Genomic DNA, 56479 nt, shown 5'->3' with positions numbered 1-56479 from the left:
TCTGTCTCTATTTTCTCCAACAGCACCACCAGGCCGCGCCCACCCTGCTGGGTCAATTTGCGGCCCAGCAGGTCATTGCCCTGAATTCCCTCAGTGCCCTCGTGGATGGGGTTGAGGCGGTTGTCGCGGTAGTACATCTCGACAGGAAAGTCGCGGGTGTAGCCAGCGCCGCCCATTACCTGAATGGCGTCACTCAGGGCCTCCTGGCTGTAGCGGCTGGGCCAACTTTTGACGATGGGCGTCAGCAGGTCCAGCAGCAAACCCGTGTCCCCGCGCGTCTCCTCTGGGCCAGTCTGAAGATCGTCCACCAGCGAAGCGGCGTACAGCCCGAGCGCCAGGCCGCCTTCCACGAACACCTTTTGACACAGCAGCAGGCGGCGCACATCGGCGTGGTCAATGATGGCCACTGGGGGTGCATGAGAGTCCTTCCCCGACGGCAGGCGGCCCTGACGCCGCTCCTGGGCATAGGCCAGGCTGTGCAGGTAACCGGCGGTGCCCAGCATCACCGCGCCCAGACCGACCCCAATCCGCGCCTCGTTCATCATGTGGAACATCTGCGCCAGCCCCTGCCCCGGTTCGCCCACCAACTCACCCACCGTCTCGCCGCCCTCGCCAAAGTTCAGGAGGGTATTCACGGTGCCCCGGTAGCCCATCTTGTGGTTCAGGCCAGCCAGGACGACATGGTTGGGCTCGCCGGGGCGGCCGTCGTCCTGGACCCGGTAGCGCGGCACCAGAAAGAGGCTGATGCCGCGCACGCCCCCCGGCCCACCCGCGATGCGGGCCAGTACCAGATGCACGATGTTCTCGGTCAGTTCGTGTTCGCCACCTGAAATCCACATCTTGGTTCCGGAAATGGCGTAGGTGCCGTCACCGCGCGGTGTGGCGGTGGTCGTGATGTCGGCCAGCCCGGACCCCGCCTGCGGTTCCGAGAGCGCCATCGTGCCAAACCAGCGACCTTCCAGAAGGGGCAGCATGTAACGGCGCTGCTGCTCCGGCGAGGCGAATAGGCGCTGCAGATTGGCGTTCCCGATGGTCAGGAAGGGGTAGCCACTGGAGCCGATATTCGCCGCCTGAAAATGCGCCTGCACCGCCTGCGTCACCACCCAGGGCAGCTGCAGGCCGCCCAGAGCCTCGTCGTGGTGGGCACTGAAAAAGCCGGCCTCACGGAAAGCGTGCATGGCCCCGGCCACTGCGGCAGGCAGCACGACCCTGCCGTCCACGACCTGCGGCTCATGGCTGTCCACCTCGCGCGTATGGTTGGCAAAATGCCGCTCGGCCACGGTGTAGGCCACGTTCAGAACGTCCTCGTAGACTTCACGGCCGTGGTCGGCGAAGCGGGGACGACTGGGCAGGGCGCCAGTGGCCAGCACCTCAAACAGTTGAAAACTCAGGTCGCGCCGGTTCAGAAAGGGGGGCATGGGGTCTCCTGCAGGAAAAGGGGAGGGGCCAGGGTGTCCGTTTACGTCTATTCTGGACGTTCACGTTAAGATGCCTCTATTCTGCCTCTTTCGCCCGTCCCTTTGGAGGTTTCCCCATGCGCGCCCTGACCTGCACCGCCTTTGACCAGCCCGAAACCCTGACGGTCCAAGACCTCCCCACGCCAGTTCCCGGCCCCGGAGAGGTGGTGCTGGAGGTGCGCGCCGCCGGCGTGAACTATCCCGACGCCTTGATGGTGACCGGGCAATATCAGGTGCGCCCGCCGCTGCCGTTCACCCCAGGTGCTGAGGCAGCGGGCGTGGTGACCGCCGTCGGCGAGGGGGTCAAGCACCTGCGCGTGGGCCAGCGCGCAGCAGCCTTTACCGGCACCGGCGCCTTTGCCACGCACCTGAAAGCCCCAGCTGGGGCCGCATTTGCACTGCCCAGCGCCCTGAGTTTTGAGGTCGGCGCGACCCTGCCCCTGGCCTACGGCACCGCCATGCACGCGCTGACCGACCGGGGCCACCTGACAGCCGGGCAGACGCTGCTGGTTCTGGGCGCGGCGGGTGGGGTGGGGCTGGCCGCCGTGATGATTGGCAAAGCGCTGGGCGCGCGGGTCATTGCCGCAGCCAGCACGGAAGACAAGCTGGCCGTCGCCCGCGCCCACGGCGCCGACGAAACGGTGAATTACGAGCAGGGCGACCTCAAGGAGGCCCTGAAGACCCTGACGGGCAAGGCGGGCGTGGACGTGGTTCTGGACCCTGTTGGTGGCCACTGGGCTGAGAGCGCCTTCCGGGCGCTGGGCTGGAACGGGCGGTATCTGGTCGTGGGGTTTGCGGGCGGCGAGATTCCGCGCCTGCCGCTTAACCTGCCGCTGCTGAAAGGGGCCAGCCTGGTCGGCGTGTTCTGGGGGGAATACACGCGGCGCGACCCCAGGGGCAATGCAGAGCATCTGGCGCAGCTGATGGCCTGGATAGAAGCAGGCCAGGTGCGGCCCCTGGTCAGCGCGCGCTACGCACTAGACGATGCCCCGCGCGCCCTGCGGGACCTCTTGGAGCGCCGCGTGACTGGCAAGGTGGTGGTCGTGCCGTGATGGGGACGCCGTACCACACCACCGCCGAACTGGCCCGCGCGGCGGGCGTAACCCGGCGCACCGTCATGCACTACGCCGACCTGGGCCTGTTGACCCCGGACGGCGTGACGGCCTCCGGGCGGGCGCTCTACGGCCCCTACGCCCTGCGGCTGCTGCGCGACCTGATGGACCTGCGGGCCCTGGGCCTGACTCTGGAAGAGGCGCGCGACATGGTGACCCTGCGCCGCGCCACCCACAGCCCAGACGGCACCTACCGCCACGACTGGACCCGCGCCGACGTGCCCATCAGCGACGAGCGGCTGCAAGCGCTGCAAGCCCGCCTGCGCACCATTCAGAGCGCCTACGAGCGTCAGGCCGACAACCTGGCCCGCTTTGACCGCTGGCTGACCAAGCGGTTTACCGGAGGCGCGGCAGAGAGCCTGGAAGGCTGAACTAGCGTTCGACTTTGCCGTTCGGAGACCAGGAGAGCTTTAGCAACGAACCCGGCGGAACCTGTACGTGTTCTACTCGCCTTGCTGCGCGGCTCTTGAGTTTCACGAAGGTTGAACCGCTTTTACAAAGAGTGGCAAGGAGTGGAAGTAGAGGTCAGTGCGACAAGCGCCGCCTCGCCAATGGCTTGAGACGGGTGGGCGTATTTCCAGTTACTTGGGGTCGGCCTCAGTGGCTATCTCGCCTCTGCTCACGGCGCGGGCCAGCACTGCGTGGTCACGCTCGGCCTGATCGGCGTAGGCGACCCCAAAAGCCGCTGTGGCCTCGTCAAAGGTTTCACGGCGGCCCAGGTAGGCCCCCAGGACCACCGCGTCCCCGGTGCGGGCGTGCGCGCGGGCCAGCGCCCAGCCACACAGCTCGGCAATTTCTTCGAGGGTGCGCGGGGTCACCGCCTGCAACTCAAAGCGGCCTTTGAGGTCTCGCAGCTGGCGCACATACCCGCAGAAGCCCTCTCCGGACGCCCAGCCCAGGAAGGGGTCGGTGGCCGCCTGCATCAGCTGCTGGCCGCGCACGACCCGGTGCGCAGGGTTGCGGGCCACAGTGGGGCCAGCGTAGGGCTCCAGCACACTGGGCCGGGCCTCCTTGACCTGCAAGAACAGCACGTCGTCGCCGTCGGCGGCCAGCAGCAGCACCAGCACCCGGCGCCCGCAGCTGCCCACGCCCGTCACCTTCAGCGCCCAGTCGGCCAGGTGATACCGGGACAGCAAGGCGCGGCGGTCGGGCGCCACGCTGTCCAAGTAGCCGGCGCGAACGCCGTCAAGCATGGTTTCGGCCAGCGCGTCGTCGGTATGGACCAGCAGCGGCGGATCGTCGCGCAGGCGCCAGCCCGCCGGGGTCTGCACCGCCAGTTTTTTCAGGGTGTGCAGGTGGGTGCGGGTACTGGCCTTGGCAAACATGGCCTGACCGTGCGCGCGGGCGTCGGCGGCCATGTCAGCCAGGGCCTCGGAGGCGTCAATGCGGTCGTACCACACGTCCAGGTGGTGCTGTCTGGCATAGGTGCGCAGGTGCAGGCGGTAGGCCCGCGCCGCGCTGCGGGCCGCAAAGCAGGCGTCGGCCTCGCTGTGCCCGGCTTCACGCGCGGCCAGCACCAGGCTGGTGGCCAGGCGGCGCACGTCCCATTCCCATGGTGCGCGCAGGGTCTCGTCAAAGTCGTTGAGGTCAAAAACCAGGTTGCGCTCGCCGGTCGCAAAAGCACCAAAGTTGGCGCAGTGGGCGTCGCCGCTGGCCTGCACCCGTTCGCCCGTGACCGGCGTACCGGCCAGGTCAGCGGCCATCAGGCCGGCCGTTCCCCGAAAGAAAGCGAAGGGGCTGGCCACCATGCGCCCAAAGCGCAGCGACAGCAGGTGGGTCATGCAGCCGTTGGCACCAGCGTGCAGGGCCGCCAGGATGTGGTCGGTGCGGTCGCCAGCAGCCTCGAACTGGGCGTGGTCTCGCCGGGGCAGGGTGACGCGCAGCGCGCGGCCCAGGGCGCGCCGCTCCTGACGGCTGGGCAGCGGCAGGGGCGAAAACGGGTCATGCATAGGGGCATGGTGACACGCCGCGCGCCCAGAAGGAGGCCGCCTTGGCCAGAAGACGCTGCGTGAAGAACCTGTCTATGGCCTGTCCGGCCCGCTATGCGCCACCATAGGCCATGACCCAGACCCCCGAAGTTCGCCGCAACGACGACACCCAGCGCTATGAACTGCTCCGGGGCGAGCAGGTGCTGGGCTACGCCGAGTTTCGCCCCGCCGGCGAGGGCGCCGTGATGCTGCCCCACACAGTGATTGAGGAGGGCCACGAGGGCGAAGGCCTGGGCAGCCAGCTGGCCCGCTTTGCCCTGGACGATGTTCGCGCCCAGGGCAAGCGGGTGGTGCCCATGTGCCCCTTTATTGCTGGCTACATTCGCAAGCACCCGGAGTACACGGACCTCGTGCACCCTCAGCAGCGCGGGGTCTTTGGGCTATAGGACCTAGCTGAGCCAGTCCGCCAGCACGGCGCGGGCGGTTTCCAACTGCGCCCGCGAGAAGGGAAACGAGATGCCTGCCTCCGCAAAGATAGCCGTTGGTCCGGCGGTCGCGCCCATCCGCATGGCACGTTTGAATCTGGCCATCGCCTCCTGCGGCGCCTCCTGGTAAGCCTTGAAGAACAGCAGCGCCGCGATGGTGGCGATGGCGTACTCAATGTTGTAAAAGCTGAACTGGAAGAGAAATGGGCTCTGCCAGCCCTTGGCCAGCATGGCCTCGTGGCCCGTCCAGTCCACGGCAGACTGCTGGGTCAGCGACAGGAAGGCCGCGTCCATTTCGGCGGGGGTGACCGCGCCGCGCTGCCGGTACACCCACAGCTCAAACCGCACCCGCTCATCCACCGAGCGCAGCCGTGTCAGGAAACTTTCTGCCAGAGACCGTCGGTATTTCTGGTGGTCTTCGGGGCTCAGGTCAAAGTGTCTGGCAGCCTGCTCGGTGCCCAGCATGGTGAACACAAAAGCGTAGAATTCGCAGACTTCCTGAAAATCGTAGGTGTCCCAGAGGGTAGTTTCAGGCTGGCTGGACAGGGTGACAAAATGAATGGCGTGCCCCAGTTCGTGCAACAGGGCGCGGAATTCGTCCAGACCTCTTGTGACGTTACATAGCACCCGCGCAGTGGCCTGGGCCGAGAGCAGCAGCGCAAAGTTGCCCTGAACCTTGCCGGGGCGGGGCACGAGGTCAATGCCTCCTTCTCTTTCCAACCTGTTCACGACGGCGGCAAAGGCCGGGTCAAGCGCGGCCAGAATCTGCCGTACGGCGGGCAGGTACTCCTCGACAGCCAGAGGCGTGCCAGTCAGCGCGTTGACCCGCACCGTCTGGTGCCACGGCCGCAGCCTGTCCGTGCCCAGCTGCCTGGCCCGGCGCTCGGCAACCAGCGTCTGCAACGGCGCAAAGAGCTGGGCCAGGTCATCCACGAACGCTTCGGTCTGGGCAATGGTGTATTCCCGCCCGGTCTGCTGCCAGACGTGGTCGGCGTAGGTGTCGGCGCCTGCTGCCGCCGCCATCTGCTGGCGCAGCCCCAGCAGGCGGCTGAACAGCTTATCCAGTTCCTGCGCGCCTTGTAGGGTGGACGTGTTCACGGCCTCCCAAAGCGCGCGGCGTTCGGGCGAGTCGCCCATGTGGTTCAGTCGGGCCTGCGCCTCTTGCAGGCTGAGGGACTCGCCTGCCCACGAAGCCACCTGATTGGCCGTGATGACGTCGTGTTCGCTGCCCAGAAGGCGCTCCTGAGAGAAGAGGGCCCGCAGGGTGTCACTCTGCTGGCCCCCCAGGTCTGCCCGCAGTTTCAGGGCGAGACCGGGAAAGCGGTCAGCCACCCCCGCCTCCAGGGCCAGGCGGGCCAGCGGCTCGTCGTGCGCGCCGAGCTGCGGAATCCAGACGCTCATGAGGTGGCGGTAGCAGGCTCAGGCCTCGGCGTCTCTGGTGTCCACATTGGTGGCCCAGATCTGCGTCCCCCACAGGGTTTGCACGTCGCATTTGATCCGTCTCCAGGCGCTCAGCCATTCGGGCAGGGTCTGGGGCGTCACGGGCTGGCGGCGCAGCGCTTCCAGACGGTCAAGCAGCGCCGAAGCCTGCCTGTCCAGGGTCGCCAGGGCATCAGCAGAAGGAGCGGTCACCTTTCCAATCTGTCACATAAGAGCAGTCGGCGCGGCCGCAGTTGAAGCGGCCCCCTCATGCCCACCGGGCAGCAGATAGCCCTCGGCCACGGCGCGGTAGGCCTGTACCTGCTCGGCCTGCCAGGCCTCATCGCGGCCCAGTTCTTCAGCCAGCAGCTGCGCCACGCGCGGCGCGGCCTCTAGACTGGCGCGGGCATCCAGCAGCAGGGCGCGCAGGCGGCGCGACAGCACGTCCTCCACGGTGCGGGCCTGTTCCTGGCGAGCGGCCCAGCGCACCTGCGCCTCAACGTAGGGCAGGGCGGGATGAAGCGGCGTGTCGGCGCCCGGCAGCACCTGCACACGTTCGGCGTCAGTGCCGTACACGCGCCAGGGTTCAGGCAGGTCGTCCGTGGTGGCGCCGTGCAGAGACAGGCCTTCTGTCAGGCTCAGGCGCGCAGGCAGGCCGGCCAGGACGGCGGCGCGGGTCACGGTGTCTTCACCCATACGGCGGTAGGTGGTCCACTTGCCGCCTGTGAGCGTCAGCAGGCCGCCCTCACTGACGCGAATAGTGTGGTCGCGCGACAGACTCTTGGTGTCGGTGCCGGGCGCCGCCTTGACGAGGGGGCGAAGGCCCGCAAACACGCTCTGCACGTCAGCGCGCGTGGGGGCCGGCGAGAGGTACTGCGCGGCGGTGTTCAGGATGAACTCGACCTCTTCAGGCAGCGCGCGCGGTTCCAGGCTGGTGCCCGGCACCGGGGTGTCGGTGGTGCCGATGACCACGTGGTCATGCCAGGGCACGGCAAACAGCACCCGTCCGTCGTCGGTGCGCGGCACCATCAGCGCGCTGTCTCCGGGCAGGAAGTGGCGAGGCACCACCACATGTACCCCCTGGCTGGGCGAGAGCATGGCCGGCGCGTCCGGCTGCTCCATCCGCCGCACTTCATCCACGAAAACCCCGGTGGCATTCACGACTGCGCGGGCGCGGACCTCGTGATCCTGACCGCCCTCGGCGTCGCGGAAGCGGGCGCCCACCACCCGCCCCCCTTCCTGGACCAGGCTGACCACAGGCGCGTGGTTGAGGGCCACGCCGCCAAAGCTCTCCAGGGTGCACAGCAGGGTCACAGCCAGGCGGCTGTCGTCAAACTGCCCGTCGAAGTAAAGCACGCCGCCCTTCAGGGCCTCGCGGGTGAGGGTCGGCGCGAGGTTCAGGGCTTCCTGCCGGCCCACCAGGCGACTGGCGCGCAAGTTCAGGCGGCCTGCCAGCAGGTCATAGAGCTTCAGGCCCACCCCATAAAAGGGGAGAGCCCAGGGCCGGTAAGCCGCAATCAGAAAGCCCAGGTCGCGCACCAGATGAGGGGCGTTGCGGCGCAGCAACCCGCGTTCATGCAGCGCCTCGCGCACCAGCGAGACATTGCCCTGGGCCAGGTAGCGCACGCCGCCGTGAACCAGTTTCGTCGAGCGGCTGCTGGTGCCCTTGGCGTAGTCATGGGCTTCGAGCAGCAGCACCCGGTAGCCGCGTGTGGCGGCGTCCAGCGCGGTGCCCAGGCCAGAGGCGCCGCCGCCAATCACCAGCAGGTCCCACAGGTGGCCATCTGTGGCCTGGGCCAGCGCCGAGGCGCGGGGGTCAGTTGGCATCTTCATACGTCCTCCTCAGCCCAGGCGCGGCTGCGCTCCACGGCGCGGCGCCAGCGGGCCAGACGCTGCTCCCGATCGGCCGGGTCCAGCCCCGGCTCGAACTGACGGTCCACCTGCCACAGCGCTTCCAGTTCGGCCTCATCCTGCCAGTAGCCCACAGCCAGGCCAGCCAGAAAAGCCGCGCCCAGCGCCGTGGTCTCGGTGACCTTCGGGCGGGTGACCGTCACGCCCAGCAGGTCGGCCTGCACCTGCATCAGCAGGTTGTTGCGGCTGGCCCCGCCGTCTACCCGCAGGTCACTGAGCCCCACGCCGCTGTCCCGCTCCATGGCGTCCAGCAGGTCGGCGGCCTGAAAGGCCACGCTGTCCAGCGCGGCGCGTGCCAAGTGGGCCCCAGTACTGCCGCGCGTCAGGCCAACCACGGTGCCGCGGGCGTAGGGGTCCCAGTACGGCGCCCCCAGGCCCACAAACGCCGGCACAAAAAAGACGCCGCCACTGTCGGGCACGCTCGTGGCCAGCGCCTCAACCTCGGCCGCGTCCCGGATCAGGCCCAGGCCGTCGCGCAGCCACTGCACCACCGCGCCCGCCACAAACACCGAGCCTTCCAGAGCGTAGGTCCGCGCCTCGCCGCGCTGCCAGGCCACAGTGGACAGCAGGCGGTTCTGACTGGTCACGACCTCGTCAGCCGTGTTCATCAGCATGAAACAGCCGGTGCCGTAGGTATTTTTGGCCATCCCCCGGTGCAGGCACACCTGCCCGAAGGTCGCCGCCTGCTGATCTCCGGCGATGCCCGCGATCTTGACGCGGGCGCCCAGCAAGCCCGGCGCGGTTTCGCCGTACACTTCGCTGCTGGGCCGCACCTGGGGCAGCAGCGCGCGCGGCACCCGCAGAAGGGCCAGCAGGTCATCGTCCCAGTCGCCGGTGTGAATGTTCAGCAGCAGGGTGCGGCTGGCATTGGAGGTATCGGTGACGTGCAGTTCACCGCCCGTCAGTTGCCACACCAGCCAGGTGTCTACCGTGCCGCAGGCCAGCTCGCCGCGCTCGGCACGGTCACGCGCACCGGGCACGGCGTCCAGCATCCAGGCGATTTTCGTGCCGCTGAAATAGGCGTCCAGCAGCAGCCCTGTCTTCTCCCGAATCAGTCCCTCGTGACCCTGGGCCCGCAGGGCGTCGCACAGGGGCGCGGTGCGGCGGTCCTGCCACACGATGGCGCGGTGAATCGGCTCCCCCGTGGCGCGGTCCCACACCAGCACGGTTTCGCGCTGATTGGTAATCCCGATGGCCGCCAGGTCCGAGGCCCGCAGCCCCGCCCCGCTGATGGCTTCCTGCGCCACGCCAATCTGGGTGCTCCAGAGGTCACGCGGGTCGTGCTCAACCCAGCCCGGCTGAGGAAAATGCTGCGGGAACTCCTTTTGGGCCGTGAATCGAATCTGGCCCTGCCGGTCAAACACGATGGCGCGGCTGCTGGTGGTGCCCTGATCAAGGGCCAGGATGTATCTGGTCATGTGGCTCCTGCGGGAAAGGGGAGAGGCGAGACGCAGTCACCAGCACACCACCCCTTGAACAAAAAGTCAAACCCTCTGAACATTTGTTCAGAATCAGCCTCTGGTCTTGCCGTATGCTGCGGGACGTGACAGAGGCGCTCCGGGACGACCAGGCCGCACAGGCGGCGCAGGTGGCCCGCCTGTATTACCACCAGGGCCTGACCACAGAGGCCATTGCCCAGGAACTGCGGCTGTCGCGGCCCAAAGTCAGCCGCCTGCTCACCTACGCCCGCCGCAGCGGTCTGGTCGAGATCCGCATTCACGATCCACATTCCGCGCCGCAGAGCCTGGAGGCGCAGTTGCGTGCCCGCTACCCATTCCTGACGCCCCACGTGGTCCCGGTGCCGCCGCACAGCCCCGAAGCGGTCTGGCTGGAGCGGGTGGCCGTGGCTGCTGCGCGGCTGCTGAACCAGACCCTGCGGCCTGGGCAGGTGCTGGGGCTGGCCTGGGGGACCACCCTGGACGCCGTGTCGCGTGTGCTGACGCCGCGCCCGCTGGCCGGCCTGCAGGTGGTGCAGCTCAACGGCAGTGCCAGCGCGCTGGACTTTACGGACGGCTTTGTCACCGACACCATGACGCGCTTTGCTGGGGCTTACGGCGCACGCGCCCACCTGTTCCCGGTGCCGACCTTTTTTGACGACCCCGCCACCCGCGCCGCCATGTGGCGCGAACGCAGCGTGGGGCAGGTGCTGGCCCTTCAGGCCCGCGCGGACGTGCGCCTGTACTCGGTGGGGTCGGCCCATGCACAGGTGCCCAGCCATGTCTACGCGGCCGGCTACCTCAGTGGAGCAGACCAGCAGGCGCTGTTGGCGCAGGGGGTGGCCGGCGACATTGCCACCGTGTTTTTCCGCACCGACGGTACCTGGACTGGTCTGCCCATCAACGCGCGCAGCAGCGGCCCAGACCTGGGCACCCTGCGCGCTGGGCACTCGGTCTGCGTGGTCAGTGGCCTAGGCAAAGTCACGGCCCTGCGCGCCGCCCTGGCCGGTGGCCTGATGACGACGCTGGTGGTGGACGACCGCACCGCCCACGCACTACTTCAGGAGGGGTGAGGATGGGCCAGCGGCCTCTTCCGTTTAAGTAGGACCGTTGCCCGCCACACCCCTCCTCACGGTCAAGCTCTGCACGAAAGCTGAAAGACCCGCTTTCCTAGACTCTTTGCCATGAGCGCCGACTTCCTCTCCTCGCCTTCTGCTCTGTCGCGCGAGGACACCGCCCGTGACCTGCTGCAACTGACCCAATTGGCCCTGGCGGCGCCGTCCCTGGCGGCCGGTGTGACCCCAACGCTGGAGAAGCTGGTCAGCGAGACGGCGGCGGTGGGGTCGGCCTATTTTCAGCTTGAAGGCCGGGAGCTGGCCTACCGGGTGCGCGCAGCTACGGGCGAGATGCCCGCCACACCTGGCATGCAGGCCATTGCTGCCCACGGGCTGCCGGCAGGCACACCGTTGCTGCTGGCCCTGGAACAGACGGCGGGGCCCTTGTTCTACGATGACACCGCCGCCAGCTCTGACACAGCCGGCTTTCCCGAGTTGGGGGTGGCCAGCGTGGCCGCCGCGCCGGTGCGCACCCGCGACGGCCGGCTGCTGGGCGCTTTCCTGATGCACACCCTGACGCCGCACATCTGGCGCAGTGAGGAAGCCGCGCTGTTCACCATGGTCTCGGGGACGATTGCCGCGCTGTCGGGCCGGCTGGTCGCCGAGGAACACGCGCGGCAAGCGCATGAAGCCGCCCTGCGCGCCCTGGGTCTCGCCCTGGAAGCCCGCGACGGAGAAACGCAGGGCCACACCGACCGCGTGACCAGTCTGGCGCTGCGCGTGGCGGCCCGGCTGGGCTGGGAGCCAGAACGCCTGGAAGCGCTGCGCTGGGGCGCCTACCTCCATGACATTGGCAAGATTGCGGTGCCCGACGCCATCTTGCTCAAGCCGGGCCGCTTGACCGAGGCCGAATGGGTGGTCATGCGCTCACATGTGGAGGCCGGAGGCCGCTTTGCCAGCGCCCTGACCTTTTTGCCCAGAGCGGCGCTGGACGTGATTCAGGACCATCATGAGCGATGGAACGGCGGCGGCTACCCGGCGGGCAAAGCGGGCGAGGCCATCAGTCTGGAAGGCCGCGTCTTCGCCCTGTGCGATGTCTATGACGCCCTGACCAGCCACCGCCCCTACAAGCGGGCCTGGACCCACGAGGAAGCGGTGGCCGAACTGCGCGCCCAGGCGGGCCAGCAGTTTGACCCAGCCCTGGTGGAGCTGATGATTGCCGTCACCGAGACCTCGTAAGACTCTCTCCTCGCGTAGCAGGCCCTAAGCCAGCCGGCTCTCGGCGTAGCGCGCCGCCGCCTCTGCATGGTCGCGCTGCTGCACCGCCACACCCGGCAGCGCCCGTCCCAGCGCCGCCATAAATCGGCCAGACACCCGCAGCGCGCCGCCGGTAGCCGTGACTGGCAATACACCCACGCGCGCCTGAACACGCCGGGCCAGGCCAGCCAGCGCCTGCGCGGCGTCCTCCAGCATGGTCTGGGCGGCTGGGTCACCTGCATCGGCAGCGCGGCCCACGGCGGGGGCCAGAGTGGCCACAGCGCCTGCGCCTGGGGTGTCGTAGGCAAAAGCGCGCAGTGTGTCCCAGTCCAGACCACCAGTCACGGCCGCCACCTCTTGAGCCAGAGGCGTGGCAGGCACCAGCCCTTCGTCCAGGGCGTCCGTCACCCAGCGCAGGGCGGCGCGGCCCAGACTGAAACCGGCCCCATCGTCACCTATGCGGTAACCGCGGCCACCTGCTCGCCGCACCTCGCCGCCACGCGTGACGTGATAGGCCACGCTGCCGGTGCCCGCATACAGCAGCACGCCCGCTCCCGGCGCCAGGTGTGCGCGGTAGGCCAGGTCCAGGTCACTCTCGATACTCAGCTGGGTGCGGGGCAGGCCCAGGGCCTCGGCCAATAGACCGGCCACCAGTTCGGCCTGGGGCGACGCAGCGCTCAGCCCTGGGACGCCAGCGTGCAGGCGTTCGGGCCGGGCCGGCAGCGCTTGCCGCAGCGCCTGCACGTTGGCCTGGCCCTGTGGCGCGGCCAGCAGGGCAGCCGTCAGGGGCGGTGTGCGCCCCGAGGCCACCACGGCCCCACCGCGCAGCAGCGCCCATTTGGTTGCGCTGCCCCCAGCGTCCAGCCCTAAACTCAGACCAGCGACCGTCACGGGCGACCGAGGCTCACGCCTCGTCCTGGGTCAGCAGGTCCTGCAACTGCCGCAGCAGCTTCTGCACCTTGGCACGGCGGCGGTCATCCAGACGACTGAGCACGCGGCGGTCCCGCAGCTGACGGGCGACCAGCTGACCCAGATCCGGCTCAGCATCTTGTCGGCCGGCCACCTGTTCACGCAACTCGGCCACGGTGGCCCCTGCCAGCGCCCCTTCAATCAGGTGGGCCCGGTCAGCTGCAGGCGCGCGGCCAATAATCAGCGCCTTGCGGTAGTCCAGGCCGGCGCGCACGGCAATCTGCACGTCTTCAGGCAGGTTCAGGAGCGCCGCGCGGTTGCGAATAAAACTGCGCCACGACTCACGGCCCAGGGCGCCAAAGGCGGTGTCCAGCGCCGCCACCAGAGTTGGGTCGGGATCGCGTTCCAGGGCAAACAGCCGGGCCACGGCCGCGTCTTCGGGAACATTCAGGGTGGCGGCCGCAACTTGCACTTTGGCACGGACCTCTTCCATCACGTTCAAGTCCTCGCGCTGCAAATTCTCGACCGCTGCCGCCAGCCGGGCTTCCAGGTCGCTCAGGCGCCGAATTAGCACCGGGAGTTCGTCCAAACCCGCCTGCTGCGCGGCCCGCCAGCGGCGCTCACCCGCCACAATTTCATAGGCCCCTGAAGGCAATGGACGCACCAGGAGAGGTTGCAGCACGCCCTGTTCCCGGATGCTGGCGCTCAGTTCAGCCAGGCTCTCGGTGCTGAAGTGCAGGCGCGGCTGAAACGCCCCCGGCGTCAGCTGATCGGTGGGCAACGTCGTCGTGGCTGGCTGCGCCAGGGTGTCTATTCCAGGCACCAGGCCGCTCAGCCGTGACCCAATGACGGGCCGCGCCTTTTTCATGCCGTGGCCCCTTCAATCTGCACATTGAGGCCTGCCGCGTGAGCAATCTCCGCGCTGGCCCGCAGCACGTCGCGGTGAACGGGACTGCCAGGCGCATAGACGCCGACCGGCTGGCCCGCACTGGCACTGTCATTCCACACGGCGCCCCGATCAGCAATAGGGCTCGCCAGTGGACTGAGCAGGTCTTTTAAAGCTGCGTAAGCTTCCCGGTCATGAGAGCGCCGGGCGTCATAGAGGGTTGGAACATACAGCGCCACGGTGAGGTCGGGGCGCAATTTGCGGTAAGTGGCCATTGCCTCCCCGAGCCCGGCCAGCGCATTCATGCCTTTTTGCCGAGTGGGCACCGGCACAATCAGATGGTCGGCTGCCAGTGCACCAAGTATAGACAGCTGCCCCAGACTGGGTGGGCTGTCAATGAGGACGACGTCGTACTGGTCGGCCCATTTCGCCAACGCCTGGCGCAGATGCAGATGAGCCCCCACCACACCCAGCATCTGTCCCTCGGCCAGTGCTAACGACACGTCACTGGGTACCACATGCAGGCCATGGACCTCAACGGGCGGCGGTAAATCATCTCCGCGTGTGGCGGTGTTGTAGACCGTCTGATCGCGGGTCACGCCGCTAACGCCCAGCCAGTCCGTGAGATTGGCCTGCGGGTCCAGGTCAATCAGAAGCACGCGTTGCCCGGCGGCTGCCAGCGTGTAGCCGACGTCGCGGGTCAAGCTGGATTTCATAACCCCGCCCGCGTGATTAAAAAGCGTGAGAGTCCGCATTACCGCTCAGATTAGCGCGCCGGGAGGGAGTTTGCTCTCAAGCGCTGAGTGTGCTCGTCACGTGACGAGCAAAAGGAGCATGGGTATCGGACATCTTGCGCCGTTTTTGAAACCTTGGTAGGAGGCAGAGGGGAGCAGAAAAGACGGAGGAGGAGAAAGTAGGCTGAGATTATTAAGCTATTAAACTATAAATTATACTATTTTTAGCTATAAACATTAAAACTACCTATCGGACATCTTGCGCCGTTTCAAAATCGGCTCGTATCGGACATCTTGCGCCGTTTTGCAGGCGATGCCGTCCCAGACAGGATCGAAAGGTTGGCTTCTCCTTGTAGGAGAGGGTATCGGACATCTTGCGCCGTTTAAGTCGCAACTATCGGACATCTTGCGCCGTTCAGCCAACTGAATATCGGACATCTTGCGCCGTTTTCTTCCTCTACCTATCGGACATCTTGCGCCAAAACTATCGGACATCTTGCGCCGTTTGGGCGCAGCTATCGGACATCTTGCGCCAAAAACACCCCAAAACTATCGGACATCTTGCGCCAAACTATCGGACATCTTGCGCCGTTTGTTCACTTTTTTCTGCTCCTGGCGCGCGTCGGGGCAGGCCGCTTGTGGTTGTCAACATATATCTTTTAAAAGAGATAAAAACATCTAAAAGAAAAACAACAACAGGGGGGGCAGTGGCAGACAAGGGCATCAGACACTTTGACGAACTCAACATCGCTCGGTTGAGTCTCATCAGCGTGCAGGAACGCATTCCGGCTGACTACCGTGATTGGAGCGTGGAACTCGAAGACGGCGACCGCCGTTACCGTGTGACCTGCCAGGCCCTCCCCGAGTACGGCGTACCCCACGGCATCGACACTGACATCAGCGCAGCTCTGGTCAACCTGTACATTGACCAGGGTTCACTGGGCGACGGCGTCGTCACCTGTACGCCCTATCAGCTGCTGCAAATGGCAGGCTTGGATACCAGCGGCCGGTACTATTCGGCTCTTGATGAAAGTCTAAAAAGACTGACCACCACCACATATTTTATTTCGGAAGGGTGGCGAGATCATCCCCGCGGCCGCTGGACCAATGTGAATTTTCGGTACATCGACCGCATCGAATTCACTTCGGGACAGGCCGACCGGCTGGACGCCACCAGTGTGCTGCGCATCACGCTGCCGCAGGAAATTGCCCGCAGTGTGCGGGCTGGGTTCCTCAAATCACTGGACCTGTCGTTCATGCAGACCCTTCGCCGTCCCCCGACCCGCGCGCTGTACCGCCTGCTGGACGCCCAGCGCCGCGACCCTGAAAATCCAGACGCTGTGGCGATGGCGTATCAGGTGGGCCTGATGGAATGGGCCGAGGCCTGCAAAATCGTGACTGACCGGCCCAGCATGGCTCAGCGTACGCTGGACGCTGCCCACGAGGAATTGCTGGAAAAAGGGTTCCTCAAGAGCGTGGAATACGTGGGACGCGGCAAAAAGAAAGTGCTGCAATACACCTTTGGAGAGGCGTTTATTCCGCCGGACCCTGCGCTGCTCCAGGAACTCGCTGACCTCGGTGTGACCCAGACACGCGCCCTCCAGCTGGTGCGTGAGTACGGCGAGGTGGCGGTGGAAGATGCTGCAGGACGATGTAAAGCTATTCTGGCCACAGGCTACAAGCCCCGGTCCAGACCCGCCTTCTTTGTAGATGTTCTCAAGCACCCGAGTAAATACGTTGTGCCTGAAGGGGTCACGCCGCCTCAGAAACCGGCCCAGAAGGCTCAGCGAAGTAAAACAGCGACACAGCCCCAGCCTACCCTGTTCGAGGGGCCTTCTGGTGCTTCTGAAGAGGAAATTGACGAGGATGCCCGTTTGAGGGCTCACCCCAGAGCCAAACAGGTGGAAGAAGTGATGCGGACCCTGACTTTCCTGTTTCGCAACGATCTGAAATTGCAGGAACTGGATACTCTGCGTCTAGCACTGGATGAGCAGTTGGAAGACCCACTGGAGATCAAGGCCTGGGTCATTAAGGGCATCAGCAGTGGGCAAAAGAGTGCCATTGTGCGCGACCTTCGCACGCGATTGAGTCTCAACTTCCCCCGGTCCAACTGAGCGACGAAAGCAGGAGGCGACGCAGAACATTCGGTGCGTCGCCTTCTGCTTTTGGCTGGCTTTAGCCTGGAAAGGCGTGTGGAAAAGCGAACAGATGACCACTGCGCAGCTCACCAGAAGCCAGGGCTGTGGCGTGGGGTCGGTTCATCATGGGCTGGGCCGCGCGACCCGGGGTGTGCAGGGCCAGCGGCGCGCTGAGGTGCCCGTCGGCCGTCACATACAGCGCGCCGCGCAGACCAGCAAACTGCTGGGCACTCAGGGCGGCTATCAAGGCCACTGGGCTGGGCTGGGGCAATTGCGCGGCGCTGTGGGTTATCCAGAGCCCAATATCGTGGCCTAGCGCCGCCGCTGGGTGCGAAGCGTGAGGCCCAACGGCCCTCTGAAAGCCACCCCACAGGGCGCTGCCTGTGTCAGCCACAGTGCTGATCCGCTCGGCTGGCGCCGGGGTGGCACTGAGAGCGGTGGTGGTGACGGTCAGGCCGGCCGCCCGTGCGGCGCGCAGGAGAGCGAGCGCATGATGCTGCGCCGTGTCCTGAAGATGGAGGTGCTGCGCGCCTGAACTCTGCGCCCTGTGAATCAGGTCGCGCTGGTCTGCTGCCGTCTCGATCAGGCCGCTGCCACTCAGAGTGCCGCCCGCCGCCAGCAGCCCCCGGCTGAAGGCCAGGGGCAGGTCGTACCCGCTGTCCTGCTGGCTCATGAGCAGGAAAGTGGGCAGGCGGCGCTGGGCCAAGGTCTGTCCCAGCAGCCACTCGGCTTCCCAGGCGTGCAGGGTGGCGGTCAGCAGGCCGGGGCGCCCGGTCATGCGGGTGGGCGCCACACCCGCACCGGCAGCCACGGTGGGAAGGCCAGCCAGGGGCAGAACGTCCGACAGCAGGTCGGGAAGGCCGTCGCCCAGGGTCAGCAGCAGGTCGGGGGTGCCTTGCAAGACCTCCTCTGCAGCCCGGCGCAGCTGGCTGGGGCGCGGGCCACTGGCCGTAACCTGCAGGACAATTCTGGTGGTGTCCAGAGCCGAGCGCAGCCCTGCTAAAAATGCAGCAGTAAAGCCGGGCACGCTGTCATGCTCGGGCACCAGGGCTGCCAGGTGGAGGGGGCGCACGGCCACAGCGCGCGCCTGGCCAGCTCCGAACAGGGCGGGCACCAGGGCAGCGGCTTTCAGGACACTGCGGCGGGAAGGTGGGGTCATAGCGGCCAGCGGGGAAGGGCAAACATGAATTCTCCTCGGGGGTGAGACTCAGACGAAAGGGTTCAGGGCCGCTGCGGAAAGATGCCCTGGAGCGCAATGATGAAAGTGATGGTCAGGTAGGGGGGCATATTGTTGTGAGGCTGGGCCGCCCCGGTGACGCTGACGCTGCTGGTGTTCAGGACGGTGCCTGGTGTCTGAGGTGCATAGGCGTTGAACTGCACGCTCCGGGCCAGGGAGCGGTCGGTGGGCACTGGGCTGGTGCCCGGAATGTCAAAGGCATTGACGGTGTGTATGTGGGCTGGCATCTCCTGGTTCAGCAGGGTGACGGCCGCGCTGCCACCTTGCTCGCCCAGTTGATGGAACGAGAGCCCCGGTCCCTGGCCCGGCGCCATAGGACTGGCGGCCTGAAGGTTGGGAAGGGCAAAGGTGGTGCGCCCGTCACCCCCATAGGTGGTGCCAAGCAGAGAAAACAGCGCTGTGTTCTGTGAAAGGGGCAGGAGCTGACCGTTACACAGGGCCCAGCCCCGGGGCGCGAAGTTGCCTGCAAACATCTGAATTTCGCCTAAAAAAGGTTCCATGACTGCCTCAGCCCTGAGACGGGTAAATCCCGAAGAGCGAAATGATGAAGTTGACGCACAGATACGGCGACTGATTGGAGTGCGGCTGACTGCCGCCGCTGACCCCAATGGTCTGGGGACTCAGGGTCTTTGGGCGCCGGCCAGTGCCGGCATACAGCTCGCCGGCCTCGGGCTGCGCCAGAAAGGCGCCGGCGGTGACGCCGCCTCCGGCTGGTGCAGTCTGAGAGCTGGCCTGCAGGGCGTGACCATGCACCGGCATCTGCGTGCTATTCAGCGTGACTGTTTCGCTGCCGGTGGTCTGGCCCAGCGCCAGGGTGTTGCCCTGCTGCGTGCCCATATGCACCGGCAGGCGGCCCCGCAGGTCCGGGACGGCAAAGTTTGTCTGCCCGTCGCCTCCATAGGTCGTGCCAATGAGGGTATAGAGCGTCTCGTAGTCCGAGATATTCAGGAGGCTACCGTCACAAAAGGTCCAACCGACAGGAGCGAAGTTGCCGCCAAAGAGCCTGATTTCTCCTACAAAAGGTTCCACAGCATCTCCGTATGTTAAGAGCGAGAAGGAAAAATGCCCTGCAGGGCAATGATGAAATTTAGGGCCAGAACAGGCGGCATGTTGTTGTGCGGCTGACTGCCTCCCGCCGGCGAGAGGGTGGTGTTGGCCAGGGCGCTCAGCGAGCCGCCACTGGTGACGTACAAAGGGGCACTGGCCAGGGCCGCGCCGTCGGGCAGGGTGGTACTAGCCGCCTGAGACGACGCCTGCAGGCCATGGGTGTGCTGAGGTAATTCGTTCTGGCTCAGCGTGTGGGTGGGGGCGCCGCCGGTTTGTCCGACAGTCACAGTCAGGTTGCCCTGAGTGCCGAAGTGCAGTGGGACACGCCCGCGCAGGTCGGGCAGGGCGAAGGTGGTGCGGCCGTCGCCGCCGTAACTGGTGCCCAGGACGGCGAACAGGGCCTGATTCTGGGCGATAGGCAACGTCTGCCCCTGGCAAAAAGCCCAGCCTTTAGGAGCAAAGGGAAAACTGCAAATCTGGATCGTACCGATGTAGGGTTCTTGCATGGCTGTCCTTTAGGGTGTTGGCACAGCGCAGGTGCCGGCGGCAGCGCCACCGTCCACAAAGACTGTGGTGCCTGGATTCTGGCCCTGAAGGTAGTTCCGGGCGTTTCCGGTGAGCCCCTGAATTTGCATGGGCGTCCCCGAGGGAATCCACAGATAGAGACCATCAAAGTCGAGACCAGGAGGGCCGGACAGCACATTCCCACTGGCATTGAGGCAGACCTCTGTGCTGATGGCCGCCTCGCCGTCCTGAACCAGCGCGCCTTCGAGGGCATTGCCTGAAGACGTACTGGCGCGGTTGCCGGTCATGGTCACGTCGGCCCGCGCGCCGCTGGCCAGGGCATACCAGGCCAAGCCGTGGGCGCTGAAGCCCGTCACAGTATTGCTGCTGGCACTGGCGCGCAGCGTCCCCTGTCCTCTGACCAGGCCCCGGATACCGATGGTGCTGCTGCCTCTGCCGGGGTCCAGCGTGATGGTGTTGTTCTGCGCGATGAACTCGTCGGTCTGGGCCGCCGCGTGGGCTGTCGAGACACTGAAGCCGCTCCCGTCTGAGGTGAGGTTGTTGACTGTGTTGTCGATCAGCACCGTGCGCGAGGCGCTGGCGGCCGCCTGCTCGACACTCAGGGCTGCCTGGGCATTGCTGGTGAAACTGCTGTTGCGGACCGTTAGCAGGGCGCGTCCAGTTTCATTGCTGGTCGTCCTGGCCAGAAGGCCGTTTCCCCTGTTGTTCTGAATATTCAGGCGGTCAAGGGTGACGGTGAGGGTCTGATTCTGTGGCGAGATGGAGACGCCGTGGTTCGCCGCTCCCTGAAGGGTCCCGCCTGAGCCCGCCGTGCCGGTGCCCGTGACGCTCAGGGTGCCGCCTACGCCCGTCAGCAAGGCGCCTGAAGTCGCCGAGTTGCTGGAGTTCAGGGTGTCTAGGGTTGCCGTCAGGGTGCCAGTGGTCAGGTTGAGGGCCGGACCAGCGGAGGCGCCGACGCTAGGCACGGTCAGGGTCAGGGTGCCAAAGCCCGTGCCGCTGACGCCTCCCGACGTGCCGCTGATGCTCAGGCCCTGGACAGCATTGTTCTGGGCCACCGTGAGGCCCACGCCGCCGCTGTTGCCGATGCTTGCTGGTTGCCCCGCTGCGGCGTATGTGACGCCCCCGATGGTCAGGGCCGCGCCCGCACCGATCAGGGTCTGACCAGTTTTCAGGATGAGGCCGCTGTTCTGCCCACTGGTCGTGCCGTTCCCCTGCGCCACATACAGGTAGTCTCCCGCTGCAGAAGCGTTCTGTGCCGCCAACAGGGTGTTAAACGGTGTGGTCTGCCGCCCGTCCCCAGCCGCCCCAGTGTTGTTGACGAACCAGACGCGCCCGCTGACATTCACGTCGGCGGTGGTGTCAGTGCTGCTGCATCCCTGGTTATCGGCCACCCGGTAGACCAGTTGGTCGGTGACCGCTGGGGCGCCGTCCCCGGCTTTGGACACGAACGTGAAGTCCCCAGCCGCGTTCAGGGTGACGCTGCCCCCCCGGCGACTGCTGCCACTGCCAAAGCTCAGTGCGGCGCCGTTGTATGTGCTGTAGGCGCTGGCCAGGCCTGCTGCCGTGTTGACACTCAGGCGGGTATTGCCCGGCACGCCGTAGGCCAGGGCCACCTTTTTCAGGGCGATATTGCCGCCCAACTTGGCCAGACGTGCCGTATTGCCAGCGGTGGTGGCCGAGCCGATAAATTGCCCTGTGGCCGTGTTCAGGCTGCTGCCGCAGAGGGTCATGATGGGTGTATTTGCCCCCAGCACCCCAGCGCGAACGGCCGCGTCGCTACTTGCGCCCTGTTCCTCCACGCTCTCGGTGACGCGGGTGCGGCTGTCGTCCATCACCGCAAAATTCATGCTGAACCGGAAAGGGTCATCGGCGGCGTTGGCCTGGAGGGGCAGCTTGACCGCCACCGTGACCACGCCGTCAAATTGTCCGGTGGCCGGGCTGGCTGGCAGTTGCCGGGTATTGATGGCGCCTTTTTTCCGCACCACGAAACCGTAGGGAAAGAGGCGCACCGCCCCGGCCGGGGCCACACTCACCTCATCCTCGGCAAACACCTGCAGGTCCTCGCCGCCCAGCTTGGGCCGCACGAGGTCCGTGGTGCGGTCCAGGGTCATGGTGTGGGTGGGCAGGATGCTCTGGGCGATGGCTGGGCTGGCCGCGCTGCCGTCAAAGCGCTGCAGGCCACTGATGGCTGTCTCGCCGATGGTGCTGGCGGTACTGGCGGCCACCAGCGTCAGGTTCTGACGGACCACAGCGTAGGCGGCGCCGCCCGCCGCTGCATTTCGCACCCGAAAAGAAGCCGAGAGGTAGCGCATCCCGCCCGCGCCCCGCGTGCCCACGGTAAAGGAACTGGTCGCCAGCGGTTCAAGTTGAATGCCGCCGATATCGGTCAGGGCCTGCGGCACGAGTTCGGCCGTAAAGCCGTCTGGGTCATTGAGACCCGAAAAGGCCAGTTGCACGGTGCCCAGCGGTGTGAGTTCGTGCGCGAGGGCCGGGGCGGGTTCGGTGGGTGAAGGGGCCGGGGCCGGCGTGCCCACTACGGGGGCCGGCGCAGCTTGAGGTGGGGCCGTCTGAGGCGCGGCGCAACTGCCCAGCACAAGAGCGCCCAGCAAGAGATGAACGTGACGCATAGAACCTCCGCTTAGGGGCACGAGTTGACGAGATAAGACGCGGTGCCGGCGCCCGCCAGGCCAGCGGTCCGCACCTGACAGACCCGCCGTGACGGCAGGGTGGCCCCCGAGGCGTAAGCGCTGCCTGGCAGGAGGTTGACTTCTGTGGCGCCTGTTTCTACACCGCGCGCCAGAATGTTGGTGTCACTGAAGCTCTGCTCTTCCAGGCTCTGGGTGATGCGGGTGGCCGGGTCCTCGACCACCAGAAAGGTCATCTTGAAGGCCCAGGGATCGCGCTGACTGCCCTGAGTGGGGGTCTGGGCGTTGTCATTGGCCTGCAGCGGCACGCGCACGCTCAGGGCGACGCGGCCGTCATATTGCCCGGCCGCTGGATTGGCGCCCAGGGTACGGCCCCCGGTTCGCGTATGCGTCACGTAGCCGTAGGGGAAGACCGTCGTGACGCCCAGCGCCGCATAGGACGCAGCCGGTGCCCCACCCTGCGTCAGGTTGCCCGGTACCACCTCAGCCTCGCTCAGAACCTGAAGGTGGGCGCCACCCGCCACGGTCACCACGCGTTCGGTGGCGGGTGCATATTCCACTGCGTGCGTGGGCAGCACCGTGCGGGCCACACTGGTCGGCACGGGCGCGCCGCTGAAGGTGGTCATGGACCGCAGGGCGGTGCCGTCCACGTTGTCTGCCACGCCGGCCGCCAGAAGGGTGATGTTGCTGCGCGCCTGGGCTGATGGTATGCCGTCGGCCGCCGCGTTGCGCACCCGGTAGGTGGCCGTGATGTAGCGGGTGCCGCCGCTGCCGCGCACGCCTACATCCGTCACGCTGACGCTGAGAGGGGAGAGGTCCAGGCCGCCACTGTTTTCTTTGAGGGCCAGCGGGCGCACCTGTGAGGACGCCTGTGTACTGCCCAGGCCATCGAAGCTGATTTCTACGAGCCCCAGGGGCTTCAAGGCAGCGGGCTTGGGCGCTGTTGCAGGCGCGCAGCCTGTCAGCAGGGCCAGCCCGGCCCAGGCAGCCCAGCGTTTACCGGCCTTCATAGCCGTCTCCGACCATCCCCGGCAGAATGGGAACTGAAATGACCAGAGTCAGGCTGGCCCAGGCGCCTAGTTCAGTCAGCTTCGGTGCCGTATAGGAAAGGCCCGGTGGGTGCGACGGTGAAGAGGACGTTTCGGCTTCTTGTGACATTCTTCATTGTAATCACACCCATCTACCAGAATGAAAGGACAGACACCTGGCTCGGGCGAGTGGCCCTGTGTCGGAGTGAGGTCTGCGTATTCATGACCTGGAAAACTGAAGCGGCAGTTTGAAAGTCTAAAGTGTCTGCTGCCACTCAGCCTCACGAGGGGGCTTCTCTACCACTACGCAGCATGTCCCGCTGTCTAGCCTCTTGAATCTCCATCTACTGTGTCTACGGAGACTGGAGAGGACAATGCCTGAGGAAGGCTGCGCTCGCCTGTACAGCAGTTTGAGGTGAAGTAGCGATCAGCCTTTTAGGGGAAAGTCCACCGCGGACTCGCAGATGGGATGGAAAGCGCCAACAATCAGCCCCGAGTGTTCGCCAGACAGGATGACGGCCGTCGTCTAGCCCGGCACCAGCACTTGAGCCTGGTCGCCCTCAAAAGGGCGGTGGAGCGCAGATTCAAATTGGGGATGCCAGAGATGTTTAAGGCAGGTGTCGTACGTGACGCCACCCTGGACATCTCGCGCGAGGTCCGCAGCAGTAGATCTCGCCAGCACCTGATGCGTCGCGGCGCGCAGCTGCTCATAGACCCCCTGACGGGCCTGACAGCACTGGGCTGCCGCACACTGCGACGGCGCGCTGAGGCTCACGCACGACAGGGGCGCCACGGGCCGCTCCAGGCTGCGGACCACATCATAGAGGGTGACCGCCTGCGGCGCGCGGGCCAGCCGGTAGCCGCCGCTGCACCCCTTTTTCGAGAGCACGACATCCCCCCGCACCAGGCTGGCCAGCACGCGGACCATGAATGCCCGGCGCAGGCCTGTCTGCGCGCACAGTTCGGCCGCAGTGATCCACCGCTCCGGATGGGCGCCCAGGTAGCCGACTGCCTGAAAGGCGTAGACATCAAGGCTCAGGAGACGCATGCCCCACTCTAACCTCTTCTCGGAAGTGGTTGACAACTTTGGTCAACTAAAGCATGGTGTGATGCAGCAGCGTCTTCTTTCATGAACCTCTTGCTTTAGCGCTTGGCACGACATCTAGGTCGCGCCTCTCTGCTGTCAGCTCTCGACCAACCTTCACCCCTCAAGGAGAACCTATGAAACCCCTGTTCCTCACGGCTCTGCTTCTGACCTCTGCGGCCACGGCGGCCACCGTCACCATCCTCAACGTCTCGTATGACCCCACCCGCGAGCTGTATCAGGACATCAATGCGGCCTTCGCCAAGCAGTGGCAGACCCGAACGGGCGACACGCTGAAGATCAATAACTCGCATGGGGGCAGCGGTTCTCAGGCCCGCAGCGTCATTGACGGGCTGGAGGCCGACGTTGTCACCCTGGCGCTGGCCTACGACATTGACGCGATTGCCGACAAGGGCCTATTGCCCGAAGCCTGGCAAAAGCGCCTGGCCTACAACAGCAGCCCGTACACCAGCACCATCGTGTTTCTGGTACGCAAGGGTAACCCCAAAGGCATTAAGGACTGGGGCGACCTGGTGAAGCCCGGCGTGCAGGTCATCACGCCCAACCCCAAAACCAGTGGCGGCGCACGCTGGAATTTTCTGGCGGCCTGGGGCTGGGCCCAGAAGAAACTCGGCGGCGAAGCTGGCGCCAAGGACTACGTCACCAAGCTCTTTAAGAATGTGCCCGTGCTGGACTCTGGGGCGCGCGGCAGCACGACGACCTTTGTCGAGCGCGGCATTGGAGACGTGCTGATCGCCTGGGAGAACGAGGCGCTGCTGGCCACCCGTGAACTGGGCGAGGGCAAATTCCAGATTGTGGTGCCCAGCGTCAGCATCCTGGCCGAGCCGCCGGTCACCTGGGTGGACAAGAACGTCGCCAAGCACAAGACGGAAAAGGTCACCAAAGCCTACTTGCAGTTCCTGTTCAGCCCAGAAGCGCAGGAACTGATCGCCAAAAACTACTACCGCCCCCGCAGCCAGGAAGTGGCCGCCAAATACGCCGCCCAGTTTCCCAAGGTGAACCTGTTCAGCATCGCGCAGTTTGGGGGCTGGCGCGCGGCCCAGAAGAAATTCTTTGCCGACGGCGGCGTCTTCGATCAGGTGTACACCGGACGCTGAGGGCGTGACCACCGTTCCCGCCGTTCGGCAGGCCCGCAGGCATGTCCTGCCGGGCCTGAACCTCACCCTGGGGTACGCCACGCTGTACCTCAGTCTGATCGTGCTGATTCCCCTAGCCGCCCTGGTCTTTAAGGCCGCTTCCTTGGGCCTGGACGGCATGGTGGACGCGGTGAACACGCCGCGCGTGCTGGCCGCTTTGCGGGTGTCCTTCCTGACGGCGCTGGCGGCTTCGCTCATCAATCTGCCGATTGGGCTGATCCTGGCCTGGACCCTGACACGTTACCGGGTGCCCGGCCAGCGCTTTGTGGACGCCCTGATTGACCTGCCGTTTGCGCTGCCCACAGCGGTGGCGGGGATCACCCTGACCACCCTGCTGGCACCCAACGGCTGGCTGGGCGCACCTCTGGCCGAGGCCGGTATTCGCCTCGCGTACACCCCGGCCGGCATCGTTATCGCGCTGATTTTCATTGGCCTGCCGTTTGTGGTGCGTAGCCTACAGCCGGTCCTGGAAGACCTGGGCCCGGAACCCGAAGAAGCGGCCCTGAGCCTGGGGGCCACCCCCAGCCAGACCTTCTGGCGCGTCACGCTGCCCGCCCTGTATCCGGCCCTGCTCAGCGGCTTTACGCTGGCGCTGGCCCGCACCATTGGCGAATACGGCTCGGTCGTGTTTATCAGTGGCAACCTCCCCTTTAAAACAGAAATTGCGCCGCTGCTGATCGTCGGCAAACTGGAACAGTTCGACTACGCGGGTGCCGCCGCTGTGGCCGTCGCCATGCTGGTTATCTCTGTGACGCTGCTCTTGGTAGCCAACACTGCGCAGGCGCGCCTGGGCCGCCGGGGTGAGCGGTGAAGCTCGCCCGCTGGTGGCCCACCTTTATGGTCGGCCTGACCCTCCTGCTGGTGGGGCTGCTGCTGGTCCTGCCGCTGTCGGTGGTATTCCTGACAGCTCTGCGCAGTGGCCTAGGGCCTTACTGGCAGGCGCTGCACACCCCAGACACCCTGGCCGCCGTGCGGCTGTCTTTGCTGACGGCCTTGATTGCCGTGCCCCTCAATACCCTGTTCGGGGTCAGCGCGGCCTGGGCCACCGCCAAGTTCGACTTTCCGGGGCGCAGCCTGCTGCTGACCCTCATTGACCTGCCGCTGGCTATTTCGCCCGTCATTTCCGGGTTGGTATACGTGCTGCTGTTTGGCCGTCAGGGCTGGCTGGGCCCCTGGCTGGAAGCCCACGACCTCAAGATCATCTTTGCGCCGGCTGGGATCATTCTGGCCACCACGTTCGTGACCTTCGCCTACGTGGCGCGGGAACTCATTCCGGTCATGCAGGCCCAGGGCCGCGATGATGAGGAAGCGGCCCTGACCCTGGGCGCCACCGGCTGGCAGACCTTTACCCGCGTGACCCTGCCCAACATCCGCTGGGCGCTGCTGTACGGCGTCATCATGTGCAACGCCCGCGCCCTGGGCGAGTTTGGGGCGGTGTCGGTCGTGTCCGGCAAAATTCGCGGTCTGACCAACACCCTGCCTCTGCACGTCGAGATTCTTTACAACGAATACCAGACGGTCGCGGCCTTCGCCGTGGCGTCGCTACTGGCCCTGTTCGCCCTGATCACCCTGGCCGTCAAGGCCCTGATTGAAGCCCGCACCGGGAGAGCCCACACGTGAGTATTGACGTCACCCACATTGGCAAGCAGTTTGGCACCTTCACCGCCCTAGCCGACGTGACCCTGCATGTCCCTGACGGACAACTCGTGGCTTTGCTGGGTCCCAGCGGCAGCGGCAAAACCACGCTGCTGCGGGTGATCGCCGGCCTGGAGCACCCCGACACCGGCCGCGTGCACCTGACGGGTCAGGACGTAACAGATGCCGGCCCCGGCGACCGGGGCATCGGGTTCGTGTTCCAGCACTACGCCCTGTTCAAGCACATGACGGTGTTCGAGAACGTGGCGTTTGGCCTGAGGGTCAAGCGCGGCGCCGCTCGCCTGCCCGCCGCCATGATCCGGGAGAAAGTCATGCGGCTGCTGGGGCTCGTGCAGCTGGACTGGGCGGCTGGCCGCTACCCGTCTCAGCTCAGCGGGGGTCAGCGGCAACGGGTGGCCCTGGCCCGCGCCCTGGCCGTCGAGCCCCGCGTGCTGCTGCTGGACGAACCGTTCGGGGCGCTGGACGCCGCCGTCCGTCAGGAACTCAGAGACTGGCTGCGCCAGCTGCACGACGAGATTCACCTCACGAGTGTCTTCGTGACCCACGACCAGGCCGAAGCGATGGAAATTGCTGACCGCATCGTGGTGTTTAATGCCGGCCGCATAGAGCAGGAAGGCACCCCAGCTGAGGTCTACGACGCCCCGGCCACGCCGTTTACCTACCGCTTTCTGGGCCGCGCCAACCTCTGGACACAAGACCAGCAGACCGAGGTGCTGGTGCGGCCTCAGGACCTGACCCTGCACGCGCAGCCCGCCGCCGACAGCCAGGCGGGCACCATCTCGCGGGTGCATGTGGTGGGCCATGAGGCGCGCATTGAGGTGCAGCGGGCGGCCAGTCTGCCGCCGCTGGAACTGCACCTCCCGAAAGCGGCTGTGACCGTGCAGGTGGGCCAGCCGGTGCATGTCACGGCCCAGCACACTGCAGCGTTCGCGCGGCCGACCAGGTAAGGCTCGCCGGCAGGGCGGCTCTTTCGCTGCTCAGGGGCGCCTTTCGCCGCCGCCACCCAGTTGTGCGGTCATCCCCAATATAAATTTGATAACTTTTGTCAACTATCCTTGCAGGGCCTTTTCAGACAGGAGCTTCCATGTCGTCACGAACCTTCCGGCCAGACCCCACGTTTTACCCGTCGCCCAGCATGGCCCAGAGCGCGCCGCGCGAAACCCTGGCCTACGTGGTCGAGATTGACGCCACCGGCCGCACCCCAGACGCTCTGGTGGTCCTGGACCTTGACCCGTCCTCCCCCACCTACGCGCAGGAGGTGGGCCGCCTGGACATGCCCAATCTGGGCGATGAGCTGCACCACTTTGGCTGGAACGCGTGTAGCGCGGCGCTGTGCCCCACCATGCCCCACCCCCACGTAGAGCGGCGTTACCTACTGGTGCCGGGCCTGCGCTCTTCGCGGCTGTACATCATTGATATCAAGCCTGATCCCCGGCAGCCGACGATCCACAAGATCATCGAGCCGCAGGAACTGGAGGCCAAAACGGGCTACAGCCGGCCCCATACGGTGCACTGCGGCCCCGACGCCGTGTATATGAACGCCCTGGGGTCGCCTTCGGGCGACGGACCTGGCGGCATTTTTGTGCTGGACCACACCACTTTTGACATCAAGGGTGCCTGGGAAAAGAACCGTGGGCCGCAGCACCTCTCCTACGATTTCTGGTGGCACCTGGGGCACGACACCATGCTGACTTCAGAGTGGGGCACACCGAACATGGTGGAACAGGGGCTGAATCCCGAGATTCTGCTGGCGGGCGGCTACGGCCACAGCCTTCATGTCTGGAACATGCGCACGCGCGAGCATGTCAAAACCCTGGATCTGGGCGCCGAGCAGCAGATGGTGCTGGAACTGCGCCCCGCCCACGACCCCCGGCAGACCTACGGCTTTGTGGGCGTGGTGACCAGCCTGGCTGACCTTTCGGCGTCCGTATGGCTGTGGCATCTGGACGGCACCGAATGGAAGATTCAAAAGGTGATTGAGGTGCCCGCTGAACCGGCCGACCCCGCCGACCTGCCGCCGCTACTACAGGGGTTTGGGGCTGTGCCGCCCCTGATTACCGACATCAATCTCTCGCTGGATGACCAGTTCCTGTATGTCTCGTGCTGGGGCACTGGCGAACTGCGGCAGTACGACGTGAGCAATCCGTTCGAGCCGCGCCTGGCGGGCTCGGTACACCTGGGCGGCATCGTGCGGCGCACCGGCCACCCCCGCTCAGACGAGCCGCTGACGGGCGGACCGCAGATGGTGGAAGTCAGCCGGGACGGGCAGCGCGTCTATGTCACCAATTCTCTGTACGCGTCCTGGGACGACCAGTTCTATCCAGCGGGAATTCGGGGCTGGGCAGCCAAACTGGACGTGCAGCCTGGCGGCGGCCTGACCCTTGATCCCGACTTTCTGGTGGACTTTGGGGAGAAACGGGCCCACCAGGTGCGCCTGCAGGGCGGAGACGCCTCGTCCGACTCATTCTGCTATCCCAACCCCTGAGTGCCGGCATGAACGATGCGGTCACCTGGCCCGCGCTGCTGCTCCTCGGCGGCCTGCATGGCCTTAACCCCGCGATGGGTTGGCTGTTTGCCGTCGCACTGGGCCTGCAGCAGCGGGCGCCAAAGGCAGTCTGGCGCGCGCTGCTGCCTATTGCGCTGGGCCACGCGCTTTCCATTCTCCTCGTGCTGCTGCTGGTGGGGCTGGCTGGCCTGGTACTGGACGGCCAGGTGCTGCGATGGGTGGGTGCAGGCGCCATCCTGGCGTTTGGGGCCTACAAACTGCTGCGGCCCGACGCTCATCCCCGCTGGGTGGGCATGAAAGTCGGTTTCCGCGACCTGACGCTCTGGTCGTTTCTCATGTCGACCGCCCACGGCGCCGGGCTGATGCTGCTGCCGCTGGTGCTGCCGCCTTCCGGGCACGCAGACGCCCTGCACCATGCCGCGCACAGCGGCCACCTGATGCCCAGCACGGCGCCCGTCTGGGCCGGGCTGGGTGCAGTGGCCGTACACACGCTGGGCATGTTCACCGTCATGGCCTCTGTGGCGCTGCTGGTCTACCACTACGTGGGCCTGACCATTTTGCGTCAGGCGTGGGTCAACCTGGACCGGGTCTGGGCCGCTGCCCTGCTGGCAGCTGGCACAGCGACCCTTCTGTGGCGCTGAGCCTGATGTCTTCTGTTATGAAGTCACACCAACGCCAACCACGCCATGTGCAGGTCGTCAAGGGCTGGCCCAGATCCCCTGCCAGAGGCTGCTGAGTTTGAAAGGCCGTCCAGTCGCCGCATTCCCCTGAATGTGCTCCTCTTTCACTTGCATCCAACAGCCCAAAAGAAGGCCACACATCCTCTTCCGAGTGTCGTGTGGCCAACCTCTTTAGGAGTACTGAGTCACTGCCGGCCAGGTGTCATTCAGCAATTGGTCGCCAATTTCTTTCAACTTGTAGTCCACAGGGTCGTGAAGGGTAAAGGTCCGCAGGTCCCGCCAGAAACGGTCGAAGCCCAGTTCTGTCGTCGTGGCGCGCGGCCCCAGGAGTTCAAAGAGGCGGCTGGTGATCTGCAGGCCCGCCTGGGTCGCGCTGACCTTGGCGGCAAAGACGTCAACCGCTGCGGCGCCGCGTTCGGCGGCGGTCAGAGCCCACTCCTGGCGCCAGGCGGCCTGAACTGTGGTCGCCGCGTGACGGGCCAGCGCCAGCGCCCCCTGCAGCGCCACCCAGAGTTCGGCGTACTGCCGCAGCACGTAAGGGTCGTGACTGGCCTGCGTGACGCCAGAGGTCAACCAGGGCCGGGCCTGGGTGCACAGGTAGTCGCGAGCTGAAACCAGGGCACTTTCGGCAATGCCCAGGTAGATAAACGTCTTCGTGGCCTGCGAGATAACGCCAGAAAATGTCGAAAACGCCTGCTCGGACGACGAGCCACTGAGGATTTCCTCTGGCCCGAGCTGAACCCCATCAAAGTTAACCGTGCCGCTGGCTGTCCGGCGCTGACCAAACGAGTCCCAGTCCTCCTGAGCGTGTATCCCCTCGCGGTCCTGCGGCAGGACAAAGGTGACTGGGTCCCCGCCGTCTGCGGGCACAGCACTGAAGAGTCGCTGGTCGCCCACCGCCACGCCTGTGCCGAAACCCTTAACGCCATTCAGGCGGAATTCGCCTGCACCGGTCTGCGTGAGCCGCAGCCTGGGGTCGCGGGTGTTCAGCGCATTGGCCCAGAACCACTGGTGCTCGGCGGTGCCCCGGTAATAAAAGGCCTGCTGCGCCGCGCTTCCCGACAGGTGAGGCGCAATCAGCAGGCCCAGGTGATTGCCATACAACTGGCCCAGAGAGCCGCTGTCATGAGACAGTGCCCGCACGACTTCCAGCGCCTCTGGCCAGGTGCCGCCCTGACCGCCGTAGTGCCGGGGCACCACCAGGTCAAGCAGGCCCGCCGCGCGCAGCAAACGCACTTCTAGGTCAGGCAAACCAGCACTGCGGTCGCGCTGGACTGCCGTGGCTGCCAGCGCACCAACGACCTGGCGAGCCCGTTCAAGCGGCGTGTGTCCCGAAAAGATGGAGGGTTGATGGTCCGTACTGGTCATGAGACATCCTGAAAAAAGACACGCCGAGCCTGGAAAGGATCAGCAGGTGGAGGGAGAGCGGAGGAGGGTTGGTGGCCTGGCAAGCGACCACATTCTAGTTGACCAATGCTGTCAATTAGAATGCCGTTCTTCGTCTTGACCGTCGAGGGTTGGTCAAGCCGAACTGGCCCTTCGGCGGGTGCCTGAATTTGGCAGCGAGTCTGAGAGGTTGACGCCGTCTGGGCCATCAGGACCGCTGGTTCAGCGCACCAAGGGCCTCTCCGCTGCGCTAGAGCAACTCTGTGACACGCGCAGCCTGTTCTTCCAAGCAGCCGTTCGGCCCTTGAATAAACGAACCACCTGAAAAATACGTCCAGGCCCCGACTGAGGCGCAAGGCTGCCACCGGAGCGCCGTCTCTGTCACAGAAGTCGCTCCGACTTCACTGAGGGGGCGTCCCCGAGTGGCCGCCTGGGCTATCCGGTGCGGCTCAGGCGCTGGGCCATGACGCTGTGGGCCTTCTCCGCCGCCAGCCGTACCAGCGTGGTCATGGTGTGCGGGTCGGCTTCCAGGTCAATCCGGAGGCCCAGGTCGGCGGCCGCCTCACTGCACGCCGGGCCAATACTGACCGTGACCAGACGGTTCAGGCCGGCGCGGGCCTCTGCCTGAAGCCCAAGCCTCTCCGCATATTTCAGGAAATGGAGCAACTGCGTGCCTCTCGAAAGCAGCAGGACATCAGGCCCACCCAGCACAACGTCGCGGACCGCTTGAGCGAGGGGAACAGGATTGATCGGAAAAGCGCAGTGGTAGACGGGCAAGCTGGTGACCCGAATGCCGGCGGCACCCAGTTCACGGACCAGGGCGGCCGGCATGGCCTCGCCGTATTCAAGGATGACCGCGTGCTGGCCCCGCGAGAGGGTGGCCAACAGGTGTTCGGCCACCTGGGGCCACAGGTGAGGCCGGGTCTTCTGAACGCGGCCGAGCCCGAAATCGCTCAGCACACGCGCTGATATGGGGCCGAGCGCAAGAAAAGGCACGTTCTGAAGGGCCTCAAGTTTAGTAGGGACCAGCGCCTGAAGGAACGTCCGGGTGCCTACGCCAGCCTGACAAACGACAGCGTGTATATCTCCGGTCAGCAGGTGCCGCTGAAACAGGGCCAGGGCACTGCTCAAATCAAGCGGCCGTTCGCGCATGCTAGGCGCAACCTGAGGGATTCCCCCGTAGGTGCGGATGAGGGCCTGCATGTCCTCGCTGCGGCGGGATTCCAGGCTCAGGACATGGAGACCAGCGAGAGCGGCTATGGGAAACCTCTGGGGCAGGTAATCATGCTTCCAAACCCTACGAGAAGATTACAATTTTTGTCAATTATTGACTGGAATACATCCCGAACTGCTCCGATCCACTTGAGGGAACTCTGTCAGGGTTCAGCTGTGCTGTACCTGAACAGTCGCTGAAGGTACTGGCACTCGGGCCAGTCGGCGGGCCGCCTCGTCCAGCACCTCACCGGACTTGCAGAAGGCGAAGCGTAGCCTTGGGACCAGCGGCCGGGTCGCCTCGCTGTAAAACACGCCCATTGGCAGCGCAGCCACTCCACCTTCGGTGAGGAGGAACCGGGCCACTTCAGCCTCATCCTGGCCCAGAGCAGAGACATCTGCGGTCAAAAAGTAGCCGCCCTGCGCGGGATAAGGCGGTAAACCGGCAGCCGTGAGTGCCGCCGCCAATTGGTCACGCCGCTGCCGGAAGGTCTGTGCCGTCACTGACAGGGTCTGCGTGTAGGTCAAGGCCACAGTCAGGGCGACCTGAAGAGGCGTGGGCGCCGCAAACGTCACGAAAGTGTGACCCGCCCGGAGGGCCTTACTCACCTCAGGAGAGGCCACGGCCCAGCCCACCCGCCAGCCCGTCACGGAAAAGAGCTTGCCCGCCGAGCCGATGGTGACGGTCCGTTCGCGCATGCCCGGCAACGACGCGACCGAGACATGCTCGCCTTCGTAAACGAGGTGACTGTAGACCTCATCAGCCAGCACATACAGGTCAAATTCCAGCGCCAGCTCGGCCAGGCCGGCCAGTTCGGCGTACGAGAACACCTTGCCGGTTGGATTATGGGGGGTGTTCAGAATCAGCGCTTTGGTCTTTGGCGTCACGAGGGCCCGCACGGCCTCCAGATTCAGGCACCAGTGGCCAGCTTCATCAGGCACCAGGGCCACGCGGCGCACGACCCCCTGCGCAAATTCGACCTGTGGCGCGTACATGTCGTAGCTCGGTTCCAGAATGACCACTTCGTCGCCTGGGTTGACCAGGGCCTGGATAGCAGCGTGCATCGCCTCTGTGGCGCCCACGGTTACCGTTATTTCTGTCTCGGGGTCAGGGGCAAAGCCACAGCTGGGTGTCAGGAAGGTGGACAGCGCCTGCCGCAGCTCAAGGAGACCGGCAGGCGGCACATACTGCTGTGGGCCAGCTGCTGCACTCCGTAAAGCGTCAAGCATGAAAGGCTCGGGGGCAAAGTCAGGAAAGCCCTGCCCAAGATTCACGGCCTGATGGACCGCCGCGAGCCGGGTCAGTTCACTGAACACAGAAGGGCCAAAGTTGGCCAGGCGGGTCGCCAGTGGCTTCATAGTGAAGTTCACTGTAGCGGGTGAAGTTTAGGATGTGCCTGCCGCGGTGAGGCAAAGTTGAAGAGGGGTCGAACTACAGGAGAGATGCCCTGCCTGGTGTCGAGACAGGCTGAGGGTTTAGGGCCGCTTGAATTGTGGCTGACCCTTGTGGCGCCTGCTGATGACCTGAAGAAGACCCAGGGTGCGAAAAGCAGCCGCACCGACCAGCTCAAGAAAGGAGGCGCGGCGTGTCCCCGCCAACTGAACGAGAACACGCCGGGCTTAAAGAAAGGCCCCTAGCCGCCCAGGTAAGCGTGCAGCACCCGTTCGTCGTTGACCAGGTCGGCACTGACGCCGCTGAAGGTCAGTTGCCCGGCCTCCAGTACGTAGGTGCGGTGGCTGGCATTCATGGCCAGGCGGGCATTCTGCTCCACCAGCAAAATCGTGACGCCCTGTTCGTTCAGTTCGCGGATGATGCTAAAAATCTCGCGCACGATGATGGGGGCCAGGCCCAGGCTGGGTTCGTCCAGCAGCAGCAGTTTGGGCCGGCTCATCAGGGCGCGGGCGATGGCCAGCATCTGCTGCTCGCCGCCGGACAAGGTGCCCGCCAGCTGCGTGCGCCGCTCGCCCAGACGGGGAAAGCGCTCGTACATTTCGTAAAGGTCCGCCCGGAAGTTGCCCTTCCGGGTGTAGGCGCCCAGTTCCAGATTGTCCTGCACGCTCTGGCGGGCCAGCACCTGTCGGCCTTCCGGGCTCTGCGCAATGCCCAGGCGCACAGCTTGATCGGCAGGCGCGCGGGTGATATCGCGGCCTGCAAAGCGAATCTGGCCGGCCACCGGGCGCAGCAGCCGCGACACGGCGCGCAGGGTGGTCGTCTTCCCAGCTCCGTTGGCGCCAATCAGCGTGACCACCTCGCCCTCCTGCACAGTTAGCGACAGGCCCCGCACGGCCTGAATGGCGCCGTAGTTGACGCTCAGATTCTCGATTTCCAGCAGCGTCATTCTTCGCCTCCCAGATACGCTTCAATCACTTTCGGGTCGCGCTGCACGGTGGCGGGGTCGCCCACAGCGATCAGCTTGCCGAAATTCAGCACCGCCACCCGGTCACAGAGGTTCATGACCAGCGGCACATGGTGTTCAATGACCAGCACCGTTAGGTTAAACTGATCGCGCACCTGGCGGATAAAGGCCGTCAGCTGGCCCTTCTCGGCGGTGTTCATGCCAGCGGCCGGTTCGTCCAGCAGCAGCACGCGCGGCTCGGTGGCCAGAGCGCGGGCAATTTCCAGGCGGCGCTGGTCGCCGTAGCTGAAATTGCCCGCCAGTTCGCCCGCGCGGTCGCTCAGGCCGACCAGGTCCAGCAGGTCCCAGGCGCGGCGCTCGACGGCCACTTCCTCGGCCCGCGCCCCGCCAAAAACGCCGCGCCACAGCCCCGCGTGGGTGCGGGTGTGCTGGGCAATCTTGACATTCTCCAGCGCGGACAGGCCCCGGAACAGACGGATGTTCTGAAAGGTGCGGCTCAGGCCAGTCTGCGCCACGCGGTGCGGCGGCAGGCCCGTAATCGGCTGGCCCTGGTAGCTCAGGGTGCCGCTGGAAGGAGGCGTCAGGCCGGTCATCAGGTTAAACAGGGTGGTCTTGCCCGCGCCGTTGGGCCCGATCAGACCGAAGATCTCACCCTCATGGACATCGAAAGAAACGTGGTCCACGGCGACCAGACCGCCGAAGCGCCGGGTCATCTCGCGGGCTTGGAGGAGAGGAGTGGAGGAGGCTGTCATGGCTGTTTCTCGTAGGCCGGCGCCAGGGGACGCTGCGGGGGGCGGGGCCGGGTCAGGCGGGCCAGGGCCCCGACAATGCCCTGCGGCAGATACAGGCTGGCCACCACCAGCACCAGGCCGTTGATCACCAGGCGCCAGTCGGCCAGGAACCGCAGCACCTCGGGCACGGCGGCCAGCAGCGCGCCGCCCACCACGGGGCCCCAGATGTTGCGGCTGCCGCCAATCAGCACCGCGGCCAGGATGGTGATGGACGAGTCGAACGTCCCCTGCTTGGCATTCCAGGTGTTCAGGAAGGGCGCGCTCATGGCCCCCACCAGTCCCGCCAGGGCCGCGCCAATCACGAAAGCCAGCACCTTGTACTGGGTGGGCGGCACACCCATGGCGTCGGCAGCCAGTTCGTCCTCGCGGAGGGCGCGCAGGGCCCGGCCGACCCGCGAGCGTTCCAGCTGCCGCGTAAACAGCAGGGTCAGCGCCAGTAGGGGCCCGAACAGAAAGATGTACTGCCAGCGGTCCTGAAACCCGAAGGTTTGCGGAATGCCGAAGATACCCACGGCGCCGCCCGTCACCGTCAGGTTCAGCGCCACCACCCGCAGGATTTCCACGAAGGCGATGGTGGCCAGCGCCAGGTAAATGCCGCGCAGCCGCAGCGCCGGCACACCCACCACCACGCCCAGCAAGCCGCCCAGCACGGCCCCCGCCAGCCAGGTCAGCGGAAAGATGCCCTGCCCCAGCGTGTCCCGCAGGCCTGCAAACGAAGGGTTGGTGAGCAGGATGGCGGCCACGTACCCGCCCAGAGCGTAGAAGCCGGGGCTGGCCAGGCTCAGTTGACCCGCCTGCAGCGGGAAGTACAGACTGAGGCCCAGCAGACCCGCTTGCAGCATGGTGGCGATCAGAAAACCGTAGGTTTGGAGAAAATCGTTCACGTCACACCTTCTGAATGGCGCTGCGGCCCAGCAGCCCCTGCGGGCGCACCAGCAGAATGGCGAACAGCAGCGCAAAGGCCACCGCGTCCTTGTAGGCCGAGTAGTCGGCGGGCACAAAAGCTTCGGCCAGCCCGATAACCAGCCCGCCCAGCACCGCGCCCGGAATACTGCCCAGCCCGCCCAGCACGATGACCGCCAGCCCCTTGAGGCCGTAACTGACGCCGAAATACGGTCCAGCCACGCCAAAGGCCGTGCCCACCAGGGTGCCGGCCAGGCCGCCCACAAAGCCCGACAGGAAAAAGGTAATGACGATAAAGCGGTCCACGCTGATGCCCAGCAGGCTGGCGGTGCCCGGATTTTCTGCCACCGCCCGCAGCGCCTTGCCAATCTTGGTGCGGCCGATGACAAAGCCCAGCACCGTTAGCATGACCAAGCTGACGGCAAAAATGATGACCTGGACCGTCCGGAGAATCACCACGTTGCCGCCCAGCGTGAACGAGAGGGCGGGCGGCGTCTCGCCGTAGGCGTCCGAAGGGAAGTTGTAGATTTCGGCGCCCACCAGCAGCTGAATCAGGTTCACGATCACCAGGGCCACGCCCAGCGAACTGACGAGGGCCAGCAGGGGGTCGGCGCCGCGCGAGCGCATGGGCCGGAAGGCCAGCCGCTCAATCAGCACCGCCACCAGACCTGCGCCCACCGCGCCCAGTAGGGTGGCCAGGGCGAAGGTCAGAGGCTGGCCCGAAAACGGCGATCCGTCTGGAAACAGGTTCACGCCTTTCAGGAGCCCGTTGTTCTCAAATTGACCCACGACCAGCGTGTAGGTGAAGTATGCGCCGAGGGTAAACACGGCGCCGTGGGCGAAATTGATGATGCCCAGAATCGAAAACACCAGAGTGTAGCCCAGCGCGAAAATGGCATACACGCTGCCAATTGCCAGGCCGTTCAGCAAGTTCTGCACCAGTTGACTGGCTTCCATGTGGCTCCTTCAAAGGGGAGCCGCCAGCCTGGAGGGCAAGCTGGCGGCACGGGGAAAAAGGCGACTGGGGCGCCGTTACTTCAGGTACACAAAGCTGCCGTTCTTGGCGTCTTTCATGCGAATCTGCGCCACGTAGAACTCTTTCTGAATGACCTCGCCTTCCTTGTCAAAGGAGATCAGGCCCAGCGGCGTGTTGTATTTGCCCAGCAGAATCTGCTTGTTCAGCTCTATGCGCAGGTCGTCCACGTCCCAGGTGGTCAGCTTCTTCTTGCGGTCAATGGCCTTCAGGGCTTCGACCATCACCTGCACGCCGGCATACGCCTGGGCGGCAAACTGCGGCGGCGCCTTCTTGTACTGCGCGGTGTACTCCTTCACGAACACCTGGTTGGCCGCGCTGCCCTGATTGGGGCTGTAGGCCTGGGCGATAATCACGCCGTCACACAGCTTCTGGCAGACCGGAAACATGTTGGATGTGTTCAGGCCGTTGCCCCCGATAATCAGGCCCTTGTAGCCCAGCTGGCGCAGCTGCTTGACGAGGTTGCCGCCGTCGGCCGCCAGCCCCGAGATAATCACGAGGTCCACCTTGGCGTTCAGCACGGCCGTCACCTGCGTGGTGAAGTCTGTGTCAGTCGTCTGGAACTTCTGCACGGTCGAGAGGGTCAACCCCTGGGCCTTGACCGTTTCCTGAAAGGTACCAGTTTCGCTGGTGGAAAAAGCGTCGTTCTGCGCGTACAGCACGGCCACGTCTTTGATCTTGGGATCCAGCTTCAGGGCCTGTTTCACGGCGTTGGGGGCGACCACCGCCACCGGAGCCGACACCCGCGCCACGAAATTGCCGATCTGCGGAATGCCCTTGGCGGTGTTGCTGGGGCCCAGCACCGGCACCTTGGCGCGCTCGGCGATGGGGTCAGAGGCGAACGCCTGCTGCGACAGAGTGGGCCCCACGATGCCCAGGACCCGGTCTTTGGTAATCAGGTTCTGGAAGGCGTTGATGGCGCCGGCCTCGTCGCCACCCGTGTCCTGAAACACCAGCTTGAAAGGCGTGCCGTTGATGCCGCCGCGCGCATTCAGGTACTTCTCGGCAAATTTGGCCCCGATCACCTGTTCCTGGCCCAGCAGCGCCGTGTTGCTTGTTTGTGCCACGGCGACGCCAATGCTGATGGTGTCAACCTTTTGGGCCTGAGCTAAGCCCAGGGTGAGCAGCAGAGCCGCAGAAAGCAAACGGGGAAGAGTGGTCCGGATCATGGCAACTCCTTGGGGGCTGTCCTGGTGTCTCCAGGCAGCGAAAAGCGGTGTTCAGCACGCACTTTTAGGCTTCAGCGCCCTGCGGCGAACTTGTGTTGAAGGACACGGCGAGTGTAGGCTGCACTTACTTTCAAGTCAACTGTTTCAATGTTCAGATCAATGGACTGAGTTCAAAGATTCTGCCTGAATCACCTGGAGTCTTTATGACTGTCACCACCACCCGTGTGCCCCTCATCGTTCCCCGCTCAGAGCGCCGCCTGGGTCTGCGCACCAAAGCCCTGCTCATCACGGTGCTGCCGATTCTGCTGCTGGGCCTGCTGGTGGCGCTGACCCTGGTGGCTCAGCGCCGCGCCGAACTGAACGCTGTCTCGCGGTCCCTCAGTGCTTCAGTGGCCAGTGTGCTGGCCAGCAGCCTGGATGTCACAGACTTGACCCAGGTAAATATGCAGCTGCGCGCGGCGGTGGCGTCGCCCAGTGTGGCCTTCCTTGACATTCAGCCCGCGGGCGACGTCCCCAGATATTTCATCAGCGACGCGCCGCAGACGGATTGGCTGCTGCGGACGCAATTGGACACTTTCTTAAACGCCCAGCCGGCGGGCAGCCACCTGGCACTGTCAGACACGCGTGCCGACGCCTACCGCGCGGCCCAGGCCACCCTAACTGCGGCGGCGCCCGACAGCGTGCGCGAACACCTCCAGGCAGCGGTGACGACGCTGGACGCCACACGCGGCCAGCGCCAGACTTACGAGGTGACGCAGCTGGCGGTGTACGACACCCAGGCGGGCCGGGCCCTGCGGCTGCCGGGACAAGCCGCGCCGCAGGGAACTCTGCTGTTTCACCTGACGATTGGGGTCACGCTGGGTGACCTGAACGCGGTCCTGTCGCGGCAACTGTGGCTGGTGCTGCTGGCCTGCGCGGTCACGGCGTTGACGGCGGCCTGGCTGGCCTACCGCGCGGTGCGGCGTCTGGTGGGGGTCATCCTGGCAATTACCGACGCGGCGCAGCAGGCCAGCCTGGGCCAGTTGGACGGCCCCATCCAGATTCGGTCGGGGGGCCGTCCCGACGAACTGGGAGATCTGGTGACGGCCATTGAGCGCCTGCGCGTGAGTCTGCACCTGGCGCTCAGCCGCCTGCGCCCTGGGGGCCGGCCATGAGTGAGGGCACCTTTCCTACCGAAGCGCTGGACAAGCGGTCGCTGGGCGAACACATCGCCGTGCACCTGCAAACGCTGCTGCTGGACGGCCAGCTGCGGCCTGGCGATACCCTGCCCAGTCAGCGGGAGCTGGCCCAGCGCTACGGCACCAGCGTGGCGGCGGTGCGCGAGGCCATCAGTATTCTCTCGGCCAGTGGCGTGGTGGACGCCCGGCCTGGGCGCGGCACCGTGGTGCTGCCCGTCACCCAGCAGGCCCCCAGCATCAACCTCTGGCTGGGGGCGGTGCACGACGAGGTCGAGGCCCGCGCCTTCCTCGACACCCGGCAGGTGCTGGAGCATTACACCATTGCGCAGGCTGCCCGCCACGCCACGCCCGAACAGCACACTGAACTCTTGGAGCACCTGCATGCCATGCGGGACGTACAGGGCGACCCGGAAAGTTTCATTCAGGCTGACCTGGCGCTGCACCTGGCAGTGGCCCAGGCGGCGGGGAATCCGGTGGTGCTGCGCCTCTTGCGGGCCATTCACATGCCCCTGGCCAATCTGCTGCGGGCGGTCAGCACCGAGCTGCTGCAGGGTGGCCGCTTCCCAGCGCTGTACGCCACTCACGAGGACATCATTCACGGCATCATCCGTGGGGACGCGGCAGGCGCCACCCGCGCCTTTGACCGGATGCTGGACCAGACCACTGAAGGCGGCACCCTGGAGCGCGCCCTGGGCGGGGGCGCCGCGCCTGAGCCGCCGCTGGGGACTGGCTTTCTGGAAGACCTGCACTGGAACCTCACGCGGCTGATTGGCCCGATGGCCGACGTGCTGATTCCGGAGGCGGCCAGTGAGCTGGGAGTAGACCCTGGCGGCCTGACCTGCACCCATCTGGACCGATATCTGGCCGCCCTGGCGCGTCAACTGCCCGGCGCCAAACAGGCCGAATGGCAGGCGCTGGCCGAATTGCTGGAAAAGCGGTACAGGTAAGGGGTTGTGGTCCTGCGTCTGCCTATTACGGTCTCGTCTGCCGCCAATGATACGGACTCCGGGACACGACCTTCACCGGGCAGGCGGACAAAAAAGCATTTGACTGCTTCGGTAGCTTGACGTTGCTGAAGGAGCATATCGAGGACAGCGCCGTTTTTATCCTCACCGCTCCAAAGCCACTGCTTGTTTCCACCACCCCGAGCGCTGACCTTGTCCAGAGACCACCGGGAACCACGCCAGGGTTCCCAGTGGCGGAGTTCCTCGGTCAGAAGCGGCGCAAACTTGCTGTGCCACTGATCCAACGGCTCATGCCTGACTACGGCGCCTTGATGATGAAGCCGTTCCTGAACACCCTACTGGCTGAGGGAGAGCGGTGGGACTGCGCTGGGGCGTCAACGATGACGCTGGTGGGAAGACAGTGGCGATTGGGCCTCCGGCCACGCACGGCTCACCAGCCTCCTCACATTGAGTCGCTGGACCCTTCCATATAGAGGCATTGCACTCCTCGCAGATCGCGGGGTAATCAGGCCCCTGGCAACGCCCCGGACACGCTTAGCTCTGCACTCTGGTCAGGTTTTCCTGACGAGCCAGCGCATGGGCCACCGTGCGGCTTGCCGCAGACAGCAGCGCCTGCTCACTTGGTCGCCAAGTCGCCAGCCCTAGTTCAGTCGGCCGCACAAGCACCAGCAGGCAAGTCTGCCCTTGTAGAGTGCCCAGCGGCAACCAGGCCAGGGCTGGGTCATTGCCCTTCTGGCCAGCATCCAAAAACGCTGGGGTGCGGGCAGTCTGATACGGACAGGCCAGGGCCCGCAAGTGGGCTGTCAGAGACTCTGTCTGATGGCGTGGTGCGTCGCCCAGCCACCGCACGTCCATCCGGTCCTCTGTCCAGAGCAGCAGCGCGGTGGCGTCTGCCCCCACAGCTTCAGCCAACAGGGGCGCAGCGGCGGCGACCGCCTCGGTCGGGCTCAGGTCAAGGTCCATCACACTGCTGACGCCTTCGAGAATCCGGGCCTGCTCCAGGGTGCGGCGCAACTCCGCGACCTGCAGACTCTGCGCCTGAGCCGCCCGATCCAGTTCAAGGGTGAGGCGGCGGAACTCCAGCTCCTGCATGGCCATAGCCGCGAGGTCTTGCAGCGCCTCTACGTCACCAGCCTGCACCTGCCGGGGTTCGGCGTCGAGGATACACAGGGTGCCGATCCGGTGCCCAGCCGGGGTGGTGAGGGGCGCGCCTGCGTACATGCGGACATGCGGTTCACCCACGACGATGGGACTGTGCTGAAACCGTCCGTCCCGTTGGGCGTCCTCCACCACGAGGGGCTGGTCATCCAGAATGGCCCAGGCACAGAAGACGTCCGGGCGGTTGGCGGTGACGCGGGGAAGGCCATGCGCGGCTTTGCCCCAGACGCGGTGCTGATCAACGAGGTTGAGCATGGCGACTGGCACGTTCAGGAGGCGGGCGGCGAGGCGGGTGATGCGGTCAAACGCCTCTTCGGTGCCTGTATCGAGAATCTGATACCGCGCGAGGTCAAGGAGGCGGGTGAACTCGTTTTCAGGCAGCACAGGCGCAGTCACAACACTGAGCTTAAAGAATATGGATGACAGAACGCTGGGACGCCGGGGCGGCGCATCTTCGGAAGGAAGCGCGATGACACGCTCTGAACGGTCTCGAAGTTGAGTGGGGCATTGTGTAGGCGACCTGTTGTTTGCCGCTGCAGATTCAGTCTCGGGCCACCAGCGTCTTCAGGGCTGCGTGCTCAAGGGGGCTCAGACGGGTGGCCGGTTGGTGCCCTTCTGCCGGCGGCGTTTGGCGATGTACATGCGCTCGTCCGCCAGCGCCAGCAAGGCCTGCAGTGTGTCTACCTCACCGGACTGCACCACACCGGTGCTGGCCCCCGTGCGCTGCACCGACACGGCCTGAGCGGCACTCATCGCCAGATCAATCTGCTCCAGCACCTCGTCTTCCGACTCTCCTGGCAGCAGCACCGCAAACTCATCCCCGCCCAGCCGGTAGGCCCTGCCAGGCGTGGTTTCTGCCGCCAGTGCCTGCCCAAACACTTGCAGCAATTTGTCGCCCTGGGCATGGCCTTCACGGTCATTGATGGCCTTCAGGCCGTCCAGGTCCACCAGCGCCAGGGTCAGGGGCACGCCAGCGGCCCACTGGCTGGCCAGGTCTTCGTCAAACGCGCGCCGGTTGGACAGCCCTGTCAGCGCATCTCGCCGGGCCTGCTGCTGCGCCTGGTCCAGGGCGGCGTGGCGCTGCAGGGCATGCCGGATGGTCCGCGCGGCCGCCTCCAAGAGGGTCCGGTCACCACCGCGCCAGGTCGTCACCGCGTTGCCTTTCAGCCGCACCACCATGAGGAGCGCGGTCTGGTCGCCCGCCGTGCCGAGAGGCACCCACGCCACCTGCTCCACCTCGCTGGCTGCGGCAAGCGCTTGGGGGTGGGCCCCGTAGTCCTGCAGATACAGCGGCTCCCGCCGGTTACGCAGCGTGGCCGTTACGCCCCCCATCTTGGGCAGAGCCTGGGCGAGGTTGGCTGTGTCGGAGGGCAGCCCCGGACGCTGGTACGCGGTGTGAACGGCAAAAGTCTCGCCGGGCCAGGTCAGTAGGAAGGTGTAATCCGCTTCGATGGCTTCGCTGATGAGACTGGCGGCCGTCAGGGTGGCCTGCCCTGGGTCCAGGTCGAGGTCCATCAGGCTGCTGACACCCTCCAGAATCCGGGCCTGCTCCAGGGTGCGGCGCAGTTCCGCCGCCTGATGCCGCTGGGCGTTGGCGTCCTGCTGGGCTTCCAGGCCCTGACGGCGCAACTCCAGGGTCTGCATGGTTAAAGTGGCGAGGTCTTGTAGTGCCTGCACGTCCCCGGGCTCCAGCGCCCTGGGCTGACTGTCCACCACGCAGAGTGACCCAATGCGGCTTCCTGCGGGTGTGGTAAGGGGCGCCCCGGCATAGAGGCGGATATGTGGGTCACCGACAACCATCGGATTGTGCTGAAATCGGGGGTCTAGGGAGGCGTTTTCGACCACCATTGGGGCGTCGTCCAGAATGGTCCAGGCGCAGAACGAGTCATGGCGGGGCGCGGTGCTGTCGTCCATACCGAAGACCGCCTTGCCCCACTGGCGGTGCTGGTCCACAAGATTCAGGACGGCCATCGGGGTGTTCAGGACGCGCGCGGCGAGGCGGGTGATGCGGTCAAAGTCCTCTTCTGGGGAGCTATCGAGAATCTGGTAGCGGGCCAGGTCTAGCAGCCGGCGGTACTCGTCAGACGGAAGGGGCGCACCGGTCATGTCCGAAGTGTACGGAGTGTGGTCTGACAGCCGTCGTACGGGCCTGACCTGCACGTAGAGGTCTGCTGGCTGTGTCCTACTCCGACAGGGCTGAGGCGGGCGCCTCCAGTTCAGAGTGGACGATGAGGTGGTGGCCGTAGGCTCAGGGCACCGCGCACCAGTCAGCAGCAGGTGGTTCTAAATGTCCACCCCGGCCCAGCGTATCTGGTTGCAGACTGTCTTCAGGTAGGTTGAGGATTGACCCCCAGCCGCTCCACTTCTTCCGAAGACTCACTTCGTGTGCCCCCAGAACGGTTGAGGGCGACGACCAGCGGCCACTCTAGGCGCCTCTATCACCTCTCTCGGCGGCTGGTGCCCACCTGACGGGGCAGCAATTGAGACAGGGTCTGACGGCAATTGGGGCTAGGCTAAGTCCCATGACCCTCTCTGGACAAGCACCGTGTCTTGACGCCCTGCTTGCCTCCTGGCAGCGGAACAATTCCATTCTGCTCAATCTGCTTCAGACGCTTCCAGACGGCGCTCTCGCTCTGCGCACTGATCCTGATAGCCCCAGCGTGGGCCAAGTCCTGAGCCATCTGCACTTCGTGCGTCTGGTGTTGGTGGAAGAGAACGCCCCAGATCTTCCCGTCACGCTTCCATCAGAAGAATGGATGGACGAAGAGAACCCAGAACGGCTGGCCCACTCCCTCATGGAAAGCGCCCAGCTCGTTGGGGTGGCTGTTCAGAGCCGCCTGAAGACTGGCCGGGCGATGGACCGGCACTACGACCACCCAGTCCTTTTCATCCAGCATCTGCTGTGGCATGAGGGATATCACTACGGACAGATCAAATTGATGCTGAAGTGGGCTGGTCAGCCCCTGGCCGACGATGTGATGGGGCCGCAGAGCTGGGGGCTATTCATGCGGAAAAGTGTAGCGGCCGACCAGTCCACGCCAGACCCAGAGCAGCGGTAGGCCGACGTATTCCAGTTGAATGTGCTATGTCAGTCCGCGAGGGTAGAAAGTGACATGCAAGATCACACTGCCAGGAAGGCCGCTTGAAGAGGCGTGGTATCGAAGCGGACCAGATGGGCTATCCAGATCCGTTTGTATTCGTGCTTTTGCTTTAATCCTGGGCGCTCATCATTCAGTGCAGCGGCCCCATCTCAAGACCTATGCCGTTCTGAGTTGGCACTGGAGTAGAAGAAGTTGGCCTTACCCGCTAAGCGTGAGGCAGGAGCGCCCAGAGGACTGCGCGCGCTCCCGGCTGAAGGCATAAACTGGCGTGTCCCCCACGGCTTCAGCCACATCTGCGAGGTTCTCATCCGGCAGACACTGGGCCACCAGACCCATACGCCACTGCATGAGACAATTCATCGGAGGCTGCCCCATCACAGTCTGAAACCGCTGTGCCAGCGCCGTGCTTAACTCGGCTGCTTGAAACAAGATCAAGCAGCTGAGCTCGTGAGTGCAGAGCTTGCATCAGAACGCGGGAGATGAAACTTCAGAACTGTATGGGTATGGTTCGGTTCGCTGGTACTGTGAATCTGCCCCGTCTCGTTGCTGGATGCTCGGGCGCCGTTTGCTGAATGCTCAAAATCGGAACCTGGAGCGTGCAGGGCGACATCCAGTTGTATCCATATGGCGGCGATGCGTGTCAGCGTTCTGGCGTGAATGAGCAACCTCGACATCTGTTGCGTCTATCTCTGTATCCCACCAAACAGCTGATGGCGTAGGCCATCCCAGCGTGTGAATGCGTGATGCGGCGTCATTCGTCAAATCTGGGCGTTGGATTAGCAGGTCACGGTCCAATTCGAGAGACGCCCAGGGTAGTGCAGCTGGGCGAGGAAGAAGCTGGATTTCATCTAAGCGCGGAGTGGCGATGGCGCTATCAGGCTGATCCAGAAATGCTTGACGAACAACGGGAGCGGTGGAGTCTTCGGTCGCATACAAACACACTCCCTGGAACAGTGGCAGGAGCCCGATGTCACCTCTATGTCACCCACTTCTCCATACGGTGACGACATCAGGCCAGTCTGCTGGTTCAAGGAGTTTGGTATGTCTCTCAAAACCACGATCTATTTAGCCCTTTTCACCGCCGTTCTTGCTGCCTGCTCGCCTCCTGCGGCCCCACCGACACAGCCGCCGGCACCTGAGGCGCACGTTCTGGCCGTCTCTGGGCATCATCTCTATGCCGTCAATTTGTCGGGCGGCGCCGACGTCCAGGTCGCCACGCTGGTCCCCGCCATCCAGTTCTCTGATCTTGCCCGGCAGCCCCAATCGGGAAACCTATACGCCGTCACAAGCAACATGCTGTTCCGCGTCGATCCGCAGACAGGCGCCGCCACCGCTGTGGGGGGCAAACATATGAACGCCCTCAATGCGCTTGCTTTTAATGCCCAGGGCGACCTGTTCGCTGGTGACGAGTATGGCCACTTTTACCGCATCGATCCTGTCCAGGGGGTCGCCACGCAGCTCAATGCAGAGGCACACAGTGAGATTCTGAGCGGTGACCTGGCGTTTGCGCCCGATGGCACGCTCTATGCAACCGTTATCGCTGGTGCGTCTGATCGCCTCGTCACGGTGAATTCAGAGACTGGGGCAGTCAGCAACGTGGGCCTGACAGGTTTTGAAGGGATCTATGGCCTCAGTTTCGTCAATGGCGTGCTGTACGGCATGACGGCTGCTGGCGAAATCCTCATTCTCGACCAGGCGACAGGCGCCGCGAGGTTACTGCGCCGTAGTACGGTGCATCGGGTCTACGGACTGGAGTAAGAGCCGCACCTAAACGCGACTTGGCCCAACCGGTTGGCTTCAGAACGCAGCTGTCAAACTGCTCCACCAGGATGCAGATCGAAAGTAGACACTGGAAATGGCAAGACAACGAGAAGCAGTCTTCATAGCTGATTGCGTCAAGCTGGAAAGGGATGGCGAGAACCCTAAGCACCCAGGGTCGTGCACAGAGATGTCGCCAGACTTGGTGTGCCCAACACAGCCGACGGTGTGCATCACTCCTTCTTTCTGACAACAGGTCTTTGCCAACGCCGCCGCTCAGAGGCGTTACCTCTACCTTTCAAACCAAAGCTCAGAGCTACCCTACGATGACCTGAGGGTGGCTCTGAGTTATTTGGGGTTGGTGCATCAAAGCGAGTTTCTGTTCATCTCCGCTATGGAAAAGAGGGGGTTGTCAGAGCAGAAACGAGATGGGTCACTGTCAGTTTCGCTTTGCCTGCTGTGACTGGTGAACCTCAGTCGCCGACGCCCAGCACAGGTGCGGTTGAAGGTGCGGGCGCCACCCGCCGCCGCTCGAACTGCCAGAACACGCTGGGGACCACATAGAAGGTCAGCAGGGTCGAGGTGATGACGCCGCCCAGAATCACGATGCCCAGGCCCCGGCGGAACTCGGCGCCGTCGCCCTGGCCCAGAATCAGGGGAATGCTGATGACCAGCACGGTCAGAGTGGTCATCAGGATGGGGCGGAACCGCAGTTCGGCGGCCTCAATCAGCGCCTCACGCAGGGGCAGGCTGCGGATGCGTTCGGTCACAAATTCCAGGTACAGGATGGAATTCTTGGTGGAGAGCCCCAGCAGAATCACCATTCCCAGCACCGTAATCACGTCCAGGTTGACCCCGAAGAAGTTCAGGGTCCACAGCGCCCCCACAATGGCAATCGGCACGGGCAGCAGCAGATACACCGGATACCGGAACGAGTTGAACTGGCTGCCCAGCACCAGATAGGTCAGCAGCACGGCCACGAGCATCAGAATGGGGCCATAAAACACGAGGTCGCCAGTCAGGCCCGCGCTGCCAAAAGCGCTGGCGTTGCCCAGGGTCACGCCGCCCGCCAGCAGCCCTGCCTTCTCGACCCGGTCCACCAGTTCCTGCTGATAGGCAAAGGGGTTGGGCCCGCCGTCTTGCAGCGTGATGTCCAGCGTGGCGGTGTAAGCCTTGTTCAGTCGGCTGAGGGTGGCGGGCGCCTGGGCCAGTGAGAAGGCGCCTAGGTCACCCAGGTTCAGGTTGGCCTCCAGTACGGGCGAGTAGACCGTCTGGGTCAGCAGGCTCTGTTCGCCGCTGATGAGGGCCGGGTCCAGGCGGACCACAATGTCCACGCTACGGTCACCATCACGCACGCGCCCGGCCACGCTGCCGTCGTTGTAGGTGCGCAGGGCCTGGGCCACGTCGCTGGCGCTGAGGCCCGTGCCCGCCAGCGCAGTGCTGTCCGGTACAAAGGTGCGCTCCTGGCGGGTGGCGCTGAGGCTGCTGTCCACGCTGCGCAGGTTGGGGTCCCGGGCCAGCAGGCGCACCACTGCGCGGTTGCGCTCGATCAGCAGCGCCTGGTTGGGGGCGGTCAGGGCCAGGGTAATGTCGGCGCTGCCCCCTGGACCACCCTGATTGGAAGCCACCAGCAGCTCGGTGCCGGGCACGCTGGCAGTCACCGGACGCAACTGCGCCAGATACCGGGCCACCAGCACCTCAATGCCGGGGCGCGCCTCCCGGTCCACCAGGGTCACGGTCAGGCTGGCCGAGTTGGGGGTGTTGCCGCCCGTCAGGGCGCCCGAGCCCACGCTGGTCTGCACCAGGCGCACCTCGGGCCGGGCCAGCAGGTTGTCTTCCAGCTGCCCGGTCAGGCGGTTGGTGGTGTTCAGGTCGGTGCCGGTGGGCAGTTCCAGGTCTACGCTCAGCGAGCCGCTGTCGGTCTGGGGCACGAAGGCAAAGCCCAGCCCGCGCACGGCCAGGCCGGCACTCAGCAGAAACAGGCCGGCCACCAGCATGACCGCCCAGGGCCGCCGCAGTGCGCCGCCCAGGCTGCGGGCGTAGGCGCGCGCCGCCGCCTGCACGCCCCGGTTGGTCACGCCGTGCAGGGTGCCGGTCAGGGCCTCCAGGGTGGCGTACAGGACGGTCAGGAGGTAGCGCCCAGCCGCCAGTGCCAGGGGGGCCAGCACTGCCCCCAGGCCCAGAGCCAACGGCAGGGCCAGACCAGCGACGCGGTCCAGCACCGCCGTGAGCGCGGCCCCGGCCAGGGCCAGGCCCAGCAGACCAGGCAGGGTGCGGACGCCAGTCAGGCTGGCGCGCAGCAGATGCGGAAAGCGCCCCAGCACACCCGGCACCTCGCGCCAGGTAACCGGTTCGGGGTCACGGGTGTACGCCATCCGTACAGTCAGGAACAGCAGGCTTTCGAGCCACGACAGCGCAATGGCCGCTGCAATTCCCAGCCCGAACTGGCTGAAAAACTGACCCAGGATGCCCGGCATAAAGCTGAGGGGCAGCAGCACGGCCAGCAGAGAGAAGCTGGCGGCGGTCACAGCCGAGAAAACCTCTGAGCCGCCCAGCAGCACGCTGCGAATGGGGCTGTAACCCATGTCGCGGTAGCGCTGCACGTTTTCGCCCACCACAATCGAGTCGTCGACCACAATGCCGATGGCCACGATGATGGCCAGCAGCGAGATGATGTTGAAGGTGAAGCCCAGCAGGCTAAAGAGCAGCGGCGCCGCACTGATGGAAATGGGAATGGCGAGAATTACGGCGAAGACCGTGTTCAGGCGGCCCAGAAACAGCAGGCAGATGACTCCCACCGCCGCCACGGCCAGCAGGAATTCCTTGAAGGTGTCTTCCACGGTGGCGCGGGTCTCGCGGGTGGTGTCGCTGGCCAGGCTCAGGCGGTAGCCGGCGGGCAGGGGCTGGGCTTCCATCGCGGCGCGCACATTGTCGGCCACGGCCACCGAGTTGGTGCCGCTGCCCTTGCGCACGCTGAGCAGCACGGCGGGCTGCCCATTCACGCGCGCCAGCGAGGTCGGCGCGGCGGCGGTGTCGCGCACCGCCGCCACGTCGCCCACGGTCAGGCCCGTCTGGGTGTCCACCGGAATGCGCGCCACCTCGGCTGCGCTGCGCGGGGTGTTTCGGGTGGAAAACTGCGTCTGCGTGCCGCCCTGTGTCACTGAGCCGGCTGGCAGGTCCAGCGCGCTGGCGCCGATGGCCTGGGTTACCCGCGCCGGGGTCAGGTTGTAACTCTGGAGGCGGGCGGGGTCCAGCAGCACCTGCACCTGCCGCTCGGGGCCGCCGGTCAGGCTGACGTCGGCCACGCCGTCCACCCGTTCCAGGCGCGGCACCAGCACGTCTTCGGCCAGGGCCGTAACCTCGGCGGGGGGGGCGCTGCCGCCCAGCAGGGCCAGCGACAGGATAGGGGTGTCGTTGGGGTCAAATTTCTGGACCACCGGGGCTTCAGACCCGTCGGGCAGCGCGGCGCGGATGGCCGCCACCGCCTGCGACACCGAGTTGGCGGCGCTGTCCACATCGGTGGCGTCGGTGAACGTAATCACCACGGCCGACTGGTTGGTGACCGAGGTGGTGTTGATGTCCACCACGCCGGCCAGGGTGCTGACCGCGTCCTCAATGCGGCGGCTGACCTCGCGGTCCACCTGATCGGGGTTGGCGCCAGGGTACGCCGTGCTGACGGCCAGCACCGGCACCTCGAAATTGGGCAGCAGCTCCACACCCAGCCGGAAGGTGGCGACCAGGCCCGCCAGTACCAGCATCACGAACACGCCGATGGAAAAGACGTAGTTGCGCACGCTGAAGCGCACCAGCGGATGCACGGCGGGTTCAGGTGTGCCGTCAGGCAATGTGCCCGGCGGAGCGTGAAAATCGGCGGGGTCGTGGGTGCTCATGGGGTGGCCCCGCTGGCGGCGGGCGCGCGGGTCTCGGCGGTCACCCGCGCGCCGCTCTGCAGGCTGGCCGGCACCGGGGCAATCACGCGCTGGCCTGCCGGGAGGCCCTGCACCGCCACCTGGGCGCCGCTTTCGGCCACCACCGTCACCGGCGTGCGCTCGGCCACGCCGCCGGCCACGGTGTACACGACATTCTCTCCGCCGTCAGCCTGCACGGCGGCGCTGGGAATCAGGACGCCCTGCCCCAGCGTCACGCGGTAACGGGCCTGGGCGGCGGCGCCCACGGGCAGCGCCTCACCGCCCTGCACGCGCGCCGTGATCCGCACCAGCCGGTTGCTGCCCGCAATCCCGGGGGTGTCCACCACGGTCGCCACGTAGTTCACGCCGCCGTAGCCCAGGTTCAGGGCCGTCCCGGCGCGCAGACCAGGGGCGTCGGCGGCCGGCACATTGAACTGCGCGCGGATGCTGCCGGGGTCTACCAGCCGAAAGACCGGCGAGCCCTGCGCCACAAATTCCCCGATCTCGGCGCTCAGGTCGGCCACGGTGCCGGCAAAGGGCGCGCGCACGGCGGCGCGGGCCAGGTTTTCCTCGGCCTGGCGCACACCTGCCTGGGCCTGTTCCAGCCCCACGCGGCCCAGCGGCACGCTGTTCTGGGCGCTCTGGCCGTTCTGGGCGAGGTTGGTGCGGGCCTGGGCCAGCCCACTCTGGGCCTGGGCCAGCTGCGCCCGCGCCGCCTGCAGGTCCGCCTGACTGATGCCGCCCAGGGCATACAGATTTTCGGCGCTCTGGGCACTGCTCTGGGCCTGTGACAGGCTGGCCTGCGCCGCCGTCACCGCCGCGCGCAGCGCCGCTTCTGAGCCCTGGGTGGTGCGGCTGGTCTGGGCCAGACTCAGCTGGGCCTGCTGCACCTGAAGTCGGGCGTTTTCCAGCGCCTGGCGCTGCGGGGCGTCGTCCAGCTGCGCCACGACCTGCCCCGCCGAGACCTGCTCGCCCTCCTGAACCAGCAGGCGCGCCACCACGCCGCTGGCCTGCGCGGCGACCTGGCTGTCGCGCTCGGCCCGGATGGTGGCGCTGGCGCTGCGCTGCGCGCTCAGGCGGCCCTGCTGGGCGCTCACGGTGGTCACGCGCAGGGTGGTCGTCTTGGCCGGGGCGGCATCTAGGTCGTTGCCGTTCTGGCGGCCCTCGCCCCCGCCGGCACAGGCGCTGAGCAGCAGCGTGCCGGTCAGCACCACCAGAAGCCTCGGACGGGTCCCGGCCATCAGTTCACCAGCCCAGTCACGTCCACGCCGGACGCGCTCCCCAGCGCCGAGAGTGCGCGCCAGACGCCGCCCTGCGCCTGGGTCAGACTGAACGCGGCCTGCTGCACCTGCAGCTGCATCTGCTGAACCTCCACGGCGGCGGCGGTGCCGGCTTTCAGGCGCGCCTGGGCCTGGGTCAGGCTGCTCTGGGCGTTTTGTAGCGCCTCGCGGGCCAGAGCCACGCGCTCCTGGGCGTCCTGGGCACTGCGGTAGGCGTCGCGCACGCCGGTCTGGGCGGCGCGCAGGCCGTCATCCAGGCTGCGCTGCGCGTTCTGGGCCGCCACGCGGGCGTCTTCCAGGGTGCGTGACGGGGTGTAATCGTTGTCGGCCAGGCGAACTTGCAGGGCCGCAAAACTCGCGCCGTTCGCGGCCTGCACCAGGCTGGGCAGGCGCTTGTCGAGGCCAGTTTGCAGCGTGGCCAGGGTGGTGCTCAGCTTGGGCGCGGCGGGCACCGCTCCCAGTTTCAGGTCGGTGCCCGCCGGGAGGTTGAGGGTGCGGGTCAGCTGCGCTTCCAGCACGGGCAGGGCGGCCCGCGCGCTGGCCAGGTCCTGACGGTCACTGTTCAGGCTGTTCTGGGCCCGGCTGACGTCCAGGGCGGTGGCGACCCGCGCAGCCAGGCGGGCCTGGGCAATTTTCAGGTTGCGGTCGCTCAGCGCCACCTGCGCGGCGGCCAGGGCCGCGCGCGCTTCGCCCTCGGCGGCGGCCAGGTAGCCCGAGACAGCGGCCTGCGCCGCGCCCAGCTTGGCGGCGTCCAGGGCGGCGGCCTGCGCGGCCACGTCCTGTTCGGCCTGGGTCAGCGTGGGCAGGAGGCTGGTGGGGTCGGCCCGTACGGCCCGCAGGCCCGCCTGCGCCTTTTGCAGGTTGGCGCGGGCGGTCGTGACATCGGTGCCGCTGGTCAGCGCGCGGCTCACGGCGCCGGGCAGCGTCAGGGCGGTCTGGGCCGAGGCCGTTCCCAGGGTCAGCGACAGAAAAATGGGGGCCAGCAGGGGCAGGGCACGGGGGGACAGACGGGTCATGGGCGGCCTCCGGTGGGCAGGGGGGTGGGGGGAAGGGTCAGCAGCAGCGGGTCAAGGTCGGCCGTGGACTGGGCCAGGGCCAGCCCGGCCAGGGTGATGCGGTCGCGCGCAGCCGTCAGCGCCTGGTCGGCTTGTAGCAAGTTCAGTTCGGCCTGGGCCACATCCAGCGCTGTGCCCAGGCCTGCGTCTAGACGGGCGCGGGCATTCTGGACAGCCAGGGCGGCGGCGGCCTGCCGGGTCTGGGCAGCGGGGAGGCCGCTGCGTTCATCTTCGAGGGCCATAAAGCGGGTGCGGACCTCCAGTTCGGCGCCCTGCTGCGCGGCCTCCAGCGCCAGCGCCGCCTGTGCCAGCCCCAGTTCGGCCTGTGCCAGCGCGGTGTCCTGCGGGCGGCCGAGGAGGGGCAAAGAGGCGCTCAGGGACAGGGCCACGCCCGTCACCGCTGCACTGGTGTCACGCAGCGGCACGCTGACCTGCGCGCCCAGCACGCCCGCTTTCACGTTCAGGGTGGCGCTGACCGTACGGCCAGGATTGCCCTGGGCGTCGGCCAGCTGCCCGGCGCGCACTCCGGCACTCAGGTCAGGCAGCCGGGCGTCCAGGGCCGACGCGGCGCGGCCAGCCTGGGCGTCGCCCACAGCGGCGCGGGCGCGGTTGACCTCGGGCCGCTGTGCCAGGGCGCGGGCCAGCAGCGCTGGCAGGTCGCCCGCAGGGGTCAGGTCGGGCAGGGAAGAGGTGGGGGCCAGTGTAACGGCGGTGCCCAGCAGCCGCGTGATGGCCTGCTGCGCCTGGGTTACAGCGCGCGTGGCCTGCGCCTCGGCGGCCTGCGCCCCCTCCAGCGCGGCTTGCCGCTCCAGCACTCCAGCGCCGGTCTGAAGGCCCTGCGTCTGCTGGGCCTGCGTGATCGTCAGCACCCGCGCCGCCAGGGTGGTCTGGGCCTGGGCCGCCGTCAGGGCGCTCTGGGCCTGCCGCACCCCGGCATATGCCTGAAACAGCTGCGCGGTCAGGCTCGCGCGTTCGGCGCGCAGGGTCAGGGCGGCGGCGGCCAGGGCGCGCTCGGCGCTGCGCACCCCTTCAAAAGCGGGTGACCAGGGCAGCACGGCCAAGCTGGCGATTACGGTCAGCGTGCCGCTGCCTTTCCACTCGCCGCCGTCCCAGGGCACGCGGTTCAGGGCGCCGTCGGCCCCGGCGCTGACGCTCAGGCCCGCGCGGGTGCGCGCGCTTTGCAGGGTCAGCTGCGCGGCGCGGTAAGTCAGGTCGGCCGCGCGCCAGCCCGGCGCGGTGCGCAGCGCCAGCAGCAGGTCATTCAGGGAGAGCGGGCCGCTCTGGGGGGCTGTGGCCGGGGGAGGTGGGCTGGGCGGCGCGCTGCCCTGGGCCCGAGCGGGTTCCAGGCTCAGGGCTGTGCCCAGCAGCAGGGACAGAAGAAGCGGTCTTGAACGAAACATGGTGACCTCGAAAGGAGCCGCACAGGCGGCCAGAAAAAAGGTGAATCAGGCAGGGTGGCTGGGCCATCCCTCTTCCGGTGGACCTGGCCCCCAGCTCTGGCCGTTTATAAGTGAAGGCTCACTTACTTTCGGTGCGCGGGTCACGGCGCCAACCCTGGCCACAGCACGTCCAGCAGGCCGCGCACCAGGCGTCCAGCCTCAATAGGGGCACGCCCGGCCGGGGGCATTACTTGTTCCTGGTGGATGTAGTGCGTCAGGGCGCCCACCATCGTCAGGGCCGTGATGTCGGCGTCCAGGGGCCGCAGCCGGCCCAGGCGCACCTCGGCCTGCAAGTAGGCGGCCAGCACGCCCGCGTCTGCCCGCATGGGGTCGTCCAGCCGGTCGAGCATGGGGTTGTGGCTGGGATCATGCCCACGCGAGAACACCACCATCAGCCGGGGCACCAGTTGCTCGGCCTCGTGCAGCATGCTCAGGGCGGCGCGCTCCAGATTGCGCCGGACCTCGCCCTGGCCAGCCGCTTCCAGCAGGGCCGCCCGCCACTGGCCGTAGTCGGTTAGGCCGATGGCCGCTGCAAACAGGTCCTCTTTGCTGGTAAAGCGGTTGAACAGGGTGCCTTCAGATACCCCAGCACGCCGGGCAATGGCCGCTGTGGTGGCCGAAAATCCCTGTTCCAGAAAAACTTCCTGGGCCGCTGCCACAATCTGTTCGTCGCTAATCTGTCGGGGCCGCGCCATTCCTGAGTTATGACTCAGAAACCGGGTGCCGGTCTGTTGGGAAATGCACAAAGCGTTTGGGTACACTGGGCCCATGCCTCCAGCCGCGCGCATTGGTGACAACCACACCTGCCCCATGGTCACGGGAAACACGCCGCATGTGGGTGGGCCCATCAGCAAGGGCAGCCCCACGGTCATGATTGGCCGGATGCCCGCTGCGCGCGTGGGCGACATGTGTGTCTGCGTTGGCCCGCCGGACACCATTGCGCGCGGCAGCGCCACGGTCTTTATCAACAAGATGCCAGCGGCCCGTCAGGGTGATATGACCGTGCACGGCGGCACCATCGTCATGGGTGCGCCTACCATCAATATTGGCGGGTAGACGCCTGAGGCTCCGAGCTCAAGCCGCCAGAAGCCCCGCGCCTCGGCGGCCTGTTGCGTCTGTCCCGCTCACACGTCGCAACGGATATGCAGAAGCCATACCTGAAGATGCGCCATTGCTCCAGACGGTTCAAATAGTGTCAGCGGCGCATACACCCACTCTGCTCTGGCAAACCTAACATCATTGAGCGTGCGCTGGGGAGAGAGGCTCTCCACAGTATGCCGACTGCTGGTAGCAACGCTCTTCCACGAGGCGAACAATCGCTCTCTGACTGCGGTACAGCGCTTCCAATGAGCAGTTTCAATCAGCTGGCGTGCCGCGCGGCGCGAAGGCCAGCAACGGTTCCAGGTCACTTCTGAGCGCCACAGGCACGGGCAGAGGCTGCTGAAGCACCGCCAGCAGCGCGCGCACCACCGCCGGGTCAAACTGGGTGCCCGA

General features: G+C 65.9%; 49 protein-coding genes (2 of these 49 only partly in view). 17 read left to right on the top strand and 32 right to left on the bottom strand.

Going from position 1 to position 56479, the window contains the following annotated elements; translation table 11 throughout:
- Window positions 1–1418, bottom strand: the 5' portion of a protein-coding gene (locus K7W42_RS05230) for an acyl-CoA dehydrogenase (protein ID WP_224572886.1). Its footprint begins 379 nt before the window's first position; the window shows 1418 of its 1797 coding nt (coding positions 1–1418); its start codon is at window positions 1416–1418; its stop codon lies off the left edge, out of view.
- 116 nt (window positions 1419–1534) lie between these two features.
- On the opposite strand from K7W42_RS05230, the gene K7W42_RS05225 reads away from it, so the two are divergent.
- Together K7W42_RS05225 and K7W42_RS05220 are read left to right on the top strand one after the other, a co-directional pair.
- Window positions 1535–2509 carry an NADPH:quinone oxidoreductase family protein gene (locus K7W42_RS05225; RefSeq protein ID WP_224572883.1) on the top strand — a complete coding sequence of 325 codons (975 nt, stop codon included), beginning with the start codon at window positions 1535–1537 and terminating at the stop codon, window positions 2507–2509.
- Entirely contained in the window at window positions 2509–2940 is a 432-nt protein-coding gene (locus K7W42_RS05220; protein WP_224572925.1) for a MerR family transcriptional regulator, read from the top strand. Before K7W42_RS05225 ends, K7W42_RS05220 begins: the two co-directional genes overlap by 1 nt.
- A gap of 210 nt (window positions 2941–3150) precedes the next feature.
- Here K7W42_RS05220 and K7W42_RS05215 read toward each other — a convergent pair whose 3' ends face one another.
- Entirely contained in the window at window positions 3151–4518 is a 1368-nt protein-coding gene (locus K7W42_RS05215; RefSeq protein ID WP_224572881.1) for a DUF2252 domain-containing protein, read from the bottom strand.
- Between the two features lie 110 nt (window positions 4519–4628).
- Here K7W42_RS05215 and K7W42_RS05210 point away from each other — a divergent pair, with 110 nt between their 5' ends.
- Entirely contained in the window at window positions 4629–4943 is a 315-nt protein-coding gene (locus tag K7W42_RS05210; RefSeq protein ID WP_157458462.1) for a GNAT family N-acetyltransferase, read from the top strand.
- 3 nt (window positions 4944–4946) lie between these two features.
- Here K7W42_RS05210 and K7W42_RS05205 read toward each other — a convergent pair whose 3' ends face one another.
- The 4 genes from K7W42_RS05205 to glpK are packed head-to-tail and all read right to left on the bottom strand — an operon-like array spanning window position 4947 to window position 9730.
- Window positions 4947–6383, bottom strand: a complete 1437-nt coding sequence (locus K7W42_RS05205) for a M3 family metallopeptidase (protein ID WP_224572879.1) — start codon at window positions 6381–6383, stop codon at window positions 4947–4949.
- Between the two features lie 18 nt (window positions 6384–6401).
- Window positions 6402–6614 carry a hypothetical protein gene (locus K7W42_RS05200; protein ID WP_224572877.1) on the bottom strand — a complete coding sequence of 71 codons (213 nt, stop codon included), beginning with the start codon at window positions 6612–6614 and terminating at the stop codon, window positions 6402–6404.
- A gap of 12 nt (window positions 6615–6626) precedes the next feature.
- Window positions 6627–8228, bottom strand: a complete 1602-nt coding sequence (locus tag K7W42_RS05195) for a glycerol-3-phosphate dehydrogenase/oxidase (RefSeq protein ID WP_224572923.1) — start codon at window positions 8226–8228, stop codon at window positions 6627–6629.
- Between the two features lie 2 nt (window positions 8229–8230).
- On the bottom strand, window positions 8231–9730 hold the full coding sequence (glpK, locus tag K7W42_RS05190; protein ID WP_224572875.1) for a glycerol kinase GlpK: 1500 nt from the start codon (window positions 9728–9730) through the stop codon (window positions 8231–8233).
- A gap of 125 nt (window positions 9731–9855) precedes the next feature.
- Between glpK and K7W42_RS05185 the strand changes: the two genes are divergently transcribed.
- Window positions 9856–10821, top strand: coding sequence for a sugar-binding transcriptional regulator (locus K7W42_RS05185; protein WP_369411323.1), 966 nt, complete (start codon window positions 9856–9858; stop codon window positions 10819–10821).
- Between the two features lie 111 nt (window positions 10822–10932).
- Entirely contained in the window at window positions 10933–12042 is a 1110-nt protein-coding gene (locus K7W42_RS05180; RefSeq protein WP_224572871.1) for an HD domain-containing phosphohydrolase, read from the top strand.
- A gap of 24 nt (window positions 12043–12066) precedes the next feature.
- On the opposite strand, the gene K7W42_RS05175 is transcribed toward K7W42_RS05180, so the two are convergent.
- The 3 genes from K7W42_RS05175 to K7W42_RS05165 are packed head-to-tail and all read right to left on the bottom strand — an operon-like array spanning window position 12067 to window position 14610.
- A complete protein-coding gene (locus K7W42_RS05175; protein WP_224572869.1) occupies window positions 12067–12951 on the bottom strand; it encodes an N-acetylglucosamine kinase in 885 nt (294 codons plus the stop codon).
- Window positions 12952–12964: 13 nt separating this feature from the next.
- On the bottom strand, window positions 12965–13837 hold the full coding sequence (locus tag K7W42_RS05170; protein ID WP_224572867.1) for a ParB/RepB/Spo0J family partition protein: 873 nt from the start codon (window positions 13835–13837) through the stop codon (window positions 12965–12967).
- Window positions 13834–14610, bottom strand: coding sequence for a ParA family protein (locus tag K7W42_RS05165; protein ID WP_224572865.1), 777 nt, complete (start codon window positions 14608–14610; stop codon window positions 13834–13836). The genes K7W42_RS05170 and K7W42_RS05165 overlap by 4 nt, the downstream gene beginning before the upstream one ends.
- Window positions 14611–15296: 686 nt before the next feature.
- Here K7W42_RS05165 and K7W42_RS05160 point away from each other — a divergent pair.
- Window positions 15297–16703, top strand: a complete 1407-nt coding sequence (locus K7W42_RS05160; protein ID WP_224572863.1) for a replication initiator protein A — start codon at window positions 15297–15299, stop codon at window positions 16701–16703.
- Between the two features lie 61 nt (window positions 16704–16764).
- Here K7W42_RS05160 and K7W42_RS05155 read toward each other — a convergent pair whose 3' ends face one another.
- From K7W42_RS05155 to K7W42_RS05125, 7 genes are all read right to left on the bottom strand, one after another.
- Complete coding sequence (locus K7W42_RS05155; protein WP_224572861.1) at window positions 16765–17886, bottom strand: hypothetical protein; 1122 nt, start codon at window positions 17884–17886, stop codon at window positions 16765–16767.
- A 62-nt stretch (window positions 17887–17948) separates the two neighbouring features.
- Window positions 17949–18464: a phage tail protein gene (locus K7W42_RS05150; RefSeq protein WP_224572859.1), complete on the bottom strand. Its 516-nt coding sequence runs from the start codon at window positions 18462–18464 to the stop codon at window positions 17949–17951.
- Window positions 18465–18471: 7 nt separating this feature from the next.
- The gene (locus tag K7W42_RS05145; RefSeq protein ID WP_224572857.1) at window positions 18472–18993 is read right to left on the bottom strand and encodes a phage tail protein; all 522 of its coding nucleotides are present in this window, start codon (window positions 18991–18993) and stop codon (window positions 18472–18474) included.
- 14 nt (window positions 18994–19007) lie between these two features.
- On the bottom strand, window positions 19008–19517 hold the full coding sequence (locus K7W42_RS05140; protein ID WP_224572855.1) for a phage tail protein: 510 nt from the start codon (window positions 19515–19517) through the stop codon (window positions 19008–19010).
- 9 nt (window positions 19518–19526) lie between these two features.
- Window positions 19527–22163 carry a VcbS gene (locus K7W42_RS05135; protein WP_224572853.1) on the bottom strand — a complete coding sequence of 879 codons (2637 nt, stop codon included), beginning with the start codon at window positions 22161–22163 and terminating at the stop codon, window positions 19527–19529.
- An 11-nt stretch (window positions 22164–22174) separates the two neighbouring features.
- Window positions 22175–23191 (bottom strand): hypothetical protein, encoded by a 1017-nt coding sequence (locus K7W42_RS05130; RefSeq protein ID WP_224572851.1) that lies wholly within the window; start codon window positions 23189–23191, stop codon window positions 22175–22177.
- A 544-nt stretch (window positions 23192–23735) separates the two neighbouring features.
- Window positions 23736–24257, bottom strand: a complete 522-nt coding sequence (locus K7W42_RS05125) for an RrF2 family transcriptional regulator (protein ID WP_224572849.1) — start codon at window positions 24255–24257, stop codon at window positions 23736–23738.
- A gap of 173 nt (window positions 24258–24430) precedes the next feature.
- Here K7W42_RS05125 and K7W42_RS05120 point away from each other — a divergent pair, with 173 nt between their 5' ends.
- From K7W42_RS05120 to K7W42_RS05095, 6 genes are all read left to right on the top strand, one after another.
- Window positions 24431–25411, top strand: a complete 981-nt coding sequence (locus K7W42_RS05120; protein WP_224572847.1) for a sulfate ABC transporter substrate-binding protein — start codon at window positions 24431–24433, stop codon at window positions 25409–25411.
- A 4-nt stretch (window positions 25412–25415) separates the two neighbouring features.
- Window positions 25416–26261 (top strand): sulfate ABC transporter permease subunit CysT, encoded by an 846-nt coding sequence (gene cysT, locus K7W42_RS05115; RefSeq protein WP_224572845.1) that lies wholly within the window; start codon window positions 25416–25418, stop codon window positions 26259–26261.
- Complete coding sequence (cysW, locus tag K7W42_RS05110) at window positions 26258–27070, top strand: sulfate ABC transporter permease subunit CysW (RefSeq protein WP_224572843.1); 813 nt, start codon at window positions 26258–26260, stop codon at window positions 27068–27070. Before cysT ends, cysW begins: the two co-directional genes overlap by 4 nt.
- Window positions 27067–28053 (top strand): sulfate/molybdate ABC transporter ATP-binding protein, encoded by a 987-nt coding sequence (locus K7W42_RS05105; protein WP_224572841.1) that lies wholly within the window; start codon window positions 27067–27069, stop codon window positions 28051–28053. The genes cysW and K7W42_RS05105 overlap by 4 nt, the downstream gene beginning before the upstream one ends.
- Window positions 28054–28190: 137 nt before the next feature.
- Window positions 28191–29591, top strand: coding sequence for a selenium-binding protein SBP56-related protein (locus K7W42_RS05100; RefSeq protein WP_224572840.1), 1401 nt, complete (start codon window positions 28191–28193; stop codon window positions 29589–29591).
- A gap of 8 nt (window positions 29592–29599) precedes the next feature.
- On the top strand, window positions 29600–30253 hold the full coding sequence (locus tag K7W42_RS05095) for a hypothetical protein (RefSeq protein ID WP_224572838.1): 654 nt from the start codon (window positions 29600–29602) through the stop codon (window positions 30251–30253).
- Window positions 30254–30463: 210 nt separating this feature from the next.
- On the opposite strand, the gene K7W42_RS05090 is transcribed toward K7W42_RS05095, so the two are convergent.
- The 8 genes from K7W42_RS05090 to K7W42_RS05055 all read right to left on the bottom strand — a co-directional run bounded on the left by K7W42_RS05090 (window position 30464) and on the right by K7W42_RS05055 (window position 39143).
- Window positions 30464–31660: an acyl-CoA dehydrogenase family protein gene (locus K7W42_RS05090; RefSeq protein ID WP_224572836.1), complete on the bottom strand. Its 1197-nt coding sequence runs from the start codon at window positions 31658–31660 to the stop codon at window positions 30464–30466.
- Window positions 31661–32113: 453 nt separating this feature from the next.
- Window positions 32114–32881 (bottom strand): uroporphyrinogen-III synthase, encoded by a 768-nt coding sequence (locus tag K7W42_RS05085; RefSeq protein ID WP_224572834.1) that lies wholly within the window; start codon window positions 32879–32881, stop codon window positions 32114–32116.
- Window positions 32882–33061: 180 nt separating this feature from the next.
- Entirely contained in the window at window positions 33062–34249 is a 1188-nt protein-coding gene (locus tag K7W42_RS05080; RefSeq protein ID WP_224572831.1) for an aminotransferase class I/II-fold pyridoxal phosphate-dependent enzyme, read from the bottom strand.
- Between the two features lie 275 nt (window positions 34250–34524).
- Window positions 34525–35229, bottom strand: a complete 705-nt coding sequence (locus K7W42_RS05075; RefSeq protein WP_157458441.1) for an ABC transporter ATP-binding protein — start codon at window positions 35227–35229, stop codon at window positions 34525–34527.
- Window positions 35226–35999 (bottom strand): ABC transporter ATP-binding protein, encoded by a 774-nt coding sequence (locus K7W42_RS05070; RefSeq protein WP_224572829.1) that lies wholly within the window; start codon window positions 35997–35999, stop codon window positions 35226–35228. The genes K7W42_RS05075 and K7W42_RS05070 overlap by 4 nt, the downstream gene beginning before the upstream one ends.
- Window positions 35996–36922: a branched-chain amino acid ABC transporter permease gene (locus K7W42_RS05065; protein WP_224572827.1), complete on the bottom strand. Its 927-nt coding sequence runs from the start codon at window positions 36920–36922 to the stop codon at window positions 35996–35998. The genes K7W42_RS05070 and K7W42_RS05065 overlap by 4 nt, the downstream gene beginning before the upstream one ends.
- Window position 36923: 1 nt before the next feature.
- Window positions 36924–37898 (bottom strand): branched-chain amino acid ABC transporter permease, encoded by a 975-nt coding sequence (locus K7W42_RS05060; protein WP_224572824.1) that lies wholly within the window; start codon window positions 37896–37898, stop codon window positions 36924–36926.
- A 75-nt stretch (window positions 37899–37973) separates the two neighbouring features.
- Window positions 37974–39143, bottom strand: a complete 1170-nt coding sequence (locus K7W42_RS05055; RefSeq protein WP_157458438.1) for an ABC transporter substrate-binding protein — start codon at window positions 39141–39143, stop codon at window positions 37974–37976.
- A 203-nt stretch (window positions 39144–39346) separates the two neighbouring features.
- Between K7W42_RS05055 and K7W42_RS05050 the strand changes: the two genes are divergently transcribed.
- Both K7W42_RS05050 and K7W42_RS05045 read left to right on the top strand, forming a co-directional pair.
- Window positions 39347–40297 (top strand): methyl-accepting chemotaxis protein, encoded by a 951-nt coding sequence (locus tag K7W42_RS05050; protein ID WP_224572822.1) that lies wholly within the window; start codon window positions 39347–39349, stop codon window positions 40295–40297.
- On the top strand, window positions 40294–41268 hold the full coding sequence (locus tag K7W42_RS05045) for a FadR/GntR family transcriptional regulator (RefSeq protein ID WP_224572821.1): 975 nt from the start codon (window positions 40294–40296) through the stop codon (window positions 41266–41268). Before K7W42_RS05050 ends, K7W42_RS05045 begins: the two co-directional genes overlap by 4 nt.
- 552 nt (window positions 41269–41820) lie before the next feature.
- Here K7W42_RS05045 and K7W42_RS05035 read toward each other — a convergent pair.
- A complete protein-coding gene (locus K7W42_RS05035) occupies window positions 41821–42840 on the bottom strand; it encodes a GAF domain-containing protein (RefSeq protein ID WP_224572817.1) in 1020 nt (339 codons plus the stop codon).
- Window positions 42841–43032: 192 nt separating this feature from the next.
- Window positions 43033–44550 carry a sensor domain-containing diguanylate cyclase gene (locus K7W42_RS05030; protein ID WP_224572815.1) on the bottom strand — a complete coding sequence of 506 codons (1518 nt, stop codon included), beginning with the start codon at window positions 44548–44550 and terminating at the stop codon, window positions 43033–43035.
- A gap of 416 nt (window positions 44551–44966) precedes the next feature.
- Here K7W42_RS05030 and K7W42_RS05025 point away from each other — a divergent pair, with 416 nt between their 5' ends.
- Both K7W42_RS05025 and K7W42_RS05020 read left to right on the top strand, forming a co-directional pair.
- Window positions 44967–45503 (top strand): DinB family protein, encoded by a 537-nt coding sequence (locus tag K7W42_RS05025; protein ID WP_224572813.1) that lies wholly within the window; start codon window positions 44967–44969, stop codon window positions 45501–45503.
- Between the two features lie 1083 nt (window positions 45504–46586).
- A complete protein-coding gene (locus K7W42_RS05020; protein WP_224572811.1) occupies window positions 46587–47303 on the top strand; it encodes an NHL repeat-containing protein in 717 nt (238 codons plus the stop codon).
- A gap of 473 nt (window positions 47304–47776) precedes the next feature.
- Here K7W42_RS05020 and K7W42_RS05015 read toward each other — a convergent pair whose 3' ends face one another.
- The 5 genes from K7W42_RS05015 to K7W42_RS04995 all read right to left on the bottom strand — a co-directional run bounded on the left by K7W42_RS05015 (window position 47777) and on the right by K7W42_RS04995 (window position 55680).
- The gene (locus K7W42_RS05015) at window positions 47777–51193 is read right to left on the bottom strand and encodes an efflux RND transporter permease subunit (RefSeq protein WP_224572808.1); all 3417 of its coding nucleotides are present in this window, start codon (window positions 51191–51193) and stop codon (window positions 47777–47779) included.
- Window positions 51190–52452, bottom strand: a complete 1263-nt coding sequence (locus tag K7W42_RS05010; RefSeq protein ID WP_224572806.1) for an efflux RND transporter periplasmic adaptor subunit — start codon at window positions 52450–52452, stop codon at window positions 51190–51192. The genes K7W42_RS05015 and K7W42_RS05010 overlap by 4 nt, the downstream gene beginning before the upstream one ends.
- Window positions 52452–53507, bottom strand: a complete 1056-nt coding sequence (locus K7W42_RS05005) for a TolC family protein (RefSeq protein ID WP_224572805.1) — start codon at window positions 53505–53507, stop codon at window positions 52452–52454. Before K7W42_RS05005 ends, K7W42_RS05010 begins: the two co-directional genes overlap by 1 nt.
- Window positions 53504–54946, bottom strand: a complete 1443-nt coding sequence (locus K7W42_RS05000; RefSeq protein WP_224572804.1) for a TolC family protein — start codon at window positions 54944–54946, stop codon at window positions 53504–53506. Before K7W42_RS05000 ends, K7W42_RS05005 begins: the two co-directional genes overlap by 4 nt.
- 140 nt (window positions 54947–55086) lie before the next feature.
- The gene (locus K7W42_RS04995; RefSeq protein WP_224572803.1) at window positions 55087–55680 is read right to left on the bottom strand and encodes a TetR/AcrR family transcriptional regulator; all 594 of its coding nucleotides are present in this window, start codon (window positions 55678–55680) and stop codon (window positions 55087–55089) included.
- A 73-nt stretch (window positions 55681–55753) separates the two neighbouring features.
- Between K7W42_RS04995 and K7W42_RS04990 the strand changes: the two genes are divergently transcribed.
- The gene (locus tag K7W42_RS04990; protein ID WP_224572802.1) at window positions 55754–56041 is read left to right on the top strand and encodes a PAAR domain-containing protein; all 288 of its coding nucleotides are present in this window, start codon (window positions 55754–55756) and stop codon (window positions 56039–56041) included.
- 300 nt (window positions 56042–56341) lie between these two features.
- Here K7W42_RS04990 and K7W42_RS04985 read toward each other — a convergent pair whose 3' ends face one another.
- Window positions 56342–56479: the end of an HD domain-containing phosphohydrolase gene (locus K7W42_RS04985; protein ID WP_224572801.1), read on the bottom strand. The gene runs 1449 nt beyond the window's last position; the window shows 138 of its 1587 coding nt (coding positions 1450–1587); its start codon lies off the right edge, out of view — the gene reads right to left on this strand; it ends in the stop codon at window positions 56342–56344.

The sequence above is a fragment of the Deinococcus betulae genome (assembly GCF_020166395.1).
Classification (GTDB): Bacteria; Deinococcota; Deinococci; order Deinococcales; family Deinococcaceae; genus Deinococcus; species Deinococcus betulae.
Note: the sequence above shows the minus strand (reverse complement) of the source record. Positions and strands in the feature narration are given on the sequence as shown.

Bases quoted from the DNA above. Each gene is read 5' to 3' on its own strand.
- K7W42_RS05170 (WP_224572867.1), bottom strand. From the start codon at position 13,837: ATGAAAAAGGCGCGGCCCGTCATTGGGTCACGGCTGAGCGGCCTGGTG.
- K7W42_RS05120 (WP_224572847.1), top strand. From the start codon at position 24,431: ATGAAACCCCTGTTCCTCACGGCTCTGCTTCTGACCTCTGCGGCCACG.
- K7W42_RS05195 (WP_224572923.1), bottom strand. From the start codon at position 8,228: ATGCCAACTGACCCCCGCGCCTCGGCGCTGGCCCAGGCCACAGATGGC.
- K7W42_RS05060 (WP_224572824.1), bottom strand. From the start codon at position 37,898: ATGGAAGCCAGTCAACTGGTGCAGAACTTGCTGAACGGCCTGGCAATT.
- K7W42_RS05135 (WP_224572853.1), bottom strand. From the start codon at position 22,163: ATGCGTCACGTTCATCTCTTGCTGGGCGCTCTTGTGCTGGGCAGTTGC.
- K7W42_RS05055 (WP_157458438.1), bottom strand. From the start codon at position 39,143: ATGATCCGGACCACTCTTCCCCGTTTGCTTTCTGCGGCTCTGCTGCTC.
- K7W42_RS05140 (WP_224572855.1), bottom strand. From the start codon at position 19,517: ATGCAAGAACCCTACATCGGTACGATCCAGATTTGCAGTTTTCCCTTT.
- K7W42_RS05070 (WP_224572829.1), bottom strand. From the start codon at position 35,999: ATGACAGCCTCCTCCACTCCTCTCCTCCAAGCCCGCGAGATGACCCGG.
- K7W42_RS04990 (WP_224572802.1), top strand. From the start codon at position 55,754: ATGCCTCCAGCCGCGCGCATTGGTGACAACCACACCTGCCCCATGGTC.
- K7W42_RS05150 (WP_224572859.1), bottom strand. From the start codon at position 18,464: ATGGAACCTTTTTTAGGCGAAATTCAGATGTTTGCAGGCAACTTCGCG.
- K7W42_RS05075 (WP_157458441.1), bottom strand. From the start codon at position 35,229: ATGACGCTGCTGGAAATCGAGAATCTGAGCGTCAACTACGGCGCCATT.
- K7W42_RS05025 (WP_224572813.1), top strand. From the start codon at position 44,967: ATGACCCTCTCTGGACAAGCACCGTGTCTTGACGCCCTGCTTGCCTCC.
- K7W42_RS05165 (WP_224572865.1), bottom strand. From the start codon at position 14,610: ATGCGGACTCTCACGCTTTTTAATCACGCGGGCGGGGTTATGAAATCC.
- K7W42_RS05225 (WP_224572883.1), top strand. From the start codon at position 1,535: ATGCGCGCCCTGACCTGCACCGCCTTTGACCAGCCCGAAACCCTGACG.
- K7W42_RS05015 (WP_224572808.1), bottom strand. From the start codon at position 51,193: ATGAGCACCCACGACCCCGCCGATTTTCACGCTCCGCCGGGCACATTG.
- K7W42_RS05180 (WP_224572871.1), top strand. From the start codon at position 10,933: ATGAGCGCCGACTTCCTCTCCTCGCCTTCTGCTCTGTCGCGCGAGGAC.
- K7W42_RS05155 (WP_224572861.1), bottom strand. From the start codon at position 17,886: ATGACCCCACCTTCCCGCCGCAGTGTCCTGAAAGCCGCTGCCCTGGTG.
- K7W42_RS05100 (WP_224572840.1), top strand. From the start codon at position 28,191: ATGTCGTCACGAACCTTCCGGCCAGACCCCACGTTTTACCCGTCGCCC.
- K7W42_RS05030 (WP_224572815.1), bottom strand. From the start codon at position 44,550: ATGACCGGTGCGCCCCTTCCGTCTGACGAGTACCGCCGGCTGCTAGAC.
- K7W42_RS05045 (WP_224572821.1), top strand. From the start codon at position 40,294: ATGAGTGAGGGCACCTTTCCTACCGAAGCGCTGGACAAGCGGTCGCTG.
- K7W42_RS05125 (WP_224572849.1), bottom strand. From the start codon at position 24,257: ATGCGTCTCCTGAGCCTTGATGTCTACGCCTTTCAGGCAGTCGGCTAC.
- K7W42_RS05020 (WP_224572811.1), top strand. From the start codon at position 46,587: ATGTCTCTCAAAACCACGATCTATTTAGCCCTTTTCACCGCCGTTCTT.
- K7W42_RS05050 (WP_224572822.1), top strand. From the start codon at position 39,347: ATGACTGTCACCACCACCCGTGTGCCCCTCATCGTTCCCCGCTCAGAG.
- K7W42_RS05010 (WP_224572806.1), bottom strand. From the start codon at position 52,452: ATGGCCGGGACCCGTCCGAGGCTTCTGGTGGTGCTGACCGGCACGCTG.
- K7W42_RS05080 (WP_224572831.1), bottom strand. From the start codon at position 34,249: ATGAAGCCACTGGCGACCCGCCTGGCCAACTTTGGCCCTTCTGTGTTC.
- K7W42_RS05095 (WP_224572838.1), top strand. From the start codon at position 29,600: ATGAACGATGCGGTCACCTGGCCCGCGCTGCTGCTCCTCGGCGGCCTG.
- K7W42_RS05085 (WP_224572834.1), bottom strand. From the start codon at position 32,881: ATGCAGGCCCTCATCCGCACCTACGGGGGAATCCCTCAGGTTGCGCCT.
- K7W42_RS05090 (WP_224572836.1), bottom strand. From the start codon at position 31,660: ATGACCAGTACGGACCATCAACCCTCCATCTTTTCGGGACACACGCCG.
- K7W42_RS05220 (WP_224572925.1), top strand. From the start codon at position 2,509: ATGGGGACGCCGTACCACACCACCGCCGAACTGGCCCGCGCGGCGGGC.
- K7W42_RS05215 (WP_224572881.1), bottom strand. From the start codon at position 4,518: ATGCATGACCCGTTTTCGCCCCTGCCGCTGCCCAGCCGTCAGGAGCGG.
- glpK (WP_224572875.1), bottom strand. From the start codon at position 9,730: ATGACCAGATACATCCTGGCCCTTGATCAGGGCACCACCAGCAGCCGC.
- K7W42_RS04995 (WP_224572803.1), bottom strand. From the start codon at position 55,680: ATGGCGCGGCCCCGACAGATTAGCGACGAACAGATTGTGGCAGCGGCC.
- K7W42_RS05000 (WP_224572804.1), bottom strand. From the start codon at position 54,946: ATGTTTCGTTCAAGACCGCTTCTTCTGTCCCTGCTGCTGGGCACAGCC.
- K7W42_RS05130 (WP_224572851.1), bottom strand. From the start codon at position 23,191: ATGAAGGCCGGTAAACGCTGGGCTGCCTGGGCCGGGCTGGCCCTGCTG.
- K7W42_RS05210 (WP_157458462.1), top strand. From the start codon at position 4,629: ATGACCCAGACCCCCGAAGTTCGCCGCAACGACGACACCCAGCGCTAT.
- K7W42_RS05005 (WP_224572805.1), bottom strand. From the start codon at position 53,507: ATGACCCGTCTGTCCCCCCGTGCCCTGCCCCTGCTGGCCCCCATTTTT.
- K7W42_RS05205 (WP_224572879.1), bottom strand. From the start codon at position 6,383: ATGAGCGTCTGGATTCCGCAGCTCGGCGCGCACGACGAGCCGCTGGCC.